We start from the raw sequence: 55,743 nt of genomic DNA on the forward strand, positions 1-55,743 counted from the left end.
TGATGCCCGAGAGCGTCAGCGCCGTGGTGAGCAGGTTGGGCAGCATGTGCTTGGCGTAGAGGGTGAGCGCGGGCAGCCGCCAGCCGCGGGCGGTGCGCATGTAGTCCTGCTCGAGGATCACCGCGGTCTCGCGGCGGACGATCCTCGCGACGGAGCAGGTGCCGCCGACGGTGAGCGAGGCGATCGGCAGGATCGCGGCGGTGCCGAAGTCGTAGGCCGGCGAGTACGCGGGCGGCAGCACCTTGAGCAGCACCGCGAAGACGACGACGAAGCCGGTCGCGAGCACGTAGGTGGGGACCGAGGAGATCAGCCCGGTGACGGTGCTGAACACGGCGTCGAGCCAGCGGCGGCGGTCGCCGCGGGTCGCGACTCCGACCGCCATGCCCAGCGCGATGCCGAGCACGAGCAGGAGCAGCACCGCGGAGATCGTGATGGTCAGCGTGTACGGCACGGCCGTCATCACGAGGTCCATCGCGGGGATCGTGTAGCGGTAGGAGGCGCCGAAGTCGCCCTGCAGCACGCCGACGAGGTAGGTCCAGAGCTGCGCGGGCAGCGGCTGGTCGAGCCCGAGCTGGGTGCGCACCAGCTCGACCTGGTCGAGCGAGGCCGCCTCCCCTGCGATGGCGATCGCCGGGTCGCCGGGGATGAGCTGCACGATCAGGAAGGTGACCAGCACGAGCAGCGCCAGGTTGACGAGCAGGCCGAGGGCCCGGCGGAGGAGGAACCTCCGCCAGGCCCCGCCGAGGGTGCCGGCGCGGACGGCGCCCGGGCCGGGCGCCCCCGCGCCGGACGACCCGAGGCCCAACGATGCAGCGGTGGTGGCGGTCGTGGTGCTCATCGCGTCGTCTCCTCGTGTCGTCCGGCTCGGGTGGGCTGCTCAGTGGATCAGGGCGTCAGCGGATCAGGACAGGATCCGCATGGCCGAGATGTCCCAGTAGCCCGAGAACACCGAGGTGGCGAAGCCGGAGCGGGCCACGTAGCGGTGCGTGTCGGTGATCAGCGGCGTCATGTCGACGCGCTCGAGGATCGTCTTCTGGGCGGCGAGCAGGTTCTCGCACTGCGTCTCGGTGTCCGAGGCGGCCATCGCGGCCTCGTAGTAGGCGACGCCCTCGGGGTTGTCGCTGGAGGAGACGTTCGTGCCGCCGTCCGCGTAGGTCGGGCCGAGGTAGCGGGCGATCGTGGTGTGGATGAGGCCGGGGCCGGCGTTCTCCGCCGCGATCGCGACGTCCCAGGTGGCGGGCTCGGTGCGCATGGCCTTCGACCAGTCGGCCGGGTCGAGCGCCGAGACGGTGACGGTGGCGCCCGCGGCGCGGAGCGACTCGGCCAGGTAGTCGGCGGCCGGGTCCCAGTTCGACATCATCAGCAGGCGGATCGACTGACCGGTGAGCTCGGGCGTCGCGGCGGCGGGGTCGTACTTCTGCACCAGCGACTCGTCGTCCAGCGCGCAGCGGTAGCTCGCCGCGTTGACGGTGTACTGCGGCACGCCGAGGCCGTCGAGGCCGGCCGAGTTGAAGCCCTGGGTGTCGATCGCCTGGGCGACCGCGGCGCGGAGGTCCTCCTTGCCCTCGAAGATCGAGCCGGAGCCGGGGGCCTCGTTGAAGACGAGGTTGTAGGCCGAGCTGGCGAAGGTGACGGTCGTGTAGGCGGGGTCGTCCTCGAAGCGCAGCGCGTTCGAGTCGTAGAAGCGGGCCAGGTCGACTCCGCCGGACTCGAGCAGGTTGGCGCTCGTGTTGGAGTCGGACTGCACGGTGAGGTTGATCGTCTTCGCGGGCTCGCCCTCGACGTCCTGCCAGTCGGGCCAGGCGTCGTAGTCGTCGCGCAGCGTGTAGGCGGCGCTGACGCCGGCCGAGAGGTTCGAGAGCATGTACGGGCCGGACCAGGCGCCGTCGACAGTGCCCGCGGCGAGGCCCTCGGTGTCGGCGAGGCCGGCGGGGCAGATGATGCCGGTGCCGGGGCGGGTGACGCCGCCGAGCAGCTGCGAGTAGGGCTGGCTGAGCGAGATCGTCAGCGTGCCGGCCGCGTCGTCGGGGGTGAAGGTCGCGTCGCCGGAGCCGAAGGCCTGGTTCTTCCAGGTCAGCGCGCCCGAGTCGTCGAGGCCGGTGAGGTACGTGAAGGAGTCGGCGACGACGGTCGGCGTGATCGCCGTGCCGTCGGCGCAGGTGGCGTCGTCGCGGAGGGTGAACGTGTACTCGGAGGCCGAGACGGCGTTCCACTCGGTGGCGAGGCCGCCGATGTAGCCCTCGGTCTCGCCCTGGCGGAGCAGGGTGTCGAAGCCGAGGCGCGCGACGGTCACGTCGGCGTCGGCGGAGGCCTTCGCGGGGTCGAAGGTGGACGGCGCGTACCAGAGCTCCGCGTTGATGGTGTCGGTGGTGCCGGCGGTGCCGGTGGCGCTCTGCGGGGCGCTGGTGGTCCCGCAGGCGGTGAGCGCGAGGCTCGCGACGGCCGCCAGTGCGACGCCGGCGAGCAAGCTCTTCCTGACCATGGTGCTGTCCTCCAAGGGGTACGGGTGGTGCATCGGGGGCGGGGCGGAGTTGCTCGGGGGGCCGCTCAACTTGGATCCAATCTAAGGCAATGCGGATCCCATTGTGTTTCGTCGGGATTACATCTGCCGGGCGATCCCCGCGGCCCCCCCGTGCACCGTCCGCCCGCCGACCACCGTGCGCAGCACGCGCGCCCCGGCGAACTCCTCCGCCGAGCACTCCCCCGGGTCGACCGAGAGCAGCACCAGGTCGGCGAGGAAGCCGGGGCGGAGCATCCCGCGGCGGTCCTCCGCGAAGGCCGCGTGCGCCGCGCACCGCGTGTAGCCCTCGACGGCCTCGAGCACCGTGAGCGCCTGCTCCGGACCGAGCGGGTCGGGCAGTCGGCGCATCCGACGGCTCACCGCGGTCGCGACCACCCGGCGCGGGTCGAACGGGAAGTAGGGGGCGTCGGAGCCGAGCGCGATCACAGCGCCGGAGTCGCGCCAGTCGCGCATCGGGTTCGCCGGGTCGGCCCGCGCGCCGAGCCGGGCGGTCAGTCCAGCCGCGTTGCTCCAGGCGATCGACGGCTGCAGCGAGGCGACGACGCCGAGCCGGGCCGCGCGCTCGCGGCTCTCGGCGGAGGGCTCGAGGTAGGCGTGGATCAGCTGGCAGCGCAGGGCGGCGATCCGCTCGGGCGGGCCCGCCGCCTCGAGGGCGTCGAGCACCTCGGCGACCGCGCGGCTGCCGACCGCGTGCACGCCCAGGCCCCAGCCGCGCTGGACGCACTCTGCGGCGAGCCGCGCGAACTCGGCGGTCGCGATCCGCTGCACGCCGTGGCTTCCGCCGGGCCAGGGCTGCTCGAGGAGGGCCTGGCCCTTCATCCCCTCGCCGTCGTAGTAGACCTTGATCGGGCCGAGGCGGAGCAGCTCGTCGCCGTCGCCGGTGCTGCCGCCGACGGTGTCGAGCAGGGCGAGCGCCTCGTCGACGCCCGGGACCGCTTCCATACCGAGCTCGGGGTAGGGCATCGCGACGACGCGCAGCGACAGCTCGCCGCGCTCGTGCGCCGCGCGGTAGGCGGCGAGCTCGTCGAGCGTGACGGCGGGGTCGATGACACCGGTGAAGCCCAGCTCGTGCAGCAGCGGCTGGATGCGGAGGAGGGCCGCGCGGCGGTCCTCGGGAGTGGGCGGGGTGTCGCCGAGCCAGTCCGGGGCGTCCGGATCGGCGTCCGCGTCGGCGAGCATCGCGGCCGAGAACGCGTCGGCGCCGGCGCCCGCGTCGAGCAGCTGCAGGGCCTTCAGGCCCGCGCGCTGGGCGTGCGAGTGCGCGTCGATGAAGCCGGGGAGGAGGGTGCCGTCGAGGTGCTCCTCGGGGGTGCCGGCGGGGGCTGCGGCGCGGACCTCCCGCAGGGTGCCGACGGCGGTGATCCGGTCGCCGTCGATCAGGAGCGCCTCGGCGAGCGGGTTCTCGGGGTCCATGGTGCGGACGCGGGCGACGAGGAGGCGGGGGGCGGTGCCGTTCTGGGACTCAGGCATCGATCGTCTCCCGGCGGTCGAGCCAGTCGTGCACGTCGGCGGCGGTGACGAGCGCGTCGCGCTGGAGGTACTCGATCGCCTCGAGGGTGGCGGCGTGCGCGCGCTCGCTCGAGCCGGCGACGCAGTCGGTGAGCACCCGGACGGCGTAGTCGTGCTGGTGCGCGTCCGCCGCCGTGTAGTGGATGCAGACGTCGGTGAGGCCGCCGACCAGCAGCAGCGTGCCGGCGCGGGAGGCCTTCAGGACGATCTCGAGCTCGGTGCCGAAGAAGGCGGAGTAGCGGCGCTTGCGGATCACGAACTCCTCGGGCCGCGGCTCGAGCCAGGACGCCAGCTCGGTGCCCGGGTCGCCCTCGAGGCAGTGCGGACCCTCGGCGCCGTCCAGCTCGCGGCCGATGTCGATCAGGTCGCGCTTGTGCACCTCCTGCACGAAGACGACCGGCACGCCGGCACTGCGGCAGTGCGCGATCAGGTCGCGCACCCGGGGTGTGCGCTCCGCCCGGCCGCTCATCACGGGGATGCCGAGGGTCGGCAGGCCCGAGGCGGCCCCGCCCTGGATGTCGACGACGAGGAGGACGGGAGTGCCGGAGACGGCGAGCATGCGGGTGGATCCTTCCGGGTGGTGCGCGGGTCGGGTGAGGTGCCCCCATGACCCCGGCGGCGCGAGGGCCGGGGCCCGTCGTCCGCCCGGCAAGTCTGACCAGGCGATCGTTCGGGCGGGGGTCGGCCGTGTTTCCCCGGGGTAAAACCTCGGGCTGCTCGGCTTGTGGAGGAGAGTCGGGCGCGGCCGCTCCATCCGCGCCCCCTGATTCCTCAAAAGTTGCGGTAGTCGCGCGCCACGACCGCAACTCTTGAAGAGTCGGCGAGCGGCGGAGGCGGCCGGCCGTCATTCCTCAGAAGTTGCGGTAGTCGCGCTCGACTACCGCAACTTTTGGAGAGTGGGTCGGGCGCGGGCCGGGGGGCTAGACCGGGCGGGCGGCGCGGCGGCGGCGGTGCGGGAGCAGGGTGGCGACGGGGACCGGAGCGAAGGCGTCGGCGACGGCGACCCAGACGGTCGCGTCGGGGGCGTGGTCGCCGAGGAGCTCGGCGCAGACGCCGCAGGGCTCGATGAGGTGGCGGGAGCCGGCCGGGCGCTGCAGCACTCCGACGATCGAGACGACCGGGGAGCCGGCGACGACGGCGGCGCTGAGGGCGGCCGACTCGGCGCAGACGGAGGCCCGGCCGGCGCTCGCCTCGACGTGCAGGCCGGTCACGATCCGCCCGTCCGCGAGGCGGAGGGCGGCCGCGACCTCGTGGACGCCGGTCCGGTAGCGCGCGTCGAGGATCGCCGAGGCCGCCTCGAGCAGCTCGCGGTCCGGCGCGGACATCCCCGCGGGAGGCCCGTCGAGCACCGGCCGATCGAGCACCGGGCTCTCCGGCGCGGAAGGCCCCGACTCCGCCCCCTCGGTCACGACCAGCCCAGGATCCGCGCCATGTTGCCGCCCTCGACCAGCGCGCGGTCGGCCTCGTCCGGGATCGCCTTGGCGATCTTCATCCGCTCGAGGTCGAAGTCGCTGCCCGGCCACTCGGAGCCGAGCAGGATCTTCTCAGCGCCGAGCCGGGCGTAGGCGCGCTTGACGTCGGACATCAGCGTCGCCGAGGTCTCGAGGTAGACGTGCGGGTTGCGCTCGGCGACGATGATCGCCTCGGGCACGTTCCAGACCGCGCCCATGTGGGCGATGATCGTCGGCACTCCGGGGAAGCCCTTCGCGATCTCCTCGATGGCGAACGGCGCGCAGAACGCGTCGTCGAGCGCGTTGATCAGCACGGGCAGGCCGAGCTCGTCGCAGACCGCGAACAGCGGGTCGAGCAGCCCGTGATCGGCGACGTGGTAGCCGTGCAGGCTGGGGTGCAGCTTGAGCCCGACCAGGCCGGCGTCGGCGAAGCGGCGGATCTCGTCGGTCGCGTTCTCCCACTGCGGCATGACCTGGCCGAAGCCGAACAGCCGGTCGGGGTGCGCCTTCACGAGGTCGATCAGGAAGTCGTTCTCGATGCCCTGCGCGAGGGAGCAGACCATCGCGCGGTCGACGCCGGCGGCGTCCATCCGGTCGAGGATGCGCTTCGGGTCGAACGGGGTGTAGGCCGGGGGCTGCTCGCCGGGGCGGACCCCGCTGAGGTAGTCGCTGCGGCCTCGGCGGTCCTGAGTGGTGTTGTACGCGTCGATGATCATGCGGCGTCTCCTTCTTCCGGTGTGGTGCGGGGGTGTCGTGCGGGGTGTTGTGCGGCGGGCGGCGTGTTGTTCGGGGGCGGGGCGGGCTGCTCAGCCGACCGCGGCCATCGCGCCCATGGCGACGAGCGCGGCGAGGGAGGCGAGCCTCCGGGCGGTGTCGAGGCGGCCGGGGCGTCCGGCGAGGGCGACGCGGAGCGTGCACGCCGCGTAGACGGCGACGGCGGCGCCGAGCGGCAGGGCGAGTCCGCCGCCGTGCGCGTGCCCGGCGCCCGCGAGCGGACCGGCACCCGCGGTGGGCGCGGCATCGGCGAGGAGCACGAGGACGGCGGCGAGCAGCATCCCGACCGCGTGCAGCGCGTCGGCACCGTGCCGCCGCACTCCCCGGCCTCGGCGCACCCGGTCGACGAGGGCGGCGACGAGCGCGCAGCCCGCGAGCAGCGCGGACCAGAGCGGCGCGGGCAGGAGGTGCAGGGCGGGCAGGTGCACGTCGAGCATCGCGGCGAGCATGGCCGCTTCGGCGACGAGCCAGCCGCGGCCCACTCCCCGCCAGCCGGCGAGACCGAGCGCGAGGGAGCTGGCGGCGCCCGCGAGCATCACGACCAGCAGCACGTCCACGCCGGCCTCCAGACCTCGATCGGTCGCCACGGCGGACAACATTGGATCCAATCTAGGGCTGTGCGGATCCATGGGTCAAGCCGGACGCAGGAGTGGGCTCGCCGTTCGGCGACACCGACCCTCGCGTGGGATCCAATACCTGCAATGATTGGATCCCGGCCGACCTGGCCGCTGATAGGAGGGGATCATCGCGTGACGACCCAGGGCGACAACGCACTCGTGGACGATCTGGCCGCCCGGATCCGGGCGAAGATCATGTCCGGCGAGATCCCGATCGGCGCCCCGCTGCGCCAGGCCGAGCTCGCGACGCAGTTCGGCATCAGCCGCACCCCGGTCCGCGAGGCGCTGCGCCAGCTGCAGACCGGCGGGCTGATCGAGGTCGTCCCCAACCGCGGCGCCGTCGTCCGCGTGCCGGTGCCGTGGGAGGTGCGCGAGGCCTACGAGGTGCGCGCCGAGCTGGAGTCGCTGGCCGCCCGCCGCGCGGTCGACCGCCTGGACGATGCGACGATCGCCGAGCTCCGCTCCGTCAACACCGCCATGTACGAGCGCTCGCTCGCCGTCGCCGCCGGCACCGCCGCCGAGCGCGACGGCAGCGCCAACGACCAGTTCCACGGGCTGATCTACCAGGCCTCGGGCAACACCCGCCTCAGCCGGATGCTGATCGAGATCAACGACGCCTTCCCGCGCAACGTCTCGGGCCTGGTCCTCCGCGAGAACTCGCGCCACCGCGAGGAGAACTTCCGCGAGCACGAGCAGATCGTCGAGGCCTTCGTCGCCGGCGACCGCGAGCGCGCCGCCGCGATCATGCGCGAGCACGTCCTCCGCGCGGGCGAGCACCTCGCGCACTGGTACGAGCGCCGCTCCTCGACGGTGTTCACGGGCTGAGGGGCGGAGTCGGCCGCACAACATCAGCTGAGAAGGGTGGGCCTCCTCCCACAGAGGAGGCCGGGTGCTCTCAGCTGATGTCGTGTGGCGGAGTCAGCTCCGCGGCACCGTCGACCCGCGGATCAGCAGCTCCGTCGGCAGCAGCGTCGCCCGCGGAACGTCGTCGCCGGCCAGCAGCCGCACCAGGACCTCGGCCATCGCGTCGCCGAGGCCGGCGGCCGGCTGGCGGACGGTCGTGATCGGCGGCTCGGCCGCCTCCGAGGAGTAGTCGCCGTCGAAGCCGGCGAGCGCCACGTCGCCCGGCACGCTCAGGCCGCGCTCGCGCAGCACCGCCAGGGCGCCGGAGGCCATCTGGTCGTTGGAGGCGAAGACCGCGTCGATCGGGCGGCCGGAGTCGAGCAGGCGCCGCATCGCCTCGGCGCCGTCCCGCGGCGAGTAGTCGCCGATCTCGACGAGCGAGGCGTCCAGGCCCGCCGCCTCGACGGTCGCGCGCCAGCCCGCGAGGCGGTCGATCGCGCCGGGCATGTCCTGGCGGCTCGCGATCATCGCCGGGGCGCGCCTGCCGAGGCCCAGCAGGTGCTCGGTGACCTGGCGCGCCGCTCCGACGTTGTCGACGTCGACGAAGTGGCTGTCGTGGTCGTCGAGGCTGAGCGGGCGGCCGCCGAAGACGAGGGGGACGCTCGCGCCGATCCGGGCGTAGGAGTGGTCGCCGCTGTGGTGCGACACCACGAGGGCGCCGTCGACGTTGCCGCCGAGGAGGTAGCGGCGGGTCTTGTCGGGCGTCGCCTCGGAGGCGATCACGATGTTGAGCATGTAGTCGGTCGCGGCGAGGCGGGTCGCCGCACCTTGCACGACGGCGGCGAGGAACGGGTCGCCGAAGACCTTGCCGATCGACTCGGGCACCAGCAGGGCGAGGACCTGGGTCCGCCGGCTGGCGAGCGAGCGCGCCGCGCGGTTGGGCACGTAGCCGAGCTGCTCGATCGCGAGGCGGACGGCGGCCTGCGCCTCGGCCTTCACCTTCGGCGAGTCGTTGACGACCCGGCTGACCGTCGCCCGGGACACTCCGGCGAGCGCGGCGACGGCCTCGAGCGTGGGTGCGGCCGGTGCGGTGTCGTGACTCATGCGTGCCTCTCGAGCGGTGGACCCCCGGGCCCGAGAGTAGCCGAGCGGGCGCGTGCCCTTCGAGACACCTCCGGGGGTCCGCTCGCACTACGGCCATAGCGGGCTTCCCATGCTGATCGAGTAGGCCGCGCAGCGGGCTTCCTTGCGATCGAGCAGGCCGCGCAGCGGGCTTCCTTGCGATCGAGCAGGCCGCGCAGCGGGCTTCCCATGCTGATCGAGTAGCCCGCGCAGCGGGCGTATCGAGATCCACCATCGCCGGAAGTCGAGTCTGCAGACCCGCCCTGCTGAGGACGGCGGGTCTCGATACGCCCCTTCGGGGCTACTCGACCAGCATGCTGGCGGGCGACTCCTCCGAGGAGATCCGCTGCGGGAGGAGCTCCCGGGGTCAGCCCTTGACTGCGCCGCCCATGATGCCGGCGATCAGCTGCTTGCCCGCCAGCACGAACAGCACGAGCAGCGGGATGATCGACAGCACCGCGCCGGCCAGCACGATCGAGTAGTCGACGTAGTAGCCCGACTGCAGCTGCGACAGGGCGGTCTGCAGCGTCGGGTTGGTCGGGCTCAGCACGATCAGCGGCCAGAGGAAGTCGGTCCACGCCATCATGAAGGTGAACAGCGCGAGGATCGCCATCGCGGGGCGCGCGGCCGGCACCGCGACGGTCAGGAAGGTCCGGAACTGGTTCGCTCCGTCCACCCGCGCCGCCTCGATCAGCTCGTCCGGGATCACGTCCACCAGGTACTGCCGCATGAAGAACACGCCGAACGCGGTGACCAGCGTCGGCACGATCACGGCGCCGAGGGTGCCGGTCCAGCCGAGCTGCCGCATCAGGATGAACAGCGGGATGATGCCCAGCTGGGTCGGGATCGCCATGGTCGCGATCACGGTGATCATCAGCCCGTCCCGCCCGCGGAAGCGCAGCTTCGCGAAGGCGTAGCCCGCCAGGGTCGAGAACGAGACGACCGACAGCGTGATGATCCCCGAGACGACCACGCTGTTCAGCAGCGCCGTCCAGAACGGGATCGCCGTGAACACCTGCGCCGCATTGGCGAGGAAGTTGCCGCCCGGGATCAGCGGCAGCGTCTCGCCGCGGGTCGCGTTGCTCCCGCTGGCCACCACGAACGACCACCAGAGCGGGTAGGTCGAGCCGAGGATGAAGGCGCTGAGCAGGCCGTAGGTGAGGAACCCCGGTCGGTCGACGCGGCCGGCCCCGGAGGAGCGCGGGCGCCGGGCGCGACGCTCGGGCTCGGCCGCGACTGGCGCAGCGGCGGGAGCGGTGGGAATCGTCGCGGTCATCGGTCGCTCGCCTTCTGCGCCGGTCGGCGCGGGCGCGTTCTCACGCGGTTCTCGACGGACGCGATCCGCCGCGAGATCGCGAAGTTCACCAGTCCGATCAGCACGATCAGCAGGAACAGCAGCCAGGCGACCGCCGCCGCCTCGCCGAAGTTCTGCCGGAAGAACGCCATCTCCCAGAGGTAGAGGACGGTCGTCTGGAACTGGCGGTCCGAGCCGCCGATGCCGCCGGCGTTCGAGACGTCGAACAGGCGCGGCTCGGCGAAGATCTGCAGTCCGCCGATGGTGGCCGTGATGATCACGAAGATCAGGGTCGGCCGGATGCTCGGGATGGTGATCGAGGTGAAGCGGCGGAACGAGCCCGCTCCGTCGAGCGCGGCCGACTCGTGCAGGTCGCGCGGCACGGCCTGCATCGCGGCGAGCAGGATGAGCGCGTTGTAGCCGGTCCAGCGCCAGTTGACCATCGACGCGATCGCGATGTGGCTGGCGAGGCGGTCGTTGGTCCAGTCGATCGGGGCGATGCCGACCAGGCCGAGCAGATTGTTCGCCAGGCCCTCCTGGTCGCCGAAGATGCTCGAGAAGATCAGCGCCACGGCGACCGGCGAGACGACGTAGGGCAGCAGCACGCTCATCCGCCAGAAGGTGCGGGCGCGCAGCGACTGGTCGAGCACCGCCGCGAGCACCAGGGCCACGGCGAGCTGCGGGATCGTGGAGAGCAGGAAGATGCTCAGCGTGTTGCCGATCGAGTTCCAGAAGAAGCGGTCGCCGAGCACCGCGGCGAAGTTGCCGAGGCCGACGAAGTCGCCCTGGCCCTGCAGCAGCTGCCAGTCGTAGAGCGAGACCACCAGCGTGTAGACGAGGGGGAAGGCTCCCGTGATCGCGAACAGCAGGAAGAACGGCGAGATGTAGAGGTAGGGCGACGCCTTGACGTCGAAGCGGCTCATCCGCTGCTTGGCCGTCAGCGGCAGGCGGGGCGCGGGGCGGCGGCCGGGAGGCGGCGCGGCCGACGCGGTCGGCGGGGTCAGGGTGCTCGTCATGGGTCGCTCTCGTCGGTCGCTCTCGTGGGGGACTCGTTCGTGGGACGCGTCGTCGGACGCGTCATGGGAAGGGGAGGGAGGGCCCCCGCCCGGCCTGCTACCGGACGGGGGCCCTGTCTGGGGGGCGGGTCAGTCGACCAGCTCGTCGAGGAGCGAGAGCGCCTCGTCCCAGCCCTTGTCGCCGTCGAGCTCGCCGCGGTCGACCTTCTGCAGGACCGGACCGAAGACGTTCTCCTGGATCAGCGAGTCGTCCGGACCCTTGTACTGGGCGACGACGCCCTGAGCGCGCTCGGCGAGGATCGCGCCGGTCGGCGAGCCGTTCAGCGCCGGGTCGGGCGCGGCGGCGGAGGCGAGCTGCTCCTGGGCGGAGACGGTGCTCGGGAACGGACCGGTCGCGTCGAACGCGGCGATCTGCTGCTCCGGCTCACTCAGCCACGAGGCGAGCTCGGCGGCCTCGGCGGGGTGCTTCGACTGCGTCGGGACGGAGAGGAACGAGCCGCCCCAGTTGGCCGCGCCGCCGGGAAAGACGTCGGCGAAGTCCCAGCCGGTGGCCTCGGGGTCGCCGCCGCCGGCCTCGACCTGCGCCTTCACCTGGCCGAGCATCCAGCCCGGGCAGACGAAGGTCGCGAAGGTGCCGTCGTTGAACGACTTGCCCTTGTTCCAGTCCCAGGCCTTCTGCGCGGCCGAGAGTCCGGAGGCGGCGCCGTCGGTGATCCAGCCCCAGCGCTCCTGCAGCTCGGCGTTGCCGTCGATGTTCAGCTCGCCGTCGGCGGTGTAGTAGCCCTCGGGGAGCTGGTTGACCATGGCGTTCCAGACGAAGCCGGACTGGTCGTACCAGGCCTTGCCGGTCGCGTCGTGGTACTGCTTCCCGGCCGCGAAGTAGTCCTCCCAGGTCGCGTCCGCGCCGCCGAGCAGCTCCGCGACGGCGGCGCGATCGGTGGGCAGGCCCGCGGCCTCGAAGGCGGCGGTGCTGTAGCAGAGGCCCTCGGGGCCGATGTCGGTGCCGTAGCCGATGACGCGGCCGTCGGGGTCGACCGCCTGCTCGTACTTCCAGTCGACCCAGTCGGCCTTGCGGTCCTCGATGCCGTGGTCGCGGAGGTCGACGAACTGGTCGGAGACCTCCATGATCGAGCCGAGCCAGCCCTCCTCGATGGCGACGACGTCGGCGAGGCCGGAGCCCGCGGCGAGCTTGGTGAACGCGTCGGTCCGGGCGTTGCCGCCGGTGTCGATGTTGTTCGGGACGATCGTGACGCCCGGGTGGGCGGCCTCGTACTCGGCGTAGAGGTCGTCGAACCCCATGGCGCCGAACGTGGTCACGGTCAGTTCGATGTCGCCGTCCTCGGCCGCTCCGGATCCGGACGAGCAGCCGGAGACGAGCAGGGCCAGGGTGGCGGCGCCGGCGATCGCCGTGGCGATCCTGGCGCGTCGTGATTCGAGCACGGTCACTCCTTCGTGATGGGTGTCAGGGCACCCCTGGGGGCGCTCCCACGGTGCTGTGCTGCCGTGTGTGAGAGCGCTCTCACGAGGTGTGAGGCGAGCATACGGAGCGGGTCGCGGGGAGGTCAAGACTTTTGTGAGAGCGCTCTCTTTTGCGGTCGTGGCGGGTCCTGGAGGAGGTTCGGCTCGCGGAATCGGCCTCGGCACGCGGAATGCAGCGGGAACCGCGAGCCGGAGGCGGTTCCGCGAGCCGGAGGTGACGCCGGGCGATCTCCGGCACGCGGAACAGCCCTGGGCTCGTGGAAACCGGACGAAACAACGGGCCGGAGCGGAGTCCGCGAGCCGGAGATGTGCGAGCCCGAGATCCGCCGGGACCCCGGGCGGCCCTGAACGGTTCCGGACGGTTCCGGCACACGCCCGGCACGGTTCCGACACGCGGAACGGCCCTCGGCACGCGGAAACCCGGCAGAACTGCGAGCCGGAGGTGATCCGACGAGCCGGAGTCGGCCCAAGGCGCCTTCGGCACGCGGAACCACCCTCGGCACGGAGAAACCCGCGGAAACGACGAGCCGGAGCCGACCTGGCGAGCCGCAGGTGACTCCGGAGCGACTCCGGCTCGTGGAATCACCTCCGGCACGCGGAAACCGGGTGGAACAGCGAGCCGGAGGTCGGCTCACGAGCCGGGGGCGGCTCCCGCGTCGATCGCGGCGTCTCGGGTCCGCCTCTTGACGTGGAACTTGTTTTTCACAAGCATGAGCGCAGACGCCGCAGTCCGCGGCTCCGCCGAGAAGGAGAGACTGCCATGCCCTCGATGTTCGTCAACCTGCCCGTCACCGACCTCGAGCGCGCGAAGGCGTTCTACGTCGCACTCGGCTTCTCGATCAATCCGGCGTTCTCCGACCACAACGCGGCCTGCGTCGTGGTGGAGGAGGACCACAACTACTTCATGATCCTGGTGCGCGAGTACTTCCAGACCTTCAGCGACCTGCCGATCGGCGACCCGGCCGTGAACCCCTCCGTCTCGACCGCGATCTTCCTCGACACCCGCGAGGCCGTCGACGCCACCGTCACCGCCGGGCTCGCCGCGGGCGGCTCCGAGTCGCGGCCCGCCTCCGACTACGGCTTCATGTACCAGCGCCAGGTCGCCGACCCCGACGGCAACCTGCTCGAGTTCGGCTGGATGGACCCGGTCGCCGCGGCGCAGGGCCCGGAGGCGTTCACCGGCGAGCAGGCCTGAGGGCGATGGCCGCACGCGACTACGGGCAGTACTCGGCGCTCACCCGCGCGGTCGAGCTGGTCGGCGAGCGCTGGGCGCTGCTGATCGTCCGGGACCTGCTGGTCGGGCCGCGCCGCTACAGCGAGCTCGCGCAGGGGCTCGCGCGCATCCCGAGCAACGTGCTGGCCGGCCGGCTGAAGGAGCTGCAGGCGGCCGGGATCATCCGGCGGGCGCCGCGCTCGCGCATCATCGTCTACGAGCTGACGCCCTACGGCCGCGAGCTCGAGCCGATCGTGCTCGCGCTCGGCGCCTGGGGGTTCAAAGCGCTGGGCGATCCGCGCGAGGAGCAGGTGATCACCCCGGACTCGATGACGGTCGACCTGCGCACTGCGTTCCGGCCGCAGGTCGCGGCCGAGCTGCCGGCGACGGTGTACGCGGCGCAGGTCGGGCCGGCCGGGCTGCTGATCCGGGTCGACGGCGCGGCGCTGGACGTCTCGCGCGGCGAGGTGCCGGGCGGCGAGGCTCCGGTGGATCTCGCGTTCTCTACTGGCGCGGACATCCGACTGCTGCTCTCGGGCGAGCTCGCGCCGGAGCGGGCGATCGCGACCGGCGCGGTCACGGTGCTCCGCGGGCGGGACGCGCTGCTCGGGCGCTTCGCGAGCACGTTCCACCTCGCGGCGTGACGCGCGGCACTGCGGTCGCGCACCCGCGGAGCGGGCCCCGTGCATGCTGATCGAGTAGTCCGCGCAGCGGACGTATCGAGATCCACCGCCGCTCGGAGGGTGGGTCTCGGTACGCCCCTCCGGGGCTGCTCGACCAGCGTGCGGCGGCGCGTCCGGGGCTGCTCGACCAGCATGGGGGCTGCTCGACCGGCATGCGGGCGGAAGGGCTGGCCGCTGAGCGAGGGGCGGGTGGCCGCGCAGGGCGCCTCCGGGGCCGCGCGGCCGGGAGCCGACTGGGCGCGCGGCTCCCTCGGCGCCGGCGGGTGCTGGAGTGGCGGTTGCCCTCGCGCGCCGCGGGGCCGTCCCACGACCCGCGGAGGAACCCCCATGCCGTCATCGAAGCCCGCCAGCCGCACCACGAGTGAGCAGCGGAAGGAGCACGCCGAGCAGTACTCCGCCGCGGCGCGCTACGCGTCCGAGGCGTTCGGCACGTTCCTGCTCGTCGCGGGCGGCGTGGGCACGGCGATCTTCGCCTCCGCCTTCCCGGACAGCGGCAACGCACTCGGCGTCGGCTTCCTCGGCGTCGCGCTCGCCTTCGGGCTCACGCTGGTCGCCGGGATCTACGCCGTCGGCCACATCTCGGGCGGCCACTTCAACCCGGCCGTCTCGATCGGCTTCGCCCTCGCGGGGCGGACGTTGTGGCGGCACATCCCCGGCTACATCGTCGCCCAGATCGTCGGCGGAATCGCGGGCGCCGGAGTCGTCGCGCTGATCGCGGCCGACGGGCCGGCCGGCTACTTCGACGCCGCCCGCGACTCCGGCTTCGCCTCGAACGGCTACGGCGCCGCCTCCCCCGGCGGCTTCGGGCTCGGCGCGGTGATCCTGGCCGAGGTCGTGCTGACGGCGGTCTTCGTCGGCGTGATCCTCTCCGTCACCGCGAAGCGCGAGTACAAGTCCGTCGCCCCGATCGCGATCGGCCTCACCCTGACCCTCGTGCACCTGATCAGCATCCCGATCAGCAACACCTCGGTGAACCCGGCCCGCTCGATCGCGGCCGCCGTCTTCGCCGGCCCCGACGCCCTCGGCCAGGTCTGGGTGTTCCTGCTGGCGCCGCTGCTCGGTGCGGCGATCGCCGGCCTCGCCTCGAAGACGTTGCACCGCACCCGCTGACGCGCGGGGTCCGGCCGGTCGCCGCGTCGACGACGCAGAAGTTGCGGTAGCCGAGCGCGACTACCGCAACTTCTGAGGAATGGGGGCCGCCCGGTGGGCGGGGCGAGCAGCAGGACGGAGGCGGGCCCCGGGCTGTGCAGCGCTCCGGCCGTGCAGAACATCAGCTGAGGGGGCCGCTCGACCGCGATGGGCGATGAGTGCGCGTCTCGGCTGATGTCGTGTCGCACCGATCGCGCGGGATCTCGATGCGCCCGCAAGCGGGCTGCTCGATCAGCATGCAGTGGGAGCGGTCGCGACACCTTTGCTGGTCGAGTAGCCCCGGAGGGGCGTATCGAGACCACACGCGCTCAGGACGGGGGATCTCGATACGCCCGCTGCGCGGGCTGCTCGATCAGCATGCTGCGGCGGGCGCGTCAGCCGACGAGCATCGCGAAGCCCTGGGCGGGGAGGGTGACCGGGGTCGCACCCGTGGCGGGCGATTCGCTCACGAGGGTGCCGTCCTGCGCGTAGACGCGGAGGGTGCCGGTGCCGTCGACCGTGGTCGGCTGGGGCGACGCGGTCGAGTTGCGGACCAGCTCGGTGCGGCCGGTGTCGCCGACGAGGACGAGGCGCGAGACGACGGGGCGGACCAGCAGGGCGTCGAGCTTCGTCTCGCCGGAGAGGGCGCGGACCTCGACGGTGGTCGCGCTCGCGGGGAGGGTGCGGCGGAGCTTCTGCGGCAGCAGGATGCCGGACGCCTCGGTGACGCCCTGCGCGCCGACGGTGCTGGTGAGCACGTCGAGCGGGCGGCGGCCCGAGTTCCAGAGGCTGATCGGGGTCTTCTCGGTGCCGCGCTCGGCGGCGAAGATCACGGCCTCGACCAGGCGGTCCTGGGTCGCGGAGCCGACGGGGATCGTCGCGGACCGGCGCCAGTTCGAGAGCGACAGGTAGGAGCCGCTCCAGCCGGACTCGCCGGTCCAGGCCGACTCCGGGGTGACGACCGTGCCGCCGCGGGCCGACTCGGCCTCGACGAGGCGGAGGCCGTCGCGGCTCGCCTGGGTCGTGACCGCGGTCGCGCGGGCGGCGACGGACGGGTGGGCGTCGAGCGCGAGCATCGAGAGCAGCCCGTGGATGGTGCTCTCGGCGCCGCTGTTGCGGTTGACGCTGCCGTCGGCCTGGACGCCGTCGTAGGTGACTCCGGTCGCCGGGTCGTAGACGGGGGCGCCGCTGAGATTGAGCCCGAAGAACCAGGCGCCCTGCACGCCCGCGAGGTCGAGGTAGGCGCTCGAGCCGGTCGCGTCGGCGAGGGCGAGCGAGTTCTGCAGCCGGGAGTCCGCGCCGTAGGCGATCTGCACGCGGTCGGTCGGCGTCGGGTTCCAGCCGTTGTCCGGGCCGCCGGCGGTCAGCAGCTCGGGGGCGAAGCGCGCGGCGTCGACGACGGCCGGCTCGAGGAGCGACGCGTCGCCGAGCGCGACGGACGAGGCGGCCAGGCCGCCCGCCATCTGCGAGGACCAGGAGTGCCAGAGCGAGCGCGACTTCGTCCAGGGCAGGATCGCGCCGTACGGCCAGGAGGTGGTGTCGCCTTGAGTCGTGGTGCGGGCGTAGGCGGCGACGCCCTCGGCGAGCTTCGCGGTGCTGGCGCGCACAGCGGCGTCGTCGGGTGCGGCCGCGACGTAGGCGGAGAGGCCGAGCAGGGCCTCCGCGGTGGCGTCGGCGCCGTCGACGATCAGCCAGGCGGGCACGTCGACGCCGTCGGCGACCGCGTACTCGCCGTAGCGGGTGAGCACCTCGCGGTCGACGGCGGAGACGCCGAGGCGCAGGCGCTCCTGCAGGAAGGCGGCGAAGTCGGGGTCCTCGTCCTGGAACGCGGCGTAGCCCTCGCCGAGCGCCCAGAGGGTGCGGGCGAGCCAGTAGCTGTCCTCGGAGTCGCTCGGGTCGGGCAGCTCGACGGGCTCGGCGCTGGGGTTCAGCTCGCCGTCGGGCTGCATCCAGAGGACGACGTTGCCGGCGTCGTCGCCGTCAGTGGTCTGGAAGTAGGCGAGCGAGCGGAGGGTCTCGTAGGCCTTGTCGCGGCTCGCCGTCGAGCCGGTCTGCTGCCAGTGCCGGAGGTAGACGACGGCGGCGCGGGAGACGTCGTCGGTGTTGTAGGCGCCCTGCGCCCAGTCGCCGGTCGCCGGGTCGAGTGGGCCGCCGCCGACGCGCTCGAAGGTGCCGCCGTCGCGGGCGTCGGCGTAGGTCCACGGGAGTACGAGATCCGGCTCCTCGGCGAGGCGGTAGGTGCTGTGGCCGGGCTGGGGCTCCGGCGTGGCGGTGTCGAGCAGGAAGTCGAGGTGCGCGGTGTTGGTCAGCGGCTCGGCGGCCTGGGCGGGGGCCGCGCCGACGGCGAGGCCTCCGGCGACGAGGGCGGTCGCGGCCAGGACGGCGGCGGCGCGGGGTCTGAAGTTCGTCATTGAACTCTCTCCTTGAAGGGGGGTGGTGGCTGGGGGTGGGGGATCTCGATACGCCCGCTGCGCGGGCTACTCGATCAGCATGAAAAGGCGCCCGCGGCGCGGGCCCGGAGGGGCATCGCCCGCGGGGCTCGGAGGGGCGACTGCATGCTGGTCGAGTAGCCCCGGAGGGGCGTATCGAGACCCGGCGCCTGCAGGACGGTGAATCTCGATACGCCCGCGGAGCGGGCTACTCGATCAGCATGAAACGGCGCCCGCCACGCGGGCTCCTCCGCGCCTACTCGTCCGTGCGGAGCAGGCGGGCCGCGCCGATCTTGGAGTCGGCCATGCCGTAGAAGACGTAGTGGCGGCCGTCGATCTCCTCGATGGCGGTGGGGAAGACGACGTTGGGGACGATGCCGCTGCGCTCCTCCTCGGTCTCGGCCTCGAGCAGCGGCTCGGAGGTGCGGGCGATCACCTTCGAGGGGTCGTCGGCGTCGAGGAGGATGGCGCCGGCCGCGTAGTTGACGTGCTGCTGCTGCGAGAAGGCGCTGTCGATGGTGCCGGTGACGCCGTGGTGCAGCAGGAGCCAGCCCTCGGGCACCCGCAGCGGCACGGGGCCGCCGCCGATCTTCAGCTCCTCGTAGGCGAACTCGGGGCCCGCGACGAAGCGGTGCCGGGTCCAGCGCGTCAGGTTCGCCAGGTCGCGGTCCACCTCGTCGACCGGCACGTAGCTGATCCAGATGCTCTGCCGCGGGTCGTCGACGCCCGCGGGCAGCCGCACGCCCTCCCCCGGCCGGGTCTCGCCGAGGTCCCACATCGGCCGGTGCAGCACCGCGAACGAGCGCGTGCCGTCCGGCGCCGCGACGATCTCGGGGAAGAACACCGTGTCCTTGTTGTGGAAGAGCCCGAGGTCGATGTCGAGGTCGTCGTCGTAGGCGAAGGTCACCGGGCCGAGGCGCCGCCACTCGCGCAGGTCCTCCGAGACGGCGAGCGCCGTCCGCGGCCCGAGCGGCCCGTACGCGACGTAGGTCATCACGTGCAGGCCCAGCGCCTCGATGAAGGTGACCCGCGGATCCTCGACGCCGGAGTGCGTCGCCCCGCGCTCGAAGGCGCGGTCGGGCGCCAGTACGACGCCCTGGCGCTCGACGCCGACGGGCACGCCGTCCTCGACGAGCACGCGGGCCAGGCCGATCCGCGAGACATTGCCGGCGGCGACCATCCGGGGCAGGAGGTACAGCTCGCCGTCGGGTCCGTGTCCGCTGCCGGGGTTGAGCACCCCCTCGGCCTCGAGCGGCTCGCCGGGGAGCGGCTCCATCACGACGCCGACGCGCTCGAGGCGGTACGGGACGGCGGTGCGGGTGGTGGCGGTGGTGGTGCCGGGGGTGGGAGTCATGGTCATCCTTTCACTCCGGATCCGAGATCCGTCGAGACGAAGTAGCGCTGGAACACGATGAAGAGCACGACGACGGGGGCGGCCAGCACGACGGCGCCCGCGAGGATCGCGCCGAACGGGTTGTCGGTCGACGACGCGACGTTGGAGATGTAGTTGGCGAGGGACACGGCGAGCGGCTGCAGCGACGCGTCCTTCGTGATCAGGAACGGCCAGAGGAACTCGTTCCAGGGGCCGATGAAGGTGAGCAGCACGGCCGTGACGAGCGCGGGGCGCACCAGCGGCAGCGCGATGTTCCACAGCAGCTTGATCTCGCCGGCCCCGTCGATCCGCGCGGCCTCGAACAGCTCCTTGGGCAGCTGCAGGAAGTACTGCCGGAAGATGATCACCGCCGTCGAGTTGATCGCGAACGGCAGGATCATGCCCAGGTGGCTGTCCGCGAGTCCGTAGTCGCGGGCGATCAGCACGTAGAGCGGGATCTGCAGCAGCTGGAACGGGATGACCTGCACCAGCAGCGCGAGTGCGAACACGGCGTTCCGGCCGCGCCACTCGAGCATCGCGAGTGCGTAGCCCGCCAGCACCCCGAAGACGATCGTGCAGAGCAGCACGCCGCCGGTGAAGATCCCCGAGTTGATCAACCCGGTGAGCAGGTTGATCCGCTCATTGACGTTCACGTAGTTGTCGAGGGTGAGGTTGCCCGCCTCGGGGATCGCCCCGGCCAGGGTGGGGTCGGGGTCGGTCTGCAGCGAGCCGATCACCATGTAGTAGAAGGGGAACAGGAAGACGATCGCGCCGAGCGCGAGCACCACGCCGCGCAGGATCACGGCCGATCGGCTCGAGGCCGGGCGCTTCCGCCGGGTCGGCGGGGCGGCGGCGGCGGGGACCGCGGAGGTCGCGCCTCCGGCACTGGCGAGCGTGCTCATGAGTTCCTCTCCCCGGCGAAGCGGTTCTGCAGGTAGGCGATGACGAGCACGAGCAGCACCAGCACGACGCCGATGGCCGAGGCCACGTCGGGCTGCCCCTGCTGGATGCCCAGCTGGTACATCAGCAGCACGGGTGAGGCGGAGGCGCCGTTGGGCCCGCCGCCACCGGTGAGCAGGTAGGGCTCGGTGAAGAGGTTCGCGCCGGTCACGGTGGAGACGAGCAGCACCAGCAGGGTCGCCGGCCGCACGCTCGGCACGGTCACCGACCAGAACTGCCGGATGCGGCCCGCGCCGTCGGTCGACGCCGACTCGTAGAGCTCCTTCGGCACGTTCTGCAGCGCCGCCAGGTACAGCAGGATGTAGAAGCCGAGCTGCTTCCAGGTGACGTAGAGCGCGATGATCGGCATCGCCAGCTTGTCGTTGATCAGCCAGGACGGGTCCGGCGCGAGCGGCCCGAGCAGGCTGTTCACGAGTCCGTTCCCGTTGAAGAGGAACAGCCAGACGCCGACGACCGCGACACTCGCGGTGACGTAGGGCACGTAGAAGCTGACCCGGAGGAACGTGCGCAGGTGCACGACCTTGTCCAGCGCCGAGGCGAGCAGCAGCGAGAGCACCACCGTCAGCGGCACGTTGATCACCAGGAAGATCCCGATGTTGCCGAAGGAGCGGATGACCTGCGGGCTCGAGAACGCGGTGACGAAGTTGTCGAAGCCGACGAACGGGCGCTCGACCTGCACGCCGGGGGCCGCGAAGAAGAAGTCGTGGAAGGCGATGTAGACGGAGTAGCCGACCGGGAACGCGAAGACCGCGAGCACGAACAGCAGGTAGGGGCTGCCGAGCAGCAGCCCGAACGGCTGCGGACCGAGGACGCGGCGGAGCAGGCTCCGCTTGTCCTGCGGCCGCGGGGCTCCGGCGCCCTGCGACGCCGGAGCCTTCGGGGCGAGAGTCGTCATCTCACTGCCGTCCGGCGTCTCACTGCTGGCCGGCGAGCCCGGTGACGGTCTCCGCCGCCCCGTCGAGCGCCGACTGCACGTCGCCGTCGCCGAAGATCACGGTCTTGCCCCAGGCGTCGCGGATCGCCTGCAGCATCTGCACGGTGTTCGGGCCGGAGGGCACCTCGATGGTGCGGCTCGCCTGGTCGCCGAAGCGCTGGTAGGCGGGGTTGGCCTCGAAGTAGTCGGCGTAGGTGGTCTGCAGGTCGGTGCGCAGCGGCATCTGGCCGGTGGTCTCCAGCAGCGAGCGATCCTGCTCCTCGCTGGTGGCGAACTTCAGGACGTCCCAGGCGGTGCCCTTGTTCTCGCAGGCGGAGTAGAGGCCGACGTTCTTCGCGTCGCTGAAGGTCCAGGTGTCCTCGGCGGGCGTGCCGTCGGGGGTGGGCACGGAGACGGAGCCCCAGTTCAGGTCGTCGTAGACCGAGACCGCCCACGGGCCGACGATCGACATCGCGGCCTGGCCGTCGGCGAACGCGTCGCCCTGGTACTGCTCGCGGCCGGCGAGGCCCTGGTCGTAGAGGCTCTTCCAGAAGTCGGCGACCTGGTAGCCGGCGTCGTCGGCGAAGGTGGCCTTCCCGTCCTCGACCAGCCCCGTCCCTCCGGTCGCCGCGGCGTAGAGCGGCATGAAGTCGAACTGGGTCTGGAAGAACTCGCTGGTCGGCGCGGGCTGGATCGCGGCGGGCGCGGCTCCGGACTCGACGAGGGTCTTCGCGGTGGCGGTGAACTCGTCGTAGGTGGCGAGCGACGGGTTCTCCGGATCGAGACCGGCCGCGGTGAAGATGTCCTTGTTGTAGAAGATGACGACCGGGTTGCTCTTCCACGGCATCTGGAAGTACTCGCCGTCGGCGTTCTGGTACTGCTCGGCGAGGTCGCCGCTGCGGGTCTCGATGTAGTCGACGCCGTCCTCGAACTCGGACAGGTTCACGAGTCCGCCCTGGCGCTCGAACTGGCCGACCGCGCTGGGCGCCGTGTTGAAGACGAGGCAGGGCGCGTTGCCGGCGGTGATCGCGGCGCCGATGACCTCCTCGCTGCTCTTGCCGGCCGGGATCTCCTGGCCGGTGATCTGCTCGTCGGGGTGGTCGGCGTTCCAGGCGTCGACCATGGACGTGCCCCACTGCACCTCCTGCTCGTTGTTCGAGTACCAGATGGTGATCGGGCCGGTCGCGGTCAGGTCGGTGGAGGCGCCCCCTCCCCCGCCGCTGCAGGCGGTCAGTCCGAGGGTCGCGAGCGAGGCGATGCCCACTCCGGTCAGCCAGCGTCTCTTCATCGAGGCCATGGTGTTCTCCTTGTTCTGCGCGTGCGCGGCGGTGCGCACGCGCGTCAGTGGATCGGGTTCAGGGGGTCGGGGTGCCGGTGGGTCGGGACCGCGGTGGCGCGGTCGAGTGGCGGACCACGAGTCCTGCGGGCTCGAGGTCGACGTCGGGGGCGGTGCCGTTCTCGATCAGGTCGAGGAGGGTCCGCGCGGCCGCCTCGCCCCAGCGCGCGGGCCGCGTGCGGGCCGAGGTCAGCGAGGGGTAGACGTGCGCGGCGATCTCGGAGTCGTCGAAGCCGGTGATCGAGAGGTCGTCCGGCAGGCGCAGCCCGCGGGTGTGCGCGACGCCGAGGCCGGCGATGGCCATCGGGTCGTTGGCGAAGACGATCGCAGTGGGCGGCACGGCGGAGTCGAGCAGGGTCTCGGTGGCGCTCGCGCCCTGGCCGGCGCTGAAGTCGGTGACGACGACGGGGCCCGGCTCGAGGCCGGCGTCGGCGCAGGCGCGCTCGAACGCCTCGCGGCGGCGGAGGGAGTGCAGCAGGTGACCGGAGCCGGCGACGTGCGCGATGCGGCGGTGGCCGAGCTCGGCGAGGTGCTGCACGGCGCCGGTGATGCCGGCGGTGTCGTCCATCACCACCGCGGGCGAGCTCGAGCCGTCGAGGCGGCCGAGCGTGACCGCGGGCAGGCCGAGCTCGGCCAGCAGCGCCGGGCGGGCGTCGGCCTCGCGCAGGTCGCTGAGGAAGACGCCGTCCACGCGGCGGTCGGCCGCGAGGGTGCGGTAGACCGCCTCCTCCGAGGCGCCCGGGTCGACGACGCTGAGCACCAGCACCCGGCCGTGCTCGGCGAGCACCCGCTCGACCCCCGAGATGAAGGCCGGGAAGAACGGGTCGGCGGCGATGACCTCGGGGTCGCGGGCGACCACGAGCCCGACGGCGAAGGAGACGCTGGTCGACAGCGAGCGGGCGGTGAGGCTGGGCCGGTAGCCGAGGTCGGCGGCGACGCGGAGGATCCGCTCGCGCGACTCCGGCGAGACGCCCGGCCGGTCGTTCAGCGCGAAGGAGACGAGCGCCTTGCTGACGCCGGCCGCGCGGGCGACGTCGAGGATCGTCGGTCGTGCCGCCATGGCCGTGCCTCCTGCTCGTCGTCGAGTCCGCGTCTGAACCGGTTTACTTAACCGGTTCAGGCACCGTAGCAGGCGCGTGCAGGCGGAGGGAAGCACCGGCGAGGCGCTGACCCCCGGATCGAGACCTGCGCCCGCCCGAACATGCTGGTCGAGTAGCCCCGAAGGGGCGGATCGAGACCGAACATCGCCAGCAGGGCGGGTCTGCAGACTCGCGTTCTGACGGCGATGGATCTCGAGACGCCCACTCCGCGGGCTGCTCGATCAGCATGGGGGCCCGCTGCGCGGGCACCTCGATCGGCATGCTTTCGCCAGCGGACCCGCGATGGGGCTCGCGCCGCGAGCAGGCCCCCGCCCGCGTCCACTCACGAGCGCCGACCTACGCGAGTGGACGCCTACTGGGCCCTGCGCTCCAGCAGGACCCCGTTCCGGGTCCACTCGCCGTACATGCTGGTCGAGTAGCCCCCGCAGGGGCGTACATGCTGGTCGAGTAGCCCCGCAGGGGCGTATCGAGACCCGACGTCGCCGGCAGGGCGGGACTGCGGACTCGCCTTCGGGCGGTGGTGGATCTCGATACGCCCGCTGCGCGGGCTACTCGATCGGCATGGGCCCGTCCCCGCGGGCAAGGCGTGGAGGCCCGCTGCGCGGGCTACCCATCAGCCGGGAGGCTCGCTCCGCGGGCTGCTCGATCGGCATGCAGACGGCCCGAGCCGTCGGCACGTCGAAACCCGACAGTTGCCGGAGAAGGTCTATGCATACGCATGCAGGGTGTGAGACAGTCGGTTGTCGCGACAGGCAACCCGAAACTGCCGTCGTGACGAAGACCTGAGTGGCACGGGCATCCCGAGCGGCGCACCTCGCGTGCGGCGCTGCCCCGCCGCTCTCACGCCCGCCGCCGGCCCGCCTCCTTCCGGAGCGCCCTGGCCGGCGCACCTCACCCCCAAGGACACCCTGATGAACGACACCCGCCTGCGCTCCACCCTGCCAACTCTGCCCACCTCGCCCGCCCTGCCCCGCCGCAGCGTCCTCTCCGGCGCCGCCTGGTCGGTCCCGGTGATCGCCGTCGCGATCGCCACGCCGGCCGCCGCCGCCTCGACCGCCCCCGAGGCCGACAAGGGCCCGATCACCGGCACCATCGCCTTCACGCCGGTCCAGTACCGCGGCACCCGCGCCGGCGACCGGGTCGAGTTCCCGGTGCTGACCGGTGTCGTCACCATCTCCCGCGGCCCGCTGCCGGCCAAGGTCTTCCTCAACTTCTCCGAGGTGAGCGAGGGACGCGTCGACCTGCGCCGCGACGCCGGCCGCTACGTCGCGGTCGACCCGGCGACCGGCCGCTTCGAGGTCCGCGGCGTCTACAACGCGATCGTCGGCGGCGACAACCCGTTCGGCTTCGTCTACGCGGGCGTCGAGGCGGAGGACGCCGACGGCGCCCTCTTCGGCTACACCGTCGCCGAGCTGATCGGCTGACCCGCCGACGGTCCCGCGAGGTCGGCGCGCGTCACCGGGCCAGGGCGGCCAGCTCCGCCCGGTTGTGCGCGCCGGCCTTGCGCAGCAGGTTCGACACGTGGAACTTCGCGGTGTTGCCGCTGATCCCGAGGTCGTCCGCGATCCGCTGGTTCGAGGCGCCGAGTGTGATCAGGTTCAGCACCTCGCGCTCGCGGGCGCTCAGCTCGGCGACGTCGAGCCCGTCCGGTTGAGCCGGCGGGTCGAGCGGCAGGCGGATCGACAGGGTCGAGCCCCAGCCCGCCGTCGACGCGATCGACAGCTCGCCGTCGAGGCCGCGCACGCGCTCCGCGATCGGGCGCAGCGCCTCGTCGCGGGTGGTCAGCTCGCCGCGGCCGTCGTCGCGGATCTCGACCAGCAGGTTCAGCCCGTCGCAGTCCCACTGGATCCGCACCCGCCGCGTCTGCTCCGACTCCACGAAGGCCAGCACCGCGCTCCGCACGATCGCGCGCGCCGCGTGCGCGACCTCGCCGGGCAGCGCGCGTCCCGTCGCCGGCGGCTCGACGAACTGCACGTCGAGATCGCCGAACCGCACCAGCGGGCTCAGGTCGCGCCGCAGCCGGGCGAACGCTCCGACCACCGGCTCGAGCATCGCGCTGCGCTGCTCGTCGGAGGCGGTGCGCAGCTCGACCAGCGCGTTCGCGGCGATGTCGATCGCGACGGTGCGGGCCGCCCGGTCGTCCAGGCGCTCGGCGCGCAGGGCGGCGAGCACCGACTCCAGCGCCACCGCGTGCCGGTCGGCCTGCTCGGCGACGGTGCGCGCGTGCTGCTGCAGCAGCGAGCGGGAGGCGGGGGTCTCGGCGGCGGTCTCGGCGGGCTCCATCCCTCGAACCTACCCGGCCTACCCGCACACGGCGCCACCCACCCGATCGGGTAGGCGGAACCGTCTCATCGGGTGGTGGGAGCCGGTGTCCCCCACGCGCAGGCTGGCCACATGCCCGCATCCACCGACGTCACCACCGACCCCGCCCAGGCCCTCGCCGCGATCGTCGCCGAGGTCTCGAAGGCGACCGCCGCGCTCACGACCGACCGCCTCGAGCCCGTCGCCGAGCTGCTCGCGGACGCCGAGCGCGTCTTCGTGCACGGCGCCGGCCGCTCCGGCCTCGCGCTGCGGATGACCGCCATGCGGCTGATGCACCTCGGTCTCGTCGTGCACGTGGTCGGCGACGTCACCACCCCCGCGATCCGCGAGGGCGACGTGCTGCTCACCGCGAGCGGCTCCGGCACCACCGGCGGCATCGTGCGCGCCGCGCAGTCCGCCGTCGACGCCGGCGCGCGGGTCGCCGCGATCACCACCGCCGCCGGATCCCCGCTGGCCGAGCTGGCCTCCGCCGTCGTGATCGTGCCGGCCGCCGACAAGCTCGACCGCTCGGGCGCGGCCTCGGCGCAGTACTCCGGCGGGCTCTTCGAGCAGGTCGTCGTGCTCACCGGCGACGCCCTGTTCCACGCGCTCTGGAAGCGCGGCGGCGCGAGCGCCGACGAGCTCTGGCCGCGCCACGCGAACCTCGAATGACGACCGACCCCACTCTCCTCCATACCCCCACCTCGACAGGAAGAAGCACCCCGTGAAGCTCCAGTTCGCCATGGACACCCTCAGCACCGACGCCGCCCTCGAGCTCGCCGCCGCGGCCGCCCCGCACGTCGACATCCTCGAGCTCGGCACCCCGCTGATCAAGAGCGCCGGCCTCTCGGCCATCACCGCCGTCAAGGAGGCGCACCCCGACAAGACGGTCTTCGCCGACCTCAAGACGATGGACGCCGGCGAGCTCGAGGCCGACATGGCCTTCAAGGCCGGCGCCGACCTGGTGACCGTCCTCGGCGTCGCCGGCGACAGCACCATCGCCGGCGCGATCGCCGCCGGCAAGAAGCACGGCAAGGGCGTCGTCGTCGACCTGATCGGCGTCCCCGACAAGGCCGCCCGCGCCCGCGAGGTCGTCGCGCTCGGCGCCGAGTTCGTCGAGATGCACGCCGGCCTCGACGAGCAGGCCGAGGAGGGCTTCACCTTCGAGACGCTGCTGCGCGACGGCGAGGCCTCGGGCGTCCCGTTCTCGGTCGCGGGCGGCGTGAGCACCGCCACCATCGAGTCGGTGCAGCGCTCGGGCGCCGTGGTCGCCGTCGCGGGCGGCGCGATCTACGGGGCGCCCGACGTGGGTGCGGCGGCTGCCGCGCTGCGCGCTGCCATCGCCTGATCGCCGCCATCGCCTGATCCCTCGGGGCGGCGTCGCGCGATTGCGCGCCGCCGCCCTCCTGCAGCTCAGCCCCTCAGACTCGCGCTAGGAAAGTCGCGGTGGCGCGATCAGTTCGAGGAAGCCGCCGAGCGCACCCTCGAGGTAGACGATGCGCGTACCCGCTCGGGCGCCGCTGGTCATCCGGTGGGGCGGACCGACCGGCCGCCAACCGTGCGCAGCACCCAGGCCCAGCACCCGGTCGAGGTCCGAGACCGTCAGCGCGATGTGCACCGTGCCGATGTCCGCGGGTGAGCCGGCTGCTCGAGCCGACCGAGGGGGGTCGTACTGCAGCAGCTCGACTCGGTGGTCTCCGAGTGTCACCACCGCTCCCCGGATCGTCGTTCCGTCGACACCCGTGGTCGCGACCGTGGTGTCCGCATCGAGCGTGAAGGTGCGGTCGAGTGTGAAGCCGAGACCGGAGCTCGATGAGCGAGAGGACATAGGCTCGCACGCATGGCAGCCGGCGCAGTGATGTACAACTTCGCGATACAGCTGGCCGATGTGGACCGCGGCGTCTACGAGGACATCACGCTGCGGGCCGCTCGGCACCCTTCCGAGACCGACGTGTTCATGATGACGCGCGTGCTCGCCTACTGCCTCGAATACGTGGAGGGGATCACCTTCAGCGAGGGGATCTCGTCGACGGCGACCGAGCCGGCGGTGCTGGTCCGTGATCTCACCGGCAGGTTGACCACGTGGATCGAGGTGGGCGCGCCGGATGCCGAGCGACTGCACTTCGGGAGCAGGCTGGCCGACCGCACGACGGTCTACACGCATCGCGACCCGGAGAAGGTGATCGCGGCGTGGTCCGGCAAGCGAGTCCACCAGCTCGAGCAGATCACCGTGCAGAGCTTCGACCACGGGTTCCTGGATGCCGCGGTCGCGGTACTCGAGCGCCGCAACTCGCTGACCGTGTCGGTCGTCGAGGGGCAGCTGTATCTCGAGTTCAACGGCGTGACGTCGAGCAGCGACATCCACGTGCATCAGCCGGGCTGAGCGTCGGCACCCTCGACGCGAACGGAAGGACCGAGTCGCGTCCTGTTGCACGTCGACGTCCGTCGACGACTGCATTCCAGGCGGAGGCACGGCCGTCACGACGGGCCGGGTGCAGTGCTCGTCGGTCTGCTGCTCGCGTACTAGGCGGTGCTGGAGGCGTTGATCGCGCCGACGTGCTCCTTGGAATCGTGGTACCGGGACCTGGTGCCGGCCAGGCCGGCTCGGGAGCCGGAGGAGAGCACGACGGTGAGGCCGCGACCCGTACTGCTGAAGTGTCCGACGTCGTGATCACGGCACCGGGAGCGGCCGTGGTCGCGGGGGTGACGAGGGAAGTCGATGTACAGCACCGCGGGTCGGCGGTCAGCAGAATCATGTCTTCGAACGAGGCAGAGAGCATCCAGTTCCCGGTGCAGCGGACTCACTGGGGCACCGGGGCTCTCAGCGACGCCGAGCCGGGCGGTCTTCTTGAACGTCTCAGTGCGCAGTGCGCGGTCGCCGCCGCCGCCGGTCGAGCCACCGTCGCCTGATTCCCGCGGCGCTGCGCGCCCTTCCTCAGGAACATCGCCCTCCTCCAGCGCCACCCCTCCGACTTGACCCCTCCCGCCCCCGCCCTCCATACTCGTCAAAACGAACTTTGAGTTCACCTAGTGAACTCCGCATCCCTCAACGACGAGCGGAAGGAACACCCCATGGGGTTGGCTGTCTGGGCCCTCATCGCGTACATCGCGGTCATCGTGATCTGGAGCGTCGCGCTCAAGCGCGGCATCGGCGAGGCCATGGTGGTCGGCTTCCTGGTCGTCTGCGCCTTCGGCGGCGGCGACTTCCTCCGCCTGGTCCTGGTCGGCATGCAGGCCGCCTTCGACCAGGAGATCGTGTTCGCCGCGCTGGCCTTCACCTTCATCGGCTTCCTGCTCGCCTCCACCGGCGTCATCGACCGGCAGGTCGACCTGCTGAACTCGCTGCTCGGCCGCCTCCGCGGCGGCGCGGGCTACGTCGCCACCGTCGGCTCGGCGCTGTTCGGCGCGGTCGCGCACTCCGGATCCGCGAACGCGGCGACCATGGGCTCGGTCGCGATCCCGTGGATGAAGCGCTCGAACTGGCCGCCGCACGTGGCCGCGACGCTGATCGCCGGGAACGCGGGCAACGGCACCGTCATCCCGCCGAGCGCCTCGTTCTTCATCCTGATCGGCACCGCCACCGTCGCGCCGTACATCTCGATCGACCAGCTGCTGCTCGCGATGTTCGCCGCCGCCGCCTGGTGCATCCTCTGGCGCCTGATCGTCGTCTTCTACTTCGTCCGCAAGTACAAGATCGGCCGCGTCGCCGCCGCCGACATCCTGCCGTTCGCCAAGTCGTTCCGCCGCGGCTGGACCTCGCTGCTCGTCTTCCTCGGCATCATCATCCCCGTCGTCGTCACCCTCGGCCCCACCGGCGAGGCGCTGACCGGCGTGCTCGGCGCGGACGTGATGGACGCGATCAGCATCATCGTCTGGATCCCCGTGCTGCTCGGCCTCTTCGCCGCCGCGCTGGGCTGGCGCGGCCTGCCGAAGTCGGGCCGGGAGTGGTACGCCTTCGTCGCGAAGACCGCGCCCCGCTACCGCGACATCGGCGCCACGCTGGTCTTCGCCTTCGCCGGCGGCGCGGTGCTCACCGAGCTCGGGCTCGCGGAGCAGCTCTCCACCGTGCTGAACGGGCTGAACGCCTCGCCCGTCGTGATGTCGGTGATCGTCGCCGTGATGGTCGTCCTGGTCGCCGGGCCGCTGAGCTCGACCGCGACCATCGCGACGATCGGCGGCATCGGCTTCAGCGTCCTCGTCGCCTCGGGCGTCGACCCGGTGCTCGCGGCGTGCGTCGTCCTCGTCGCCGCCTCCACCGAGGGCGCCTCCCCGCCCGGTGCCGCCGCGATCTACATCGCGACCGGCATCGCGCAGGTGAACCCGGTGAAGACGTTCGTCCCGCTGATCGTGCTCTACGTCCTCCCGATCCTGCTCATCGCCGCCCTCATCGGGCCGGGCTGGCTGCCGGTGCCGCACTGATGCGCGCCCGCCCCCGCCCCCGCCCCGCCGCCGTTTTCCCGCCCTCGTCCTGGAGACACTGATGTCCGAAGAAACCGCCCCCCGCGACTCCCCGCACGGCCCCGGCCGTCAGCGCGTCATCTCCGTGATGACCACCGTCTTCGTGGTCCTCCTCGTCACGATGCTCGTGCTCGGCACGATCCTCGTCCTGCTGCAGATCGCCGGTCTGGTCGTCGTGAACGGCACCCTCATCGCCGGCGCCTCCGCCGCGCTCAGCCCGTGGACGTTCGGCGTCGCCGGTGTGCTCGGCATCTGGACGCTCCTCCTCTCCTACGCCCACGGCTGGAAGCCCGCCGACTAGGCGGCGCTCCCTCGACACGGAACGAGAACGACATGACCGACAGATCCCTCCTCGAGCGCTTCGCCGCCCTCCCCGTCGCCAACGTCGGCGACTCCATGGACCGCCTCGGCGTCGTCGACGCCGCGATCCGCCCCGTCTGGCGCGGCGCCCGACTGGCCGGCCCCGCCTTCACGGTGGAGGTCGCCGGCGGCGACAACGCGGGCATCCACGAGGCGATCGGCCGGCTCAGCCCCGGCGACGTCCTCGTCGTCAACGGCCACGGCGTGCAGGACCGCGCGCTCGTCGGCGAGCTGATCGGCGAGCGGCTGCGCAAGGTCGGCTGCATCGGCATCGTGATCGACGGGGCGCTGCGCGACGTCGACGACCTCGAGGAGATGGGCTTCCCGGCGTTCGCCCGCGCGGTCAGCCCGGCCGGCCCCTACAAGAACGGACCGTTCCGGCTCGGCGTGCCCGTCGCGATCGGCTCGGTCGTGGTCTCCCCCGGCGACCTCGTGCTCGGCGACTCCGACGGCCTGGCGGTCGTCCCGCGCGGCGAGGCCGAGGCCGTGCTGGAGCGGGCGGAGGCCAAGCACGCCACGGAGACCGCGACTCGGAAGAGCATCCTGGCGGGGCCGTGACCGGGGACGGGACCGCCGCCGGGGACGCCGGGGTAGCGGACGTCAGCGCCGCGGCCCGGGACAATGGTGGCCATGGCCCAGACTCCCGCGGACGCGTCCGCCTCGACCGTGCGCAGCGTCGACCGCGCGCTCGACCTGCTCGAGCTCCTCGAGCGCAGCGACTCCCCGTTGCGGCTGGTCGAGCTGAGCCGCGGCTCCGGGCTGCAGAACGCGACCGTGCTGCGGATCCTCGGCTCGCTGCAGCACCGCGGCCTCGTCGCCACCGAGAACGGGCTCTACCGGCTGGGGCCGGCGGCGCTCGGGATGGGGCACAGCTACCTCGCGACCGACCCGCTGATCGCCCGGGCCCGGCCGGTGCTGCAGCAGCTGGCGGGCAGCACGGGCCTGACCGCCTCGCTCTACGCGCGGATCGGCGACTCGCGGATCCTCACCGTCCGCGTCGACGGGCAGGACCCGCTGCGCTACCAGCTCCCGCTCGGCCGCCGGCTGCCGCTGCACGTCGGCGCCGGGAAGAACATCCTGGCCGCCCTGCCGGAGGACGAGCGCGACCGGATCCTCGAGGGGCTCGGCGACACCGACACCGCGGCCGGCGAGCGGGTCACGGCCCGCGAGCTGCGCGAGCAGCTCGCGCAGGTCCGCCGCGACGGCTTCCATATCTCCATCAACGAACGCGAGACCGGCGTCGCCGCCGTGAGCGTGCCCCTCGGGGGCGCTGCCGGTGACGTGATCGCCGCGATCTCGGCCTCGGGCCCCCTCGAGACCACCCCCCGCGCCCACCTCGAGGCGCAGGTGCCAGAACTGCGCCGAGCGGCGAACGCCCTCCAGCGCTGATCAGCCGGAGCGCACGAGCGTCCGGCGAAGGAAGGACGCGCGATGCGCATCGGATTCATCGGACTCGGCGAGGCCGGAGCCCTCTACGCGGCGGCGGCCGCCGCCCACGGCGACACGGTCTCGGGCTACGACCCGGCCGCTCCCGGCACTCCCGAGGGGGTGGAGCGGACGGCTGACCTGGCGGGCGCCGTCTCCTCCGCCGACCTCGTCGTCGTGCTGACGGCGGCGTCGCTGAGCGAGCGGATCGCGGCCGACGCCGCCCCGCACCTGCGCGCGGGCGCCGTCTACGCCGACTTCACCACCGCCTCCCCCGCCACGATGGAGGCGGTCGAGCGGGTGATCGACGCCGCGGGCGGCCGATTCGCCGACGTCGCGATCCTCGGCCCCGTGCCCGCCAAGGGCGCGCGGACCGAGACCATCGTCAGCGGCGCCGCGGCGGCGGACGTCGAGGCCTGGCTGTCGTCGCTCGGCGCCGAGGTCGAGCGGATCGACGGCCCGGCCGGCGTCGCGACCTCGCGCAAGCTGCTCCGGAGCGTGCTGATGAAGAGCCTCGCCGCGGTCGTCGTGGAGGCCGTCACCGCCGGCCGCGCCGCCGGCTGCGAGCCGTGGATCCGCGAGCAGATCGCCGCCCAGCTCTCGGGCGACGTCGAGGCCAAGATCGACCGCTACGAGACCGGCAGCCGCAAGCACGCCGTCCGCCGCAGCCACGAGATGACCTCCGTCGTCGAGTACCTCACCGCCCTCGAGGTCCCGTCCGAGATGTCCGCGGCCTCGGAGCGCGTCCTGCAGCGCCTCGCGGACGAGGAGGCGGGCGGCGCATCGCGGGCGTGAGCAGCGAGCGCTCCCTGCTGGTCGAGCAGCCCCGCAGGGGCGTATCGAGACCCATCCTCAGACGTCGGTGGATCTCGATACGCCCGCTCCGCGGGCTACTCGATCACCATGCATCTCCCGGACGGAAAGGGCGCAGCGGCGACCGCCCTCCATGTTGGTCGAGTAGCCCCGCAGGGGCGTATCGAGACCCGCCGTCGTCATGCGTTCGGGTCTGCAGACCCATCTTCAGACGTCGGTAGATCTCGATACGCCCGCTCCGCGGGCTACTCGATCAGCATGAATTCACCAGCGCGAACAAGGTGATCTGTCCGAGGAGACCCAGCTCGGGTTGTCTTCGAGGGCTCCGACGCGCCGCGCCCACCGCTCCCCGGTCCTAGCCCCGCTCGGCTCCGGGCTCAGCGCCCGCCCAGCTCGCGAGGTAGGGCAGGCGCCGCTCGAGCGCGAAGACGCGGGCGACCTCGGCGGCGTCGGCGCGGCGGCGGGCGGACTCCTCGTCGGTGCCCGACCAGGCGTAGGGGTAGGGGAACGGGTCGGTGAGGTGCGCCATCAGGTGCAGCACCATCTCGTCGTCGTCCTCGGCGGTGACGTCGGGGCTCGCGGTGCCGCGCTCGTTCCACTCGGCGCTCCAGCGGCCGGCGAAGTCTCGGCGGGCCGACCAGCGCGGGTCGCCGTCGTAGGCGAGGCGGTCCTCCCGCACGACGGACCAGTGCCGGTCCCGCGACGGCAGCAGCTCGCGCGCCGCCTCGACGACGGAGACGGGCGTCCAGCCGGCGGGGAAGAAGGTGCGCAGCGCGGTCGCCAGGACGAGCGGAGTCGGGAGCGTCGACGCGTCCGCGCGGCCGGCGCTCACCAGCGCGCACACCGCGAGGGTCTCCGGGTGCGGCCCTCCGGAGGCGCGGCCGAGCTCGGCCAGGTGGATCGCGAGGGAGCGGTGGAACGCGGCCGAGGCCTCCGCGTCGGCGAACGGCGGGGCGGGGATGCGGCGGTCGAGCCGGATCCGGGGGATGTGGCGCACGACGGGTCCTCTGGTCGGTCGGGTCTCAGGTCACGGCTGCCGAACGGCGCGCGGCCGCAGGCCGTCGAGAAGCACGTCGAGCAGCACCGCCCGGTCGGCGGGAGAGCCGAGGCGGACGGCGTGCTCGATGCCGCAGACGAGGTGCTCGAGGTGGTCGATCGTGAGGTCCGGGCGGACGGCGCCGGCGGTGCGCGCCGCCGCGAGCACGGCCGCGAAGGACTCGAAGATCTCGCGCTTGGCCGCGCGGACGGACTCGGCCTCGTCCTCCGGCGAGAGCAGCACCGCCTGGAGTCCACCGTCGGACAGCTGGAGGTCGAGCGCCTCGCGCAGGTACACGGCGAGGGCGGCGCCGGGGTCGGGCAGGGCGGCGGCACGACGCGAGACGGCGAGCATCGCGTCGAGAGTGTCGGCGGAGAGGGCCTCGACGAGGGCGTGGACGGTCGGGAAGTGCCGGTAGACGGTGGCGACGCCGACCCCGGCCTCGCGAGCGACCTCGTTCAGCCGCAACGTGCCCCGGTCGTGGGTGCGCGCGACCTCGAGGATGCGCGCGCGGCTCCGCGCGGCGTCGGATCGGAGGACTGCCATGCGCCCCATCCTACGCAAGCGGACGAGTCATCCGTTTCGTGCTAGCGTCCGATGCGGATACATCATCCACTTCGAGAGACGAGGACCGCATGACGAGCGAGCACCCGAGTTGGGACACCGACCGACTCCCCGACCAGACCGGGCGCACCGTCGTCGTGACCGGTGCGACCGCGGGCATCGGCTACTTCGCCGCCGAGCAGCTGGCCGGCGCCGGCGCGGACGTCGCCCTGGCGTCGCGCTCGGCGGGCAAGCTCCGGCGGGCGGCGGACACCCTCCGCGACGTGGTCTCGCGAGCCCGGGTCCGGACCGTCGTGCTCGAGCTCGGCTCGTCCGCCTCCGTCGACCGGGCCGCCGCGGAGCTCGCCGCGCTGCCCCGCCTCGACGGGATACTGCTCAACGGCGGCGCGATGAGCATGGACCCGCGCGCGGTCACCGAGGACGGGCTGCCGCTGCTGCTCGGCACGCACGTCGCCGCCAGTGCGCGACTGGTCGCGCGGCTGCTGCCCGCACTCGCGGCCACCGCGGCCGAGCACGGCGGCCGGAGCCGGATCGTGCACACGTCGACGGGGTTCGTGCAGCAGTTCCCGATGCGGGTGGACGATCTGCGCCGGGTCCCGCGGGTGGGCATCAGCGCCTACACGAAGGCCAAGACGGCGACCGAGATCTGGGCTTTCGAGCTCGACCGCCGGCTGCGCGCCGCGGGCGTCCCGGTCGCGTCGATCGTCACGCGGCCCGGAGTGGGCGTCGACGCGAAGACCCCGGAGCGCGCGGGGATCCGCGACGCGACGACCCCTCACCAGCGCAATCCGTACACGCCGTGGGCGCAGGGCAAGGACACCGCCGCCTGGTCGGCCGTGCGGGCGCTCACCGATCCGCAGCTGCAGGGCGGGGAGTACGTCTCCCCGCGAGGACGCCTGCGGGGAGCGCCCGTGCTCGTCGCGCCGCCGGCCCGGACCGCCGCTCCCCCGGCGGACGCGGCCGACCGGCTCTGGCGCCAGGTCGAGGAGCTCGCGGGGGTCGGCGTCGACCTCTGAGGCCTGACCCGCGGTCAGCCCTCGAGCCAGTCGAGGGCTGCCGTGAGCAGCCGCACGTGCCCGGGCGAGGAGTACGACGCGGCGTCGTGGCCGAGCGCGTCGTAGACGGTGCGGCCGCCGCCCTCGCGCTCGAGCGCCCAGGCGATCGGGTGCCGCTCGCCGTCGTGCTCGTGCGTCGCGAGGATCCGGGCGGCGTCCGCGACCTCGAGCCAGGAGTAGCGCTCGTCCTGCACATCGAAGTCGTCGAGGCCCGCGGTGATCGGATGCGCGCCCGCGGCGATCGCGATGCGGGCGGGTCCGTAGTCCGGGTGCATGGTCGTGCCGCGGACCCACCGTCCGCCGAGGAGCGTCGCCCAGTCCGGGGAGTCCCCGAAGCTCGTGGAGCTGACGTGGATCCCGAGCACCGGGACCGCCGACCGGTCGAGCAGGGCGAGCGCCGCCGCCCCCTCGGCGAGCGGGCTCGCGCCGCCGTCGCGCGGCTGACCGACGTCGACGACGAGCAGGTCCGGGAGCGGTGCGCGGCCGGAGCCGAGATCGGCGAGCGCCTGGTCGACGTCGCCGCGGATCTCGACCTCGTGCCCACGCGCCGAGAGCAGCGCGGCCAGGGCGGCCGCGGTCTCTCCGAAGGGATGCCAAGGATCGGCGTAGCGGCCGTCGCCGCGGAGGAGCAGGGCGGTCACGGGAGCTCCGTTCTCGCGGACATCGGTCGCGGCAGCGCGGTCAGCTCGCGCGCGGCATGCGGAGGTCCGAAGACCGCATCCGCCGAGCCGTATCGTCCCACGCGGGTTCCGCGAACTCGCTCTCGTGGAGTGCAGCCGCACAACATCAGCTGAGAGTGGAGGGCCTCCGCTGTCAGGGGAGGCCGGTCCGTTCTGGCTGATGTTGTGCGCGCCGATCCCCTCGCCGGCCGCGGCGAGTCGCCGCCCGGCCCCCGCGACTCTCCGAAAGCTGCGGTAGTGGCGCGCGACTACCGCAACTTCTGGAGAGTCGAGGAGGGATGCAGGCCCGGCGTCAGAACGACGGGACCCGGGCGATCCAGCCGGTGGCCTCCTCCAGGGCGCGGGTGACCGCCAGCAGCTGGGCCTCGCGGCCGTGGCGGCCGACGACCTGGACGCCGACGGGGAGGCCGTCGGGGGTGAAGCCGGCCGAGGTGACGACGACCGGGTGGGCCGTGAGCGTCAGGCGGTTGGCGAGCATCTGCCAGGTGAAGTAGCGGTCGAAGTCGTGGCCGTCCACGGACGGCACCCACTCGAGCTCCGCGGGTGGCGCGACGACGGGGGTCGCCGGCAGGATCAGCACGTCGTGCGTCTCGAGGACGCGGGCGGTGTCGCGGAAGAGGCGGGTGCGGCGCTCGTAGGCGTCGGCGAGCTGCGTCGCCGACATCGCTCGGCCCTGCTCGACGTTGCGGAGGTAGTCGGGGCGGAAGCCGGTGGCGCCCGCGTCGACGGCGTGCCGGCCGCCGAGGAAGAACTCGAAGGTCTCGATGGTCTCCCAGGCCTCGTCGGCGCCCGCGAAGTCGGGCTCGTCCGCGTCGAGCACGGCGCCGAGTCCGGAGAGCTGCGCGGCGAACGCGGCGTGCACGGCGCGCACGGCGGGGTCGATCGGCAGCCCGCCGGCGTCGTCGCTCCACGCGATCCGCAGGCCGTCGACCGCGACCGGGCGCGCGGCGTGCACGGGCAGCGACGACAGCGGCCAGACGCTCTTCTCGACCGAGAGCGCGTCGAGGAAGAGGGCGGCGTCGGCGGAGTCGCGAGCCATCGGGCCGGTCACGCCGTGCGGGGTCCAGGCGTTGCCGGTGCGCCCGCTGGCCACGCGGCCGGGGCTCGGCCGCACGCCGACGACGTTGCAGAACGCGGCCGGGTAGCGCAGGCTGCCGCCGCTGTCGGAGCCGTCGGCGATCGGCAGCATCCGCGCGGCGAGGGCGGCGGCCGCGCCTCCGCTCGACCCGCCGGCGTGGCGCGAGACGTCCCACGGGTTCACGGTGGTGCCGAAGACCGGGTTGAAGGTCAGCACCCCCTGGCCCATCTCGGGGGTGTTGGTCTTGCCGATGATCAGGGCGCCGGACTCGCGCAGCAGCGCCGCGAGGACGCTGTCGTGCGCGGCGGGCGCGGCGTCGGCGAAGGCGGCGGAGCCGTTCGTCGTCGGGAAGCCGGCGACGTCCATCAGGTCCTTCACCGCGGTCGGCAGGCCGTGCAGCGGTGGCAGCGCCTCGCCGGCCGCGAGCGCCTCGGCGGTGCGGCGGTCGGCGGCCTCCGCGGCGGCGAGCGAGACCGAGTCGGGCTGCTGCGAGACGACGGCGCGGATCGCGGGGTTCCGCTCCTCGATCCGCTCCAGGTGCGCGCGCATCACCTCGACGACCGAGACCTCGCGGGAGGCGACGGCCGCGGCGAGCTCGACGGCCGAGCTGTCGGCCAGGTGCTCAGCCAGGCCCGCCATCAGCGGCCGCCCTCGTGCCCGTGCTGCTGCTCCGCGTGCTCGTGCCCGGCGTGGGCGTCCGACGCGCCATCGGTGTGGCACGCGTGCGCGTCGCCCGAGCTCCCCGGCGCGCAGTGCGCCGACTCCGACGCCGGCACGTCGAGCGACGGGTTCCGGTCGAAGAACCCGTCCGGCTCCAGCCGCAGGCTGATCCGGTCGACGGGCATGATCGGCCACTGCTCCGGGCGCGGGAAGTGGTGCACGCCGAGGACCGGCCAGAGCACGAGGCGCTCGTTCTCGAGCGAGCGGTCGGCCTGCTGCCAGACGTGCACGCCGTCGTCGCCGAGCTCGCCCTGGTTGGGGTACTCGCCGGCGATGAAGCGCTGCTCCGGGTCGAAGGCGCTCGCCCAGAGGTGCTGCCCGACGAAGGGCGCCTTCCGCTCGACGACGCTGCCCGGGCGGGCGTAGAGCTGCGCGGTGTTCTGCAGCGCGAGGCGGTAGGCGGTCGCCTCGCCGTAGCGGTTCTGCGCCGACTCGCTCTCGATCCGCCAGTGCAGCGCGCGCGACGGGTCGGCGCGGCGGGCGGCCACCGACTCCGAGGCCAGCGGCGTCTCGACGGCGAGGCAGGCGTTGCCGTAGGGGTTGGTCGTCTCGTCGGGGTCGGCCTCGGCGTGCACCTCGACCAGGCGGTTGAGCGGGCCGTCGATCGCGGTGTCGAGGCGGACCGCGAAGTAGTGCTGGTGGATCGGCGCCTGCACGTTCGGCGCGACCATCCGCCCCGAGCGCGGCGACTCGCCGTCGGCGATGCCGCTGACCGACATCAGTCCGGTCAGCTTCACCTCGAGTTCGACCGAGCCGTCCTGGTACAGCGACCAGTAGAAGCCGTAGTCGTAGTTCGCGACGGTCGCGAAGCTGGAGATCACCAGGCGGCGGCTGCGGCGCACCTCGGCGCTGCCGGTGCGGGTGTTCACGTGCTTCCAGAGGATCGAGTCGTCCTCCTCGTGCAGGCAGATGCCGTTGACGATGGTCTGCGGCTCGCCGTGGCCGTCGAGGTAGTCGACGTCGAAGTAGCGGATCTCGCCGAGGCAGTCGCAGCCGAGCTCGAGGCTCGCGGTGAGCGGGCCGGCGCCGTACTCGCCCCAGTCGAAGAAGTTCTTGCGGTAGGCGGTCGGGTCGCTGTCGAGGTACGGCACGTACATCTCGTTGACGGCGGCGCGCGCCAGCACCGGACGCTCGACGTCGCCGTCGCGGTAAGTCAGCTCGTGCAGCACGAGGCCCTCGCGGTGGCTGAAGCCGACCCGGAACGACCAGTTCTGCCACTCGACGCGGTGCCCCTCGATCGCGAAGCCCGGGCCGTCGGCCTGGACGATGTCGAGCTTCGACACCTCGCGGTCGGGGCCCCAGGTGCCGGCGGTGTAGACGCCGGTCTCGCTCGCCATCGGGATCACGCCGTGGTCCTCGATCCGGATCACCTCGAGGGTGTCGAGGTCGAGGATCGGCACGAGGCCGGCGACCGGGCGGGCGTAGCCGTTGTCCTCGGGGAACTCGCGGTACCAGACCGTGCCCCAGCTGAGCCGGCGGTCGGCGAGGTCGTCGGGGACGAAGCCGGTGATCGACTCCGGGTCGACCCAGACCAGCGAGGTGTCGGTGATGCCGCGGAGGGCGAGCGCCTCCGCGAGCAGCGGCGAGTTCCGGGCCGCCTGGGCGATCAGGCGCGCCTCGTCGCTGGAGACGCCGGGGCGGCGGTGGTCGACGTCGGTCCAGACCTCGACGATCGCGGGGCTGTCGGGGCCGGCGGTCCAGCCGCGCACCTCCCAGGCGGCGCGGGCGTCCGGGTCGAGCACGACCAGGCGGACGGGGCGGGCGCCGCCGGGCGCGATGCCGCGCGCCTTCTCCTCGTCGAGGCTGATGCCCCAGAAGCGCGGGCGGGCGCCGATGCGGTCGCTCGCGCGGACGGCGGCGACGAAGGACGCGATCTCGGCGGCGGCGAGGGGGTCGAGGGAGTGCGAGTGAGTGGTGAGGGTGCTGGTGCTGGTGGAGCTCATGGCGGCGGCGGTCCTTCGGTTCGGGGCGTCAGGCGTGCGGAAGAAAAGGGGAGTTCAGCGGGATAAGAGGAGCGGAGCGACGGGGCCGGTCCGACGAGGCGGGCGCGGTTCCCGGCCGCGACGGTCGAGAGCGGTCAGCCCGCCCCCGCGACGATCGCGCGGCCGTCGGCCCGCGGATCGCTGGCCGCGTCGAGCCGCCCGTCGCGGTGCAGCCGCACGAGCTGCACGTGCCCGGCCTCGTCGATCGGGCCGGACGATTCAGCGACCGGAAGCCCGAGCTCTCCCGCCGCAGCGACCGCAGCGGGAACCCCCGGCTCCGCCACGAGCGTCAGCTCCTCGTGCCCCAGATCCCGCGCCCCGACGACGAACCGCGGCCGCTCGAGCACTACTCCCGGATCCGCGGCCGGATCGAGCAGCTCGCGCACGAGCTGCGCGAGGATCCACGGCTGGGCGCTGCCGCCCTGGCAGCCGAGGCCGAGCAGCAGGTCCCCGCTCTCGGCGATGACCGGCAGCAGCGTGTGCGGCGGGCGCAGGCCCGGGCCGACCCGGCCGGGGTGGGCGGGGTCGGTGCTGAAGGCGGAGCCGCGGTTGTGCAGGACGATGCCGGTGCCGGGGTCGAGGATCCCGGAGCCGAAGAGCTGGTAGACGCTCTGGATCAGAGTGACGACGGTGCCGTCGGTGTCGGCCGCGGTGACCGCGACCGTGTCGCCGAGCGCGCGGCCGGCCCGCGGCAGGGAGCCGCGGGAGAGGGAGCGGGGGTCGAGCATGGCGGCGACGTCGATCGCTCCGCCGCGCGGGTCGCCGAGCGCGGACTGCCGCACGAGCGCCGCGTCGCGGACCGCCTCGACGAGCTGCGCGGTGTCGCCGGAGAGCGCCTCGGGCAGGACGCCGAGCAGCACCACGCCCTGGCTCGGCGGAGGGGCGACCCACCAGCGCACGCCGCCCTCGCGGGAGGCGGCCGGCTCGACCAGCTCGGCCTCGTGCGCGGCGAAGTCGGCGGGGGTGTGCGCGCCGCCGAGGGCGGCCAGGCGCGCGGCGAGGGAGTCGGCGATCCGGCCGCGGTAGAACGCTCCGGGATCGTCGACCAGCTCTACCAGTGAGGCGGCCAGCGCGGGCTGCACCAGCAGGTCGCCCTCGCCGAGGAGCCCGCCGTCGCCGTCGCCGAAGACGCCGCGCATGCCCTCGTCGGCGAGCAGCTCGTCGCGGCGCAGGGCGATCGCGCGCCCGAGCCCCGCGGAGATCGGGAAGCCGTCGGCGGCGAGCATCGCGGCCCGGCGGAGCGGAGTGTCGAGGCCGAGGCGCCCGCCGAGGCCGGCGATCGCGCACCAGCCGGCCACCGCGCCGGGGATCGTGACGGTCTGCGCGCCCTGCCGCGGCATCCGCTCCTCGCGGGAGAGCGCCGCGACGTCGATGCCCGCGGGCGCCGCTCCGGCCGAGACCACCGCGACGACGTCCTCGCCGGGGCGGCGGACCAGCGCGATCAGGTCGCCGCCGAGTCCGCACTGGTGCGGGTAGACGACGGTGAGCGCAGTCGCGGCGGCCAGAGCGGCGTCGATCGCGTCGCCGCCGTCGGCGATGGCACGGGCCGCGGCGTCGAGTGCGGCGGGGTGCGGCGCCGCGACGGCGACGCGGGCGGGAGGCGGGGAGAGGGTCATGCGGTCACCGTCCGGTCCGGGCTGAGGAAGTCGAGGTCGGGGCGGTCGACGCCGTCGACGAGGTCGGCCAGCGCCTCGCCGATCGCGGGGCCGAACTTGAAGCCGTGGCCGGAGCAGGCCGCGGCGACCAGCACCTCGGGCCGGCCGGGCAGCGCGCCGACGACGAACCGCTTGTCGGGGGTCATCGTGTAGAGGCAGGCGACGGCCTCGCCGCCGGCCGTGTCGATCCCGGGGACGAAGCGACGGAGCAGGCTCTCGAGGTGCGCGATCTCCGCCGCGGTCGGCGGGGCGACGGGGACGGCCGGGTCCCAGACCGGCCCCGCGTCGACGCCGATCTTGGCGCCGGAGCCGGCCGCCTCGGGCAGGCCGAAGACCAGGCCGTCCGGCAGATCGACGGAGAAGCAGCCGAGCGCCGGCGGCTGCGCGGCGCTCTGGCCGGCCGGGACGGTGAGGGTGAGGATCCGCTGCACCTCGAAGAAGCCGGCGGTCTCGGGGAGCAGCCGCTCGACCCAGGCGCCGCCGGAGACGACGAGCCGACGGGCGCGCAGCTCGCCGGCGGAGGTGCGGACGGTGACGACGCCCGCGCTGTCGCCGGTGCCGACGCTCCAGTCGAGCACCTCCTCGTCGAAGCGCAGCTCGGCGCCGGCGGCGGTCGCGGCGGACTGCGCGAAGGCCAGCGCGCGGGCGGCCTCGACGACGCCGGCGTCGGGATCGTGGACGACCCCGTAGTCGGCGGGCGGAGCGAAGGAGGTATCGGGCACGGCGACCGGCCGGCTGCGCCCGCCCTGCAGCGCCGCCTCGCCGCGGTGCGCGTAGAGGCCGCCGGTCGGGTGGACGAAGGGCGCGCCGGCCGCGGCCGACCAGCGGTCCCAGCCGCGGAAGGCGCGGTCGACCAGGTCGTTCCAGACCGGGCTCGGGTAGGCGCGACGGATCATCCGGGTCGCGCCGTGCGACGAGCCGCGGACGTGGCCGGGGCCGAACTGCTCGATCCCCACCACGCTGCGCCCGCGCAGGGCGAGCTCGAAGGCGGTGGCGGAGCCGTGGATCCCGAGGCCGACGACGATCGCGTCGTGGACGGTGTCGTCGGAGACCGTCATGAGCTCACCCCCGCGACCGCCGTCAGCAGCGCCTCGACGTCCGACTCGTCGGTGTAGACGTGCGGCGACACCCGGACGACGCTCGCGAGGCCGCGCGCGCCGAGGTCCCACTGCGCGTGCGAGGCGGGCACCGCGAGCGAGTCGACGGCCGCCTCGCGCAGCCGCGCCGAGACGGTCTTGCCGGGGACGCCGTCGACGGTGAAGGTCACGATGCCGGACGGCGACACGGGCGGATCCGCCACGGTGACGCCGCCGATCGCGGACAGCTCGGTGCGCAGCCGGGCGCCGAGGGCCACCAGGTGCGCCTCGGTCGCCGCCGTGCCGCGCTCGTGCGCCTCGCGCAGCGCCTCGCCGAGTCCGAGGCGGAGGGCCACCGACGACTCCCAGGTCTCGAGGGCTCTCGCCGTGCCGTCCATCGTCCACTCCTGCTCGCTCGTCCACTGCGAGCCTCGCACGTCGGGCGCCCAGGCCCCGATGCCCTCGAGCAGGCCGCGGCGGAGGAAGACCAGCCCGGTCCCGCGCGGCCCGCGGAGGAACTTGCGTCCGGTGGTGACCAGGGCGTCGCAGTCGATCGCGCGGACGTCGATGTCGAGCTGACCGACCGACTGGGTCGCGTCGAGCACGGTGATCGCGCCGTAGCGGCGGGCCAGCGCGCCGATCGCGGCGACCGGCTCGACGAGTCCGGAGGAGGTGGGGACGTGCACGGCGCTGATCACGGTGCGGCCGCTCGCGGTGGCGAGGGCGCTCTCCAGCGCCTCGATGTCGAGGCCGCCGCTGGAGTCGTTGGGGAGGAGCGTCAGACGGACGCCGTCGTAGCGCTCGAGCGCGAGCAGCCGCAGCGCCTGGCTGACGTAGCTCGAGCGCGGGGCGAGCACGGTGTCGCCGGGGCCGAGGCGGAGGGCGTCGAAGATCGCACGGAGGCCGCTGGTCGCGCTGTCGAAGAAGGCGATCTCGTCGGCGTCCGCGCCGAGCAGCGCGGCGGCGGCGGCGTAGGCGGCGTCGACCCGGTCGGCGACGTGGTTCGCGGCCTCGTAGCCGCCGATCCGCTGCTCGAGGCGGAGGTGCGCGATGACGGTCTCGAGGACCGAGTCGGTCATCAGGCCCGCGCCGGCCGCGTTGAAGTAGTGCCGGCCGGCCGTGCCGGCGGTGCGAGCGCGCTCGGCGGCCACATCGATGGACGTCCGGGCGGGGGCGCCACCGGTGAGGCCGATCGTCATCTGCAGGTCCCTTCTCGCGGTCGCCGTACCGCCGACCCCTTAATGGATCCCATCGTACGCAGGTTGTATCCATTCTGGCTACCGCCGGATACGCTTGCGGCATGAGCCACTCCGCCGTTGAGCACTCCGCCGAGCAGCACTCTCCCGAGCAGCGTGCCCGCGAGCTCGGCCTCGCGATCCCCGACTACCTCGACCCTCCCTACGGCGGGCGCTACGGCGGCAGCACCCTGCGGGCGTTCCACCGCACCGGCGACCTGCTCGAGCTCAGCGGCATCACCCCGGAGTCGCGCGACGGCGCCCTGCTGCACCCGGGAGCGGTCGGCGTCGACATCACCCTCGAGCAGGCACGGGAGGCGGCCCGCTACACCGCCGTCAACGCGCTCGGCATGATCCGCGCGGCCCTCGGCTCGCTCGACGAGGTCGTCGCCCTCTCGCGCGGGCTCTGCTTCGTGCTGTGCTCGCCCGGCTTCGAGCGCCTCAACGAGGTCTCGAACGCCGCGAGCGACCTCCTCCTCGACGTCTTCGGCCCCGACGCCGGCCGGATGGGCCGCGCCTCCATCGGCGCCACCGCCCTCTCCCGCAGCGCCTGCTTCGAGCTCTGGCTCAGCCTGGAGTGCCGGCCCCGCTGACACCCCCCCTCCGGCCGAGGCGTCCTCGAACGGTCGAGACGTCCAGGAGCAGCGGGACGCCTCGACGGTTCGAGGACGCCTCGGCGGCGCACTCCAGGTCCATGCTGGGGCCCCAGGCCCGCTCGCCGAACCGCCTGCGGCCCCGCCCGCCGGGGGCCGCAGGCGGCCGCCCTAAGCTCGAGGGCGTCGGTGGTCGGTGCAGCCCAGCAGGAGGACGAGTCGTGGACGTGGTTCTCGGAGTCGACGTCGGCACGTCCAGCACGAAGGCGATCCTCGTCGGCCTCGACGGGCGGGTGGTCGCCGAGGCGGCCCGGGCGCACGTCGTCGACCGGCCGCGGCAGGGCTGGGTCGAGATGGACTCCGGCGTCTGGTGGGCCGAGTTCCGCAGCCTCGTCGCCGAGCTGACCGCCGCCGCGCCGCACGGGGTCGTCGTCGCGGTCGGCGTCAGCGGCATGGGCCCGTGCGTGCTCCTCACCGACGCGGCCGGCGACGAGCTCCGCCCCGCGATCCTCTACGGCGTCGACACCCGCAGCGTCGGCATGCTCGACGAGGTCACCGCGCTGCTCGGCGGCGAGGAGGCGATGCGCGCCCGCACCGGCTCCGGGCTCTCGGCGCAGGCCGCCGGCGTCAAGCTCGCCTGGGTCGCCCGCCACGAGCCGGAGCTCTGGCGCCGCGCCGTCCGCTTCACCATGCCCTCCTCGCGGATCGTCGAGCTGCTCACCGGCGAGTACGTGCTCGACCACCACTCCGCCAGCCAGTGCACGCCGCTCTACGACGTCGCCCGCGAGGAGTGGATCGACGAGTGGGCCGCCCTGCTCGCCCCCGGCCTGCAGCTCCCCCGCCTCGGCTGGCCCGGCGAGACCGCCGGCCGCATCACTCCCGAGGCCGCCGCCGCGACCGGACTGCCGGCCGGCGTGCCGGTGGTCTTCGGCACCATCGACGCCTGGGCCGAGAGCCTCAGCGCCGGCCGCCGCCGACCCGGCCGGGTGTTCCTCCAGTACGGCACGACGATGTTCCTGGTCGCGCCGATGGCCGCCCCGACCCCGCTCGGCGGGATGTGGACGACGGTCGGCGCCGCTCCCGGCGAGCCGACCGCGGCCGGCGGCATGGCCACCTCCGGCGCCGTGACCGACTGGCTGCGCCGGCTGACCGGCGCCTCCTGGGCCGAGCTGCTCGACGAGGCCGCGCGCTCCGGACCGGGCGCCGGCGGGCTGCTCGTGCTGCCCTACTTCGCGGGCGAGCGCTCGCCGTTCGCCGACTCCGACGCGCGCGGCGTGATCGCCGGGCTCGGCGTCGGCTCCACCCGCGGCGACCTCTACCGCGCGGTCCTCGAGGCGACGGCCTTCGCCGTCCGGCACCACCTCGAGGTGCTCGGCGAGCACGGCGTGCGCGTCGAGGCGCTGGTCGGCGCGGGCGGCGGGGTCGCCGCCGAGCTCTGGCCGCAGATCGTCAGCGACGTCTGCGGCCTGGAGCAGGTGATCCCCACGGTCTCGGTCGGCGCGGCCTACGGCTCGGCCGTGCTCGCGGCGGGCCTGGTCACCGAGGTCGACATCGAGGAGTGGAACCCCGCGGCGACGACCCTCGTGCCCGATCAGGCCGTCGCCGCGCTCTACGACGGGCTGTACGCGGACTTCCGCCGGCTCTACCCCGAGACCCGCGCCACCGTGCACCGCCTGGCGCAGCGGAGCCGGGACCTCGGGGCAGGCGGCTGATCTCTAGGCGTCCACGCCCGCCGGCGCGCTCCCGTCGTACCCGCAGATCGCCGCGACCTTGCCCGCCGACGCGCTCGACGGGTCGAACTCGTAGCCGAGCCACTCCCGCGCCATCCGCCGCGCCACCTCCAGCCCGACCACGCGCTGGCCCAGGCAGAGCACCTGCGCGTTGTTCGACAGCACCGACCGCTCCACCGAGTAGGAGTCGTGCGCCGTCACCGCGCGCACCCCCGGCACCTTGTTCGCCGCGATCGCGACGCCCAGGCCCGTGCCGCAGACCAGGATCGCGCGGTCCGCGGACCCGTCGGCGATCATCCGCGCGGCCGTGACCGCGATGTCCGGGTAGTCGGTGTGGCTGTCGGCGTCGACGCCGACGTCGGTCACCAGCGAGACGCGGTCGTCCTTCAGCAGATCGGCCTTCAGCGCCTCCTTGTAGTCGTGGCCCGCGTCGTCCGATCCGACGACGACCCGATAGGTGGTGGTCATTCCGCTCCTCCTTCTGCAGTGGCTTGCGTGGTGGCATCCGCACCGGCGCGCTCCGCGAGGACGTCGCCGACCGCGGTCAGGATCATCCCCATCGAGGTCGCGCCCGCGTCCGGTGTGCCCAGGCTCTTCTCGGCCAGGGGTCGTGCGCGGCCGACCTTCGGCCGCAGGTCCGCCGTCGCCGCGGCGCGCTCGACGGCGACGCCCGCCGCCTCCCGCCACGCCTCGACCAGCGACGAGCCGCCCGCCACCCGCTCGCGCAGCACGCGGGCGAACGGCAGCAGCGCGTCGAGCATGGTCTTGTCGCCCTCGCTCGCCCGCCCGAGATCGACGATCGACTCCGCGAAGGCGTCGACCCCGGCCACGACGTCCGCCGCCGAGTACTCCTCGCGCCCGTCGGTGAGCGACGCGCCGAGCGCCTCGAGCGCCGCACCCCAGAGCACCCCGGAGGTGCCGCCGGCCTGCTCCGCCCAGGACTGCCCCGCGCGCGACAGCAGCCAGGCGCCGCCCGCGCGCTCCTCGATCCGGTCGAGGCGCCGGGTCGCCGCGCCGATGCCCTTGAGCATCCCTCGGCCGTGATCGCCGTCGCCTGCGACCGCGTCGATCCGCCCGAGGGTCTCCTCCTCGCGCTGCAGCAGATCGTGCATCCGGGCGAGGGCCGCGCGCACGGTCTCGCCGAGCGCGACGGCCGCGCCGGTGGCGGAAGGAGCGGACTCCTCCTCACCCGCCGTGGCGTCCTCGCCCGAGGGCGCCAGCAGCGCCGCGACCGGAGCCGCGACCCGGCGGTAGGCCGGCGTGTAGGCGTCGGCGCGCCAGAACCGCTCGAGCTCGTCGTCGAGCCACTGCAGCGTCAGCGAGACACCGCCCATGTCGAGGCTGGTGACCAGCTCGCCGACCTCCGGCTCGACGGTCTGCAGCCCGGCCTCCTCCAGTCGGCGCGCGACGTGGCGCCAGAGCAGGAAGAGCTCCTCGTACTTCGTGGTGCCGAGCCCGTTGAGGATCGGGGCGACGCGCGTCGTGCCGCCCTCCGCACGGGCACCCTCGGGAAGGTCCGCCAGGAGCCGGTCGACGAGCAGATCCGCCAGCTCCGCCGCGCGCAGCAGCTCGATGTCCTGGATGCCGGGCTCGCCGTGGATCCCGAGCCCGAGACCCAGGTGACCCTCGGGCACGCTGAACAGCGGCTCGGCGGCGCCGGGCATCGTGCAGCCCGAGAACGCGACGCCGAGCGTGCGCGTCGCCGCGTTGCTCGCGTTCCCGATCCGCTCGACCTCGTCGAGGGACAGCCCCTCGGCGGCAGCCGCTCCCATCGCCTTGAACACCGGGAAGTCGCCCGCGATCCCGCGGCGCTTCCCGATCTCCTCCGCCGAGGCGATGTCGTCCGTGACGACGACGATCCGGGTGTCGATCCCCTCCTTGCGCAGCCGCTCGGCCGCGATGCCGAAGTTCATCGTGTCGCCGGCGTAGTTGCCGAAGCTGAACACCACTCCGCGGCCCTGATCGGCCGCCTTCGCGACCGAGTAGGCCTGCGCCGCGGAGGGCGAGGTGAAGATGTTGCCCACCACCGCTCCGGTCGCGAGACCCGGGCCGACCGTGCCGCTGAACGCCGGGTAGTGCCCGGAGCCGCCGCCGATGACGACCGCCACCTGCGGCGACGCGCCGGCGGTGCGGTGCGCGACCACTCCGCCGGGCACGCCGCGCAGGCGGTCCGCGTAGAGGGAGAGGAAGCCGGCGAGCTGGTCCTCGGCGAACTCGTCGGGGTCGTCGTAGATCGTCGTCATGCCGTCAGCTCCGGGCGTCGGCCGCGACGACCGCCTCGGTCAGCGACGGGACGATCGAGACCTTGACCGAGCCGCCCTGGCTGTCGGCGACGAGGTCGAGCGCCTCCTGGAACTGCTCGAGCGGGAACTGGTGCGTGCAGATCTCGTCCATCGGCAGCACGCCGCTCTCGAGCAGCTTGATCGCAGCGGGCCAGCAGTTCGGGCCGAGGTGGGCGCCGAGGACGTTGAGCTCCTTGTCGTCGCTGATGATCGACCAGTCGACCGAGGCGTTCGAGCCGAAGACGGAGTACTCGACGTAGGTGCCGAGCTTGCGCAGGATGTTGAGGCCCTGCGAGACCGCGGACGGGTGGCCGGTGGCCTCGATGTAGACGTCGGCGCCGTAGCCGCCGGTGAGCTCCTTGACGACGGCGACCGCGTCCTGCTTCGTGATGTTGATGACGAGGTCGGCGCCGGCCTTGGTGGCGAGCGCGAGCTTCTCGTCGCTCATGTCGAGCGCGATGACCATCTTCGGGTTCTTCTGCCGGGTGCCCGCGATCGCGCCGAGGCCGATCGGCCCGGCGCCCGCGATGACGACGACGTCGTCGAACTGGATGCTGCCGCGCTCGACCGCGTGCATGGCGCAGGACAGCGGCTCGCTGAACGCGGCGACCTGCGGGGCCAGGTCGCGGCTGACCGGGTGGGTGAGCGCGCGGGTCGGGACCAGCACGTACTCGGCCATCGCACCGTCGAAGCCCTTGAAGCCGAACATGTCGTGCGGTCCGCACATCCAGTAGGCGCCCATCAGGCAGTAGCGGCACTCCCAGCACGGCACGATCTGCTCGCAGGCGATGCGGTCGCCCAGCGCGACGCCGCGCTTGGCGAGCGCCGCGTCGTCGCCGGCGACGACGGTGCCGACGAACTCGTGGCCCGCGATGCGGTCGCGCTCGGCCCACGCGGGGCGGTTCTCGTCGCCCCAGAACTTGGCGGCGCCGTGGTAGCACTTCAGGTCGCTCGCGCAGACGCCGACCGCGTCGACGCGCAGCAGCAGCTCGCCGGCGGCGGGGACCGGCACGGGCACGGTCTCGAGGCGGTAGTCCTCCGGGCCGTGCACGACGACGGCGCGCATGGACTCGGGCACGTCGGAGCCGTCGAAGTGCCGCGTCTGCGGGGCCGTCTGCGGGGAAGGAGTGGTGATGGTCATGGGAAGCCTCCGAGGGGTTCGCGGGGCCGCTTCGTCGCGGCCTTCCCGAACCTACCCCGTCCAGAACACTTGTCAAGAACAGAATTTCTGTTCTTCGCGGTGCATGGCCGATCTGCCGCCAATTCCGTCGCGGCCCTTGCGGAAATTCTGTGTTGAACATAATTTCTTCTCCGGAGGCGGGTTCGCCCACCTCCCGCAGCGACGGAGCCGCCTCAGGGAGACGCCGTCACGAGCACCACCACGACCAGCACTCCCGACCAGCGAACGGACACCGCGATGACGCGTGCACTCCCTCCCACCACGAGCAGGCCCCCGATCGGCGCCTCCCGGAAGCGCCTGATCCTCGCCGCGGTCGTCGTGGTCGTCCTCGCCGCGATGGCGTTCAGCACCAAGGTCGTCGGCGCCGACTCCGACCTGGGCGCCGGACCCGCCGAGTTCTCGGCCGAGTCCTGGGCCGCCGAGAACTTCCCCGTCATCCAGGAGGGCATCGCCGACCGCGCGGTCGACGCCGCCACCCTCGCCACCGCGATCGCCGCCGACAGCGCGGCCGCCGCGACCGAGTACGGCGTCGCCGGCGGCACCGGCCCCGAGTTCGCCACCACCTTCACCGGCACCGTCGGCGCCGGCCAGAACGGCATCTACCCCGTGACCGTCGAGGGCGTCCCCGGCGACGTCCTGATCCGCGTGCAGACCGGCCCCGCGATCAACGGCACCGACCTCCGCGACGCCACCGGCACCGTCGAGTTCGGCCAGTTCACCAACCAGATCGACTACCAGGACGCGGCGAGCGCCCTCAACGAGCAGCTGAAGACCACCGTGCTCGGCGCGGTCGACACCACCGCGCTCGAGGGGAAGACGATCCAGGTCACCGGCGCGTTCCAGCTGATCAACCCGGCCGGCTGGCTCGTCACGCCGTCCGAGCTGGTGGTCCAGTGAGCACCGCCGCGGCCCCGGTCGCCGGCATCGGCGAGGTCGTCCTCGAGGCCGTCGACGTGGTCAAGACCTACGGCGCCACCCGCGCGCTCAAGGGCGTCGGCTTCTCGGTGCACCGCGGCCAGGTCACCACCCTCTTCGGCGAGAACGGCGCCGGCAAGTCGACGCTGATGAAGATCCTGTCCGGGGTCGAGCAGCCCACCTCGGGCGAGATCGTGCTGAACGGCACCGCGGTCGCCTTCGAGGACACCGTCGACGCCCGCGAGCACGGCGTCTCGATCATCCACCAGGAGCTGAGCCTCGCCCCGAACCTCTCGGTGCGCGACAACATCTTCCTCGGCCGCGAGATCACCGGCCCGTCCGGCGTCGACTACGCCGAGGAGGCGCGCCAGGCCCGCGCGGTGCTCGAGGAGCTCGGCGAGGACATCGACCCGCTGACCCTCGTCGCCGACCTGCGGCTCGGCCAGCAGCAGCTGATCGAGATCGCCCGCGCCCTCTCCGTCGACGCGCGGATCCTGATCATGGACGAGCCGACCAGCGCGCTCAGCGCCGCCGAGGTCGAGGTGCTCTTCACCGTCATCCACGACCTCACCGCCCGCGGCGTCTCCATCGTCTACATCTCGCACCACCTGGAGGAGGCGCTGGAGATCACCGATCACGCCGTCGTCCTCCGCGACGGCTCGGTCACCGCGACCGCCGTCGCCGCCGACATCGACCTCGCCTGGGTCGTCCGCGCGATGGTCGGCGAGGGCTTCGACCTCGGCTCGCCGCCCACCGGCTACCCGTTCGGCGACGTCGCCCTCTCGGTGCGCGGCGTCAGCGTCGCGGACCCGTCGATCCCCGGCCGCGACGTGGTCGACCGCATCGACCTCGACGTCCGCGAGGGCGAGATCGTCTGCCTCTACGGGCTGATGGGCGCCGGCCGCACCGAGCTGCTCGAGGCGATCGCCGGCCGCACCGCCGTCACCGCCGGCACGATCTCGAAGAACGGCCGCGACCTGGCCGGGATGTCGATCGCCGAGCGGATCGGCGCGGGCCTCGGCCTCGTCCCCGAGGACCGCCAGCGCGACGGCCTGGTGCAGACCATGACCGTCGGCCGGAACCTCTCGCTCGCGAGCATCGGCTCCTTCGTGAAGGGGCTGTTCCTCTCCCCCCGCCGCGAGGTCGACCTCGTCACCGACTCGATCCGCACCGTGCACGTGAAGACCGCGGGCGGCGAGGCGATGATCGGCTCGCTCTCCGGCGGCAACCAGCAGAAGGTCGTCATCGGCAAGATGCTGGCCACGCAGCCCGACGTGATCCTGCTCGACGAGCCGAGCCGCGGCATCGACATCGGCGCCAAGGCCGAGGTCTTCCGGCTGCTCTCCGAGCGCGCCCGCGACGGCCTGGCCGTCGTCTACACGACCTCCGAGGTCGGCGAGTGCCTCAGCATCGCCCACCGCATCATCGTGCTGAGCCGAGGCCGAATCGCGGCCGAGTTCGGCTCGGACGTCTCCAAAGAAGACATCATGGCCGCCTCCGGTGAGGCCGTGATCTCGTGACCACTACGGAACGGAAGCCCTCAATGACCTCCACCGCGACCGGGCAGCGACGCCCCGCGCTCTTCAAGGACGGTTTCGACCTCGGCCGCCTGCTGCTGCAGGGGCGCGCGTTCTTCGCGCTGATCGCGATCATCGTCGTGTTCTCGATCCTCTCGCCCAACTACTTCACCGTCGGCAACATCCTCACGATGTCCTCGCACGTGGCGGTCTACGCGATCCTCGCGATCGGCATGCTGCTGGTGATCCTCAACGGCGGCATCGACCTCTCGGTCGGCTCGACGCTGGGCTTCTCGGGAGTGATCGCCGGCTTCCTGATGCAGGGCGTGCAGATCGGCGGGAGCACCCTCTACCCCGCGCTCTGGGTCGTGGTCGTGCTCTCCTGCGCGGCCGGCGCGCTGATCGGCCTGATCAACGGGATCCTGGTCGCGCGGTTCAAGGTCGCCCCGTTCGTCGCGACCCTCGGCATGCTCTACGTCGTCCGCGGCGTCGGACTGCTGATGACGAACGGCCTCACCTACAACGACCTCGCGGGGCAGCCCGAGCTCGGCAACACCGGCTTCGACTGGCTCGGGTTCAACCGCCTGCTCGGCCTGCCGATCGGCGTCGTGATCATGATCGTCGTCGCGATCGTGGTCAGCCTCCTGCTCAACCGCACGGTCTTCGGCCGCTGGCTGTACGCCTCGGGCGGCAACGAGCGCGCCTCGGAGCTCTCCGGCGTGCCGGTGAAGCGGGTCAAGGTCCGCGTCTACGTGCTCTCGGGCCTGTTCGCCTCGATCGCCGGCCTCATCCTCTCCTCCGAGCTCACCAGCGCCAGCCCCACCGCCGGCAGCTCCTACGAGCTCACCGCCATCGCCGCCGTCGTCATCGGCGGCGCGGCCCTCACCGGCGGAGTCGGCACCGTCCGCGGCACGCTGCTCGGCGCGTTCGTCATCGGCTTCCTCTCCGACGGCCTCGTCATCATCGGCGTCTCGTCGTACTGGCAGACCGTCTTCACCGGCGCGGTGATCGTCTTCGCGGTCCTGCTGAACGCGGTGCAGTACCGCGGGAAGCCGCGCAAGGGCGGCGGCTCCGGCCCGCGGCCCGCCTCCGACGCGGGCGCTCCGGCGCCCGTCCCCCAGACATCGGGCGCCCCGGCCGCCTAGGCCGGCCTCCCGAGAGAAGACCTCGGTCGGCCACCGCCGATCGGACCACAGTGAAAGGAACAGACCAATGAACCGCAAGCTGGCAACGGTGCTCGCCGCGGGCGCGGGGCTCACCCTCGTCCTGTCCGGATGCTCCTCCGACGCGGGGACCGCGGGAGAGGCCGCCGGCACCCCCGGCGCCTCCGAGGGCGGCCTCATCTCGATCATCGTCAACGACCCGGCCAACCCCTACTGGCAGACCGAGGGCGACGTCGCGTCGGCCGAGGCCGAGGCGCTCGGCTACACCGCCAACGTGGGCGCCTCGAAGGGCGACACCAACACCGAGAGCACCCTGATCGACACCGCGATCACCAACAAGTCGGTTGCGATCATCCTCGACCCGGCCAACGCCTCCGGCTCGGTCGGCGCGGTGAAGAAGGCCGACGCGGCGGGCATCCCCGTGATCCTGGTGAACGCCGAGATCAACGAGACCGGCCTCGCGAAGGCGCAGCTCGTCTCCAACAACGCCCAGGGCGCGGCCCTCGGCGCGCAGCAGTGGGTCGCCGACGTCGGCGACACCGCGAACTACGCGGAGCTGTTCGGATCCCCCTCCGACAACAACGCGCAGACCCGCTCGAACGGCTACGCGACCGTGATCTCGCAGTACCCCGGCCTCGTCGAGGTCGCGAACCAGGTCGGCAACTGGGACCGCACGCAGGGCCACGACAAGATGCAGTCGATCCTGCAGGCCAACCCGGACGTCACCGGCGTCATCTCCGGCAACGACGAGATGGCGCTCGGCGCGATCGCGGCGCTGAAGGAGGCCGGCAAGCTCGACCAGGTCAAGGTCGGCGGCTTCGACGGCTCGCCCGACGCGGTCGACGCCATCAAGGCCGGCGAGCTGCAGTACACCGTGCTCCAGCCCGTCGCGACCTTCGCCAAGGAGGCCGTCCAGCAGGCCGACTCCTTCCTCCGCACCGGCGAGACCGGCGCCTCGGAGGAGAAGCAGGCGTTCGACTGCATCCTCATCACGAAGGAGAACGTCGACAAGATGACGGCCCCCTTCACCCTCTCCGAGTAACCCACCCGTCCCTCCTCCCTCCGCGAGATGCCACGTATGAGCGCCTTTCACGGCGTGTCGCGCTCACAAGTGGCATCTCGCGGAGGGGGAGGGGACCTGCACGACGCCGAGGAAGAGGGCACAATGACGCACGTGACTCCGCCGCCCAGCGCCCCCCGGCGCTCCGACACCGTCAGGTTCCCCCTCGACGTCGTCTATCAGGCGGCGCGGATGTACTACCTCGAGGACGCGACCCAGGTCGAGATCGCCGCGCGGCTCGATGTCTCGCGGCCGACCGTCAGCCGCCTCATCGCCGAGGCCCGGCGCCTGGGCCTCGTCCGGATCAGCGTGATCGACCCCTTCGTCGACGAGAACACCGGCCTCGCCGACGCCCTCCGCGAGGCGCTCGGCCTGAACGCCGTGCACCTCGCCCCCGTGACCCACGCCGCCACCCTCGGCCGCGACCTCGCCGTCCCGGTCGCCGCCGCCCTCGCCGACATGCAGCTCGGCGTCGGCGACGCCCTCCTGATGTCGCTCGGCCGCACCGTGCACGACCTGGCCAGCTCGGGGATGCTGCCGCCGCTGCCCGGAGTGACGATCGTCCCCGCCGTCGGTGGCCAGGCCGAGCCGCAGTCCTGGTTCCAGACCAACGAGATCACCCGGATGGCCGCCGCCGCGACCGGCGCCCGCTCCAGCTTCCTCTTCGCGCAGGCCCTGCCCAGCCCGGCGATGCGCTCCGGCCTCGAGGCCGACCCCGCGTTCCTCCAGGTGATGGACCTCTGGAGCAGCGCCAAGGGCGCCCTGCTCGGCATCGGCGCCCCGACCGCCACCCGCCACGAGCTCTCCTCCGGCCTCCCCAGCGACCGGCACCTCTTCGACGAGGCCGCCGGCGACGTCTGCCTCAACTTCTTCCGCGCCGACGGCTCGGCCGTCGAGTTCCCCGGCAGCGAGCGGATGGTCCGCGTCTCCCGTGCCGACCTCGCCGCCCTCCCCCACGCGGTCGGCGTCGCCGTCGGCGTCGACAAGGCCCCGAGCATCCTCGGCGCGATCCGCGGCTCCCTGATCAACGCGCTGGTCACCGACGCGGTGACGGCCCGCGCGGTCCTCGCGGCGGTGTGACGCCGGCCGCGGGCGGCGCTCAGGC

Annotated in this window: 52 protein-coding genes (2 of these 52 running past the window's edge); 21 read left to right on the forward strand and 31 right to left on the reverse strand. The window is 73.0% G+C overall.

What is annotated here, in order from left to right; all coding sequences use genetic code 11:
- The 7 genes from MT350_RS08390 to MT350_RS08420 form a co-directional block, all read right to left on the reverse strand.
- On the reverse strand, positions 1-838 hold the 5' portion of the coding sequence (locus MT350_RS08390) for an ABC transporter permease (RefSeq protein ID WP_243599584.1). Its footprint begins 221 nt before the window's first position; only the first 838 of its 1,059 coding nucleotides appear in the window; the start codon lies at positions 836-838; the stop codon falls past the left edge of the window.
- A gap of 63 nt (positions 839-901) precedes the next feature.
- Positions 902-2,482 carry an ABC transporter substrate-binding protein gene (locus tag MT350_RS08395; RefSeq protein WP_243581556.1) on the reverse strand — a complete coding sequence of 527 codons (1,581 nt, stop codon included), beginning with the start codon at positions 2,480-2,482 and terminating at the stop codon, positions 902-904.
- 117 nt (positions 2,483-2,599) lie between these two features.
- Complete coding sequence (locus MT350_RS08400) at positions 2,600-3,991, reverse strand: amidohydrolase (RefSeq protein ID WP_243615726.1); 1,392 nt, start codon at positions 3,989-3,991, stop codon at positions 2,600-2,602.
- Complete coding sequence (locus MT350_RS08405; protein WP_243615727.1) at positions 3,984-4,589, reverse strand: cysteine hydrolase family protein; 606 nt, start codon at positions 4,587-4,589, stop codon at positions 3,984-3,986. Before MT350_RS08405 ends, MT350_RS08400 begins: the two co-directional genes overlap by 8 nt.
- A 361-nt stretch (positions 4,590-4,950) precedes the next feature.
- Positions 4,951-5,394 (reverse strand): hypothetical protein, encoded by a 444-nt coding sequence (locus MT350_RS08410; RefSeq protein ID WP_243599581.1) that lies wholly within the window; start codon positions 5,392-5,394, stop codon positions 4,951-4,953.
- A gap of 41 nt (positions 5,395-5,435) precedes the next feature.
- The gene (locus tag MT350_RS08415; protein ID WP_123447441.1) at positions 5,436-6,197 is read right to left on the reverse strand and encodes an amidohydrolase family protein; all 762 of its coding nucleotides are present in this window, start codon (positions 6,195-6,197) and stop codon (positions 5,436-5,438) included.
- A 90-nt stretch (positions 6,198-6,287) separates the two neighbouring features.
- Entirely contained in the window at positions 6,288-6,842 is a 555-nt protein-coding gene (locus MT350_RS08420; RefSeq protein WP_243599580.1) for a hypothetical protein, read from the reverse strand.
- A gap of 162 nt (positions 6,843-7,004) precedes the next feature.
- On the opposite strand from MT350_RS08420, the gene MT350_RS08425 reads away from it, so the two are divergent.
- A complete protein-coding gene (locus tag MT350_RS08425) occupies positions 7,005-7,697 on the forward strand; it encodes a GntR family transcriptional regulator (protein WP_207901612.1) in 693 nt (230 codons plus the stop codon).
- A gap of 93 nt (positions 7,698-7,790) precedes the next feature.
- On the opposite strand, the gene MT350_RS08430 is transcribed toward MT350_RS08425, so the two are convergent.
- The 4 genes from MT350_RS08430 to MT350_RS08445 form a co-directional block, all read right to left on the reverse strand.
- Complete coding sequence (locus MT350_RS08430) at positions 7,791-8,819, reverse strand: LacI family DNA-binding transcriptional regulator (RefSeq protein WP_243599579.1); 1,029 nt, start codon at positions 8,817-8,819, stop codon at positions 7,791-7,793.
- 385 nt (positions 8,820-9,204) lie between these two features.
- A complete protein-coding gene (locus MT350_RS08435; protein ID WP_123734512.1) occupies positions 9,205-10,113 on the reverse strand; it encodes a carbohydrate ABC transporter permease in 909 nt (302 codons plus the stop codon).
- Complete coding sequence (locus tag MT350_RS08440; RefSeq protein WP_243615728.1) at positions 10,110-11,147, reverse strand: carbohydrate ABC transporter permease; 1,038 nt, start codon at positions 11,145-11,147, stop codon at positions 10,110-10,112. The genes MT350_RS08435 and MT350_RS08440 overlap by 4 nt, the downstream gene beginning before the upstream one ends.
- A 129-nt stretch (positions 11,148-11,276) precedes the next feature.
- Positions 11,277-12,587 carry an ABC transporter substrate-binding protein gene (locus MT350_RS08445; RefSeq protein ID WP_243581560.1) on the reverse strand — a complete coding sequence of 437 codons (1,311 nt, stop codon included), beginning with the start codon at positions 12,585-12,587 and terminating at the stop codon, positions 11,277-11,279.
- A 799-nt stretch (positions 12,588-13,386) separates the two neighbouring features.
- On the opposite strand from MT350_RS08445, the gene MT350_RS08450 reads away from it, so the two are divergent.
- The 3 genes from MT350_RS08450 (at position 13,387) to aqpZ (ending at position 15,632) form a co-directional block, all read left to right on the forward strand.
- Positions 13,387-13,821: a VOC family protein gene (locus tag MT350_RS08450; RefSeq protein ID WP_123705888.1), complete on the forward strand. Its 435-nt coding sequence runs from the start codon at positions 13,387-13,389 to the stop codon at positions 13,819-13,821.
- A gap of 5 nt (positions 13,822-13,826) precedes the next feature.
- Positions 13,827-14,483, forward strand: a complete 657-nt coding sequence (locus MT350_RS08455) for a helix-turn-helix domain-containing protein (protein WP_132435434.1) — start codon at positions 13,827-13,829, stop codon at positions 14,481-14,483.
- Between the two features lie 366 nt (positions 14,484-14,849).
- Positions 14,850-15,632: an aquaporin Z gene (gene aqpZ / locus MT350_RS08460; RefSeq protein ID WP_243599577.1), complete on the forward strand. Its 783-nt coding sequence runs from the start codon at positions 14,850-14,852 to the stop codon at positions 15,630-15,632.
- A 413-nt stretch (positions 15,633-16,045) separates the two neighbouring features.
- Here aqpZ and MT350_RS08465 read toward each other — a convergent pair whose 3' ends face one another.
- The 6 genes from MT350_RS08465 to MT350_RS08490 form a co-directional block, all read right to left on the reverse strand.
- Positions 16,046-18,061, reverse strand: a complete 2,016-nt coding sequence (locus MT350_RS08465; protein ID WP_243599576.1) for a hypothetical protein — start codon at positions 18,059-18,061, stop codon at positions 16,046-16,048.
- Between the two features lie 274 nt (positions 18,062-18,335).
- Positions 18,336-19,433: a glycosidase gene (locus MT350_RS08470; RefSeq protein WP_243599575.1), complete on the reverse strand. Its 1,098-nt coding sequence runs from the start codon at positions 19,431-19,433 to the stop codon at positions 18,336-18,338.
- Between the two features lie 2 nt (positions 19,434-19,435).
- Positions 19,436-20,353 carry a carbohydrate ABC transporter permease gene (locus tag MT350_RS08475; protein WP_123447430.1) on the reverse strand — a complete coding sequence of 306 codons (918 nt, stop codon included), beginning with the start codon at positions 20,351-20,353 and terminating at the stop codon, positions 19,436-19,438.
- Positions 20,350-21,306 carry a carbohydrate ABC transporter permease gene (locus MT350_RS08480; protein ID WP_123447429.1) on the reverse strand — a complete coding sequence of 319 codons (957 nt, stop codon included), beginning with the start codon at positions 21,304-21,306 and terminating at the stop codon, positions 20,350-20,352. The genes MT350_RS08475 and MT350_RS08480 overlap by 4 nt, the downstream gene beginning before the upstream one ends.
- A 19-nt stretch (positions 21,307-21,325) precedes the next feature.
- The gene (locus MT350_RS08485; protein ID WP_279396360.1) at positions 21,326-22,621 is read right to left on the reverse strand and encodes an extracellular solute-binding protein; all 1,296 of its coding nucleotides are present in this window, start codon (positions 22,619-22,621) and stop codon (positions 21,326-21,328) included.
- A 58-nt stretch (positions 22,622-22,679) separates the two neighbouring features.
- Positions 22,680-23,720 (reverse strand): LacI family DNA-binding transcriptional regulator, encoded by a 1,041-nt coding sequence (locus MT350_RS08490; protein WP_243599573.1) that lies wholly within the window; start codon positions 23,718-23,720, stop codon positions 22,680-22,682.
- A gap of 951 nt (positions 23,721-24,671) precedes the next feature.
- On the opposite strand from MT350_RS08490, the gene MT350_RS08495 reads away from it, so the two are divergent.
- Positions 24,672-25,184, forward strand: a complete 513-nt coding sequence (locus tag MT350_RS08495; protein ID WP_243599572.1) for a hypothetical protein — start codon at positions 24,672-24,674, stop codon at positions 25,182-25,184.
- A gap of 31 nt (positions 25,185-25,215) precedes the next feature.
- On the opposite strand, the gene MT350_RS08500 is transcribed toward MT350_RS08495, so the two are convergent.
- Positions 25,216-26,043: a response regulator transcription factor family protein gene (locus tag MT350_RS08500; RefSeq protein ID WP_243599571.1), complete on the reverse strand. Its 828-nt coding sequence runs from the start codon at positions 26,041-26,043 to the stop codon at positions 25,216-25,218.
- Between the two features lie 111 nt (positions 26,044-26,154).
- On the opposite strand from MT350_RS08500, the gene hxlB reads away from it, so the two are divergent.
- Positions 26,155-26,733, forward strand: a complete 579-nt coding sequence (gene hxlB / locus MT350_RS08505) for a 6-phospho-3-hexuloisomerase (RefSeq protein ID WP_132435456.1) — start codon at positions 26,155-26,157, stop codon at positions 26,731-26,733.
- A 52-nt stretch (positions 26,734-26,785) separates the two neighbouring features.
- Positions 26,786-27,409, forward strand: coding sequence for a 3-hexulose-6-phosphate synthase (gene hxlA / locus MT350_RS08510; protein ID WP_243599570.1), 624 nt, complete (start codon positions 26,786-26,788; stop codon positions 27,407-27,409).
- A gap of 84 nt (positions 27,410-27,493) precedes the next feature.
- On the opposite strand, the gene MT350_RS08515 is transcribed toward hxlA, so the two are convergent.
- Complete coding sequence (locus MT350_RS08515) at positions 27,494-27,889, reverse strand: VOC family protein (protein ID WP_243615729.1); 396 nt, start codon at positions 27,887-27,889, stop codon at positions 27,494-27,496.
- Positions 27,890-27,901: 12 nt separating this feature from the next.
- Here MT350_RS08515 and MT350_RS08520 point away from each other — a divergent pair, with 12 nt between their 5' ends.
- The 6 genes from MT350_RS08520 (at position 27,902) to MT350_RS08545 (ending at position 33,099) form a co-directional block, all read left to right on the forward strand.
- Positions 27,902-28,444, forward strand: a complete 543-nt coding sequence (locus MT350_RS08520; protein ID WP_243599568.1) for a YaeQ family protein — start codon at positions 27,902-27,904, stop codon at positions 28,442-28,444.
- A 689-nt stretch (positions 28,445-29,133) separates the two neighbouring features.
- Complete coding sequence (locus MT350_RS08525) at positions 29,134-30,480, forward strand: TRAP transporter large permease subunit (protein ID WP_243599566.1); 1,347 nt, start codon at positions 29,134-29,136, stop codon at positions 30,478-30,480.
- A 61-nt stretch (positions 30,481-30,541) separates the two neighbouring features.
- Positions 30,542-30,820 (forward strand): hypothetical protein, encoded by a 279-nt coding sequence (locus MT350_RS08530; RefSeq protein WP_243599565.1) that lies wholly within the window; start codon positions 30,542-30,544, stop codon positions 30,818-30,820.
- A 32-nt stretch (positions 30,821-30,852) separates the two neighbouring features.
- Positions 30,853-31,437 (forward strand): methyltransferase, encoded by a 585-nt coding sequence (locus MT350_RS08535; protein WP_243599564.1) that lies wholly within the window; start codon positions 30,853-30,855, stop codon positions 31,435-31,437.
- 72 nt (positions 31,438-31,509) lie between these two features.
- A complete protein-coding gene (locus MT350_RS08540) occupies positions 31,510-32,268 on the forward strand; it encodes an IclR family transcriptional regulator (protein ID WP_243599563.1) in 759 nt (252 codons plus the stop codon).
- 42 nt (positions 32,269-32,310) lie between these two features.
- Positions 32,311-33,099: an NAD(P)-dependent oxidoreductase gene (locus MT350_RS08545; RefSeq protein ID WP_243599562.1), complete on the forward strand. Its 789-nt coding sequence runs from the start codon at positions 32,311-32,313 to the stop codon at positions 33,097-33,099.
- 373 nt (positions 33,100-33,472) lie between these two features.
- On the opposite strand, the gene MT350_RS08550 is transcribed toward MT350_RS08545, so the two are convergent.
- The gene (locus MT350_RS08550; RefSeq protein ID WP_243599561.1) at positions 33,473-34,114 is read right to left on the reverse strand and encodes a hypothetical protein; all 642 of its coding nucleotides are present in this window, start codon (positions 34,112-34,114) and stop codon (positions 33,473-33,475) included.
- Between the two features lie 30 nt (positions 34,115-34,144).
- Positions 34,145-34,699, reverse strand: a complete 555-nt coding sequence (locus tag MT350_RS08555) for a TetR/AcrR family transcriptional regulator (RefSeq protein ID WP_243599560.1) — start codon at positions 34,697-34,699, stop codon at positions 34,145-34,147.
- 89 nt (positions 34,700-34,788) lie between these two features.
- Between MT350_RS08555 and MT350_RS08560 the strand changes: the two genes are divergently transcribed.
- Positions 34,789-35,733: an SDR family NAD(P)-dependent oxidoreductase gene (locus MT350_RS08560; RefSeq protein WP_243599559.1), complete on the forward strand. Its 945-nt coding sequence runs from the start codon at positions 34,789-34,791 to the stop codon at positions 35,731-35,733.
- Positions 35,734-35,747: 14 nt separating this feature from the next.
- Here MT350_RS08560 and MT350_RS08565 read toward each other — a convergent pair whose 3' ends face one another.
- The 6 genes from MT350_RS08565 to MT350_RS08590 form a co-directional block, all read right to left on the reverse strand.
- Positions 35,748-36,413, reverse strand: a complete 666-nt coding sequence (locus tag MT350_RS08565; protein WP_243599558.1) for a ThuA domain-containing protein — start codon at positions 36,411-36,413, stop codon at positions 35,748-35,750.
- A 331-nt stretch (positions 36,414-36,744) separates the two neighbouring features.
- A complete protein-coding gene (locus MT350_RS08570; protein ID WP_243599557.1) occupies positions 36,745-38,169 on the reverse strand; it encodes an amidase in 1,425 nt (474 codons plus the stop codon).
- Positions 38,169-40,193 (reverse strand): primary-amine oxidase, encoded by a 2,025-nt coding sequence (locus MT350_RS08575; RefSeq protein WP_243599556.1) that lies wholly within the window; start codon positions 40,191-40,193, stop codon positions 38,169-38,171. Before MT350_RS08575 ends, MT350_RS08570 begins: the two co-directional genes overlap by 1 nt.
- A gap of 134 nt (positions 40,194-40,327) precedes the next feature.
- The gene (locus MT350_RS08580; protein ID WP_243599555.1) at positions 40,328-41,848 is read right to left on the reverse strand and encodes a gamma-glutamyltransferase; all 1,521 of its coding nucleotides are present in this window, start codon (positions 41,846-41,848) and stop codon (positions 40,328-40,330) included.
- Positions 41,845-42,945, reverse strand: a complete 1,101-nt coding sequence (locus MT350_RS08585; protein WP_243599554.1) for an FAD-dependent oxidoreductase — start codon at positions 42,943-42,945, stop codon at positions 41,845-41,847. Before MT350_RS08585 ends, MT350_RS08580 begins: the two co-directional genes overlap by 4 nt.
- Entirely contained in the window at positions 42,942-44,162 is a 1,221-nt protein-coding gene (locus tag MT350_RS08590) for an aminotransferase class V-fold PLP-dependent enzyme (RefSeq protein WP_243599553.1), read from the reverse strand. Before MT350_RS08590 ends, MT350_RS08585 begins: the two co-directional genes overlap by 4 nt.
- 101 nt (positions 44,163-44,263) lie before the next feature.
- Here MT350_RS08590 and MT350_RS08595 point away from each other — a divergent pair, with 101 nt between their 5' ends.
- Entirely contained in the window at positions 44,264-44,791 is a 528-nt protein-coding gene (locus tag MT350_RS08595; protein ID WP_279392298.1) for a RidA family protein, read from the forward strand.
- 227 nt (positions 44,792-45,018) lie between these two features.
- Positions 45,019-46,503 (forward strand): FGGY-family carbohydrate kinase, encoded by a 1,485-nt coding sequence (locus MT350_RS08600; RefSeq protein ID WP_243615730.1) that lies wholly within the window; start codon positions 45,019-45,021, stop codon positions 46,501-46,503.
- A gap of 3 nt (positions 46,504-46,506) precedes the next feature.
- Here MT350_RS08600 and MT350_RS08605 read toward each other — a convergent pair whose 3' ends face one another.
- From MT350_RS08605 to MT350_RS08615, 3 genes are read right to left on the reverse strand one after another with little or no spacing between them, the layout of a single operon-like run.
- The gene (locus MT350_RS08605) at positions 46,507-46,989 is read right to left on the reverse strand and encodes a ribose-5-phosphate isomerase (RefSeq protein WP_127888036.1); all 483 of its coding nucleotides are present in this window, start codon (positions 46,987-46,989) and stop codon (positions 46,507-46,509) included.
- Complete coding sequence (locus MT350_RS08610; RefSeq protein ID WP_243615731.1) at positions 46,986-48,764, reverse strand: dihydroxyacetone kinase family protein; 1,779 nt, start codon at positions 48,762-48,764, stop codon at positions 46,986-46,988. Before MT350_RS08610 ends, MT350_RS08605 begins: the two co-directional genes overlap by 4 nt.
- 4 nt (positions 48,765-48,768) lie before the next feature.
- Positions 48,769-49,944 (reverse strand): zinc-binding dehydrogenase, encoded by a 1,176-nt coding sequence (locus MT350_RS08615; protein ID WP_243599550.1) that lies wholly within the window; start codon positions 49,942-49,944, stop codon positions 48,769-48,771.
- A 276-nt stretch (positions 49,945-50,220) separates the two neighbouring features.
- Here MT350_RS08615 and MT350_RS08620 point away from each other — a divergent pair, with 276 nt between their 5' ends.
- The 5 genes from MT350_RS08620 (at position 50,221) to MT350_RS08640 (ending at position 55,718) form a co-directional block, all read left to right on the forward strand.
- Positions 50,221-50,880 (forward strand): DUF2291 family protein, encoded by a 660-nt coding sequence (locus MT350_RS08620; protein WP_243599549.1) that lies wholly within the window; start codon positions 50,221-50,223, stop codon positions 50,878-50,880.
- The gene (locus tag MT350_RS08625) at positions 50,877-52,418 is read left to right on the forward strand and encodes a sugar ABC transporter ATP-binding protein (RefSeq protein WP_243599548.1); all 1,542 of its coding nucleotides are present in this window, start codon (positions 50,877-50,879) and stop codon (positions 52,416-52,418) included. Before MT350_RS08620 ends, MT350_RS08625 begins: the two co-directional genes overlap by 4 nt.
- A 23-nt stretch (positions 52,419-52,441) precedes the next feature.
- Positions 52,442-53,560: an ABC transporter permease gene (locus MT350_RS08630; protein WP_123447405.1), complete on the forward strand. Its 1,119-nt coding sequence runs from the start codon at positions 52,442-52,444 to the stop codon at positions 53,558-53,560.
- A 67-nt stretch (positions 53,561-53,627) separates the two neighbouring features.
- A complete protein-coding gene (locus MT350_RS08635) occupies positions 53,628-54,620 on the forward strand; it encodes a D-ribose ABC transporter substrate-binding protein (RefSeq protein ID WP_243599547.1) in 993 nt (330 codons plus the stop codon).
- A 123-nt stretch (positions 54,621-54,743) separates the two neighbouring features.
- Complete coding sequence (locus MT350_RS08640) at positions 54,744-55,718, forward strand: sugar-binding transcriptional regulator (protein ID WP_243615732.1); 975 nt, start codon at positions 54,744-54,746, stop codon at positions 55,716-55,718.
- Between the two features lie 19 nt (positions 55,719-55,737).
- Here the strand turns inward: MT350_RS08640 and MT350_RS08645 are convergent, their stop codons facing one another.
- A protein-coding gene (locus MT350_RS08645) for a DUF4232 domain-containing protein (protein ID WP_243615733.1) crosses the window boundary here: on the reverse strand, positions 55,738-55,743 show its final stretch. It continues 576 nt past the right edge of the window; only the last 6 of its 582 coding nucleotides appear in the window; its start codon lies off the right edge, out of view — the gene reads right to left on this strand; the stop codon is at positions 55,738-55,740.

The organism is Rathayibacter sp. VKM Ac-2928 (assembly GCF_022815545.1).
GTDB lineage: Bacteria > Actinomycetota > Actinomycetes > Actinomycetales > Microbacteriaceae > Rathayibacter > Rathayibacter festucae.

Excerpts from the sequence above, each read along its gene's own strand:
- MT350_RS08395 (WP_243581556.1), bottom strand. The coding sequence starts at position 2,482 with ATGGTCAGGAAGAGCTTGCTCGCCGGCGTCGCACTGGCGGCCGTCGCG.
- MT350_RS08400 (WP_243615726.1), bottom strand. The coding sequence starts at position 3,991 with ATGCCTGAGTCCCAGAACGGCACCGCCCCCCGCCTCCTCGTCGCCCGC.
- MT350_RS08405 (WP_243615727.1), bottom strand. The coding sequence starts at position 4,589 with ATGCTCGCCGTCTCCGGCACTCCCGTCCTCCTCGTCGTCGACATCCAG.
- MT350_RS08415 (WP_123447441.1), bottom strand. The coding sequence starts at position 6,197 with ATGATCATCGACGCGTACAACACCACTCAGGACCGCCGAGGCCGCAGC.
- MT350_RS08430 (WP_243599579.1), bottom strand. The coding sequence starts at position 8,819 with ATGAGTCACGACACCGCACCGGCCGCACCCACGCTCGAGGCCGTCGCC.
- MT350_RS08435 (WP_123734512.1), bottom strand. The coding sequence starts at position 10,113 with ATGACCGCGACGATTCCCACCGCTCCCGCCGCTGCGCCAGTCGCGGCC.
- MT350_RS08440 (WP_243615728.1), bottom strand. The coding sequence starts at position 11,147 with ATGACGAGCACCCTGACCCCGCCGACCGCGTCGGCCGCGCCGCCTCCC.
- MT350_RS08450 (WP_123705888.1), top strand. The coding sequence starts at position 13,387 with ATGCCCTCGATGTTCGTCAACCTGCCCGTCACCGACCTCGAGCGCGCG.
- MT350_RS08455 (WP_132435434.1), top strand. The coding sequence starts at position 13,827 with ATGGCCGCACGCGACTACGGGCAGTACTCGGCGCTCACCCGCGCGGTC.
- aqpZ (WP_243599577.1), top strand. The coding sequence starts at position 14,850 with ATGCCGTCATCGAAGCCCGCCAGCCGCACCACGAGTGAGCAGCGGAAG.
- MT350_RS08465 (WP_243599576.1), bottom strand. The coding sequence starts at position 18,061 with ATGACGAACTTCAGACCCCGCGCCGCCGCCGTCCTGGCCGCGACCGCC.
- MT350_RS08470 (WP_243599575.1), bottom strand. The coding sequence starts at position 19,433 with ATGACTCCCACCCCCGGCACCACCACCGCCACCACCCGCACCGCCGTC.
- MT350_RS08475 (WP_123447430.1), bottom strand. The coding sequence starts at position 20,353 with ATGAGCACGCTCGCCAGTGCCGGAGGCGCGACCTCCGCGGTCCCCGCC.
- MT350_RS08480 (WP_123447429.1), bottom strand. The coding sequence starts at position 21,306 with ATGACGACTCTCGCCCCGAAGGCTCCGGCGTCGCAGGGCGCCGGAGCC.
- MT350_RS08485 (WP_279396360.1), bottom strand. The coding sequence starts at position 22,621 with ATGGCCTCGATGAAGAGACGCTGGCTGACCGGAGTGGGCATCGCCTCG.
- MT350_RS08490 (WP_243599573.1), bottom strand. The coding sequence starts at position 23,720 with ATGGCGGCACGACCGACGATCCTCGACGTCGCCCGCGCGGCCGGCGTC.
- MT350_RS08495 (WP_243599572.1), top strand. The coding sequence starts at position 24,672 with ATGAACGACACCCGCCTGCGCTCCACCCTGCCAACTCTGCCCACCTCG.
- MT350_RS08500 (WP_243599571.1), bottom strand. The coding sequence starts at position 26,043 with ATGGAGCCCGCCGAGACCGCCGCCGAGACCCCCGCCTCCCGCTCGCTG.
- hxlB (WP_132435456.1), top strand. The coding sequence starts at position 26,155 with ATGCCCGCATCCACCGACGTCACCACCGACCCCGCCCAGGCCCTCGCC.
- MT350_RS08515 (WP_243615729.1), bottom strand. The coding sequence starts at position 27,889 with ATGTCCTCTCGCTCATCGAGCTCCGGTCTCGGCTTCACACTCGACCGC.
- MT350_RS08520 (WP_243599568.1), top strand. The coding sequence starts at position 27,902 with ATGGCAGCCGGCGCAGTGATGTACAACTTCGCGATACAGCTGGCCGAT.
- MT350_RS08525 (WP_243599566.1), top strand. The coding sequence starts at position 29,134 with ATGGGGTTGGCTGTCTGGGCCCTCATCGCGTACATCGCGGTCATCGTG.
- MT350_RS08530 (WP_243599565.1), top strand. The coding sequence starts at position 30,542 with ATGTCCGAAGAAACCGCCCCCCGCGACTCCCCGCACGGCCCCGGCCGT.
- MT350_RS08535 (WP_243599564.1), top strand. The coding sequence starts at position 30,853 with ATGACCGACAGATCCCTCCTCGAGCGCTTCGCCGCCCTCCCCGTCGCC.
- MT350_RS08540 (WP_243599563.1), top strand. The coding sequence starts at position 31,510 with ATGGCCCAGACTCCCGCGGACGCGTCCGCCTCGACCGTGCGCAGCGTC.
- MT350_RS08545 (WP_243599562.1), top strand. The coding sequence starts at position 32,311 with ATGCGCATCGGATTCATCGGACTCGGCGAGGCCGGAGCCCTCTACGCG.
- MT350_RS08555 (WP_243599560.1), bottom strand. The coding sequence starts at position 34,699 with ATGGCAGTCCTCCGATCCGACGCCGCGCGGAGCCGCGCGCGCATCCTC.
- MT350_RS08560 (WP_243599559.1), top strand. The coding sequence starts at position 34,789 with ATGACGAGCGAGCACCCGAGTTGGGACACCGACCGACTCCCCGACCAG.
- MT350_RS08570 (WP_243599557.1), bottom strand. The coding sequence starts at position 38,169 with ATGGCGGGCCTGGCTGAGCACCTGGCCGACAGCTCGGCCGTCGAGCTC.
- MT350_RS08575 (WP_243599556.1), bottom strand. The coding sequence starts at position 40,193 with ATGAGCTCCACCAGCACCAGCACCCTCACCACTCACTCGCACTCCCTC.
- MT350_RS08580 (WP_243599555.1), bottom strand. The coding sequence starts at position 41,848 with ATGACCCTCTCCCCGCCTCCCGCCCGCGTCGCCGTCGCGGCGCCGCAC.
- MT350_RS08585 (WP_243599554.1), bottom strand. The coding sequence starts at position 42,945 with ATGACGGTCTCCGACGACACCGTCCACGACGCGATCGTCGTCGGCCTC.
- MT350_RS08590 (WP_243599553.1), bottom strand. The coding sequence starts at position 44,162 with ATGACGATCGGCCTCACCGGTGGCGCCCCCGCCCGGACGTCCATCGAT.
- MT350_RS08595 (WP_279392298.1), top strand. The coding sequence starts at position 44,264 with ATGAGCCACTCCGCCGTTGAGCACTCCGCCGAGCAGCACTCTCCCGAG.
- MT350_RS08605 (WP_127888036.1), bottom strand. The coding sequence starts at position 46,989 with ATGACCACCACCTATCGGGTCGTCGTCGGATCGGACGACGCGGGCCAC.
- MT350_RS08610 (WP_243615731.1), bottom strand. The coding sequence starts at position 48,764 with ATGACGACGATCTACGACGACCCCGACGAGTTCGCCGAGGACCAGCTC.
- MT350_RS08615 (WP_243599550.1), bottom strand. The coding sequence starts at position 49,944 with ATGACCATCACCACTCCTTCCCCGCAGACGGCCCCGCAGACGCGGCAC.
- MT350_RS08620 (WP_243599549.1), top strand. The coding sequence starts at position 50,221 with ATGACGCGTGCACTCCCTCCCACCACGAGCAGGCCCCCGATCGGCGCC.
- MT350_RS08630 (WP_123447405.1), top strand. The coding sequence starts at position 52,442 with ATGACCTCCACCGCGACCGGGCAGCGACGCCCCGCGCTCTTCAAGGAC.
- MT350_RS08635 (WP_243599547.1), top strand. The coding sequence starts at position 53,628 with ATGAACCGCAAGCTGGCAACGGTGCTCGCCGCGGGCGCGGGGCTCACC.
- MT350_RS08640 (WP_243615732.1), top strand. The coding sequence starts at position 54,744 with ATGACGCACGTGACTCCGCCGCCCAGCGCCCCCCGGCGCTCCGACACC.